This window comes from Bradyrhizobium sp. Ses1 (genome assembly GCF_059512365.1).
Window position 1 is genome coordinate 55,786 of the sequence record NZ_JCAMOQ010000021.1, and the last position, 55,803, is coordinate 111,588.

Here is a 55,803-nt window from a genome sequence, read left to right on the forward strand (position 1 = left end):
CGTCTATCGCTTCGAGCCGGCGGAACGGGCGGGCGCTCCGCCCCTCCTGCTGCTCCACGGCACCGGCGGCGACGAGAGCGACCTGCTGGAGCTCGGCAGGATGCTGTCGCCGGATTCGGCGCTGCTGTCGCCGCGCGGCCGCGTGCTGGAGAATGGGATGCCGCGCTTCTTCCGCCGTCTTGCGGAAGGGGTGTTCGACGAGGACGACGTTCGGCGGCGTGCTGCCGAACTGGCCGACTTCGTTGACGCGATGCGCCGGCGTCTCGGCATCGGCGCGCCAGTGGCGGTCGGCTATTCCAACGGTGCCAACATCGCCGCAGCCATGATGCTGCTTCGCCCTGGCACGCTTTCGGGCGCGATACTGTTGCGCGCGATGGTGCCGCTGTCCGATCCACCGCGCCCCGACCTGGCCGGCGCGCCGGTACTGGTCGCCGCGGGACAGATGGACCCGATCGTAACGGCCTCCAACTCGGCGAAGCTGGCTGAGATACTGGGCGATGCCGGCGCCGATGTCACGCATCGGACTCTGCCGGCCGGACACCAGCTCTCGCAGGCGGACCTCGTCCTGACGCGCGAGTGGCTGGAGCGGGTGAAGAAGCGGACGCTTCAGTCCACGTAGAGCGTTTTCGAGCGAAGTGGACACCGGTTCGCGTGAAGAAAACGCGTCAAAACAAAAACCTAGAATGCGGGCGCCGCCTCAAGCGGCGCCCGTATTTTTCTGCAGATAGTCGCCCGCAAAAGCGAGGTACCACTCCAGGCAACCCGGATTGGCCATCGCATCCTTGTTGATGACCTTCTCGATCGGATGGCCGAGCAGGAGCTTCTTGATCGGCAGCTCCTGCTTCTTGCCCGATAGCGTGCGCGGGATTTCGGGCACCTGGAAGATCTCATTGGGAAGGAAGCGGCGGGACAGGCCGGCTTCGATCGCCTTGTTGATCCTTGCCTTCATCGCCTCGTCGAGCGCGATGCCGTCGCGCAGCACCACGAACAGCGGCATGTAGCTTTCGCGCCCGAGATATTCGAGGTCGACGACCATCGAATCCAGGATCTCCGGCAGCGCCTCGATCGCCGAGTAAAGTTCGCTCGTCCCCATGCGCAGGCCGTGCCGGTTGATGGTGGCGTCGCTCCGGCCATAGATCACGCAGGAACCGTCGGCGGCGACCTTCAGCCAGTCGCCATGCCGCCACACCGGGCCGCGTCCGCTGCCGTCGAAATTATCCGGATAGGTCTCGAAATAGCTGGCGCGGTAGCGCGCATCACCAGGATCGTTCCAGAAACGCAGCGGCATCGACGGCAGCGGCTCGGTGCAGACGAGTTCGCCGACCTCGTCGATCACGGGCCGTCCCTGCTCGTTGAATGCCTCCACGGCGCAGCCCAGTATCCGGCATTGCATCGTGCCCGGCGTCTGCGGCAATTCCCTGTTGCCGCCGATGAAGGCGCCGGCGAAGTCGGTGCCGCCGGAAATGTTGGCCCACCACATGTCCGCCTGCGCGGCGTTGCCATTGACCTTTGAAAGCGCGGCGAAGCGCTCGTTGAACCAGGCTTGCGTGTCGGCGCTGAGCGGCGATCCGGTCGAGCCGAGCGCGCGCAGGTGTGAGAGGTCGCCGACGGCGGCGAGATCGATCTCGGCTTTGGTGCAATTGGCAAAGAACGCTGCGCCCGCGCCGAACACTGTCACCTGTGCGTCGGCGACGAAGCGCCACAGCGTGGTCCAGTCCGGCTTGTCCTTGGAGCCGCCGGGGCTGCCGTCGAAGATGCAGCAGGTGGTGCCGCCCAGGAGCGCGTTGACCTGGCAGTTCCACATGATCCAGCCGGTCGAGCTGTACCAATGGAAGCGTTCGCCAAACGAGTTCGGCTGATAGCTGCAGCCGATATCGTTGTGCAGCGTGTTCAGCGGCAGCACCACGATGATGATGCCGCCATGGCTGTGCACGATCGGCTTCGGCAAGCCGGTGGTACCGCTGGAATAGACGATCCAGAGCGGATGATCGAACGGCAGCCACACCGGCTCGAACGTATCGATCGCGGGACTGCGGCGGGCGAAGATCGCTGATAGCAGCGGATCGGCCGTCTCGGCGCTCTCCGCGTCGCTGTGCAGGATGAAATGCTTGACCGTCGGCAGCGAGCGCCGGAGCTCATCGACCACGGCGCGGCGGTCATGCCGCCGGCCTGCATAGGTGACGGCATCGCAGGCGATCAGCACTTTCGGTTCGATCTGCTTGAAGCGATCAATCACCGCCGGCGCCGCCATGTCGGGCGCGCACACGCTCCAGATCGCGCCCAAGCTCGCAGTGGCGAGGAAGGCGATGATGGTCTCGGGGATATTGGGCAGATAGGCCGCGACGCGGTCGCCGGGCTTGACGCCTTTTTCCCGCAGATGAACCGCAAGCGCGGCCGCCTGTCGCCGCAGTTCGGGCCAGCTCGTCGCTTTCAGCACGCCATCTTCGCCGCTGCTCACGATCGCCGCCAGGCCCGCGGCATCGGCGGCTTCGACGTGCCGGAACACCTGCTGGGCGTAGTTGACGGAGGCGCCGGGAAACCAGACCGCGCCCGGCATCTTCCGTTCCGCCAGCACCGCGCGGTGCGGCGTCGGCGAGCGCAGGTCGAAATAGTCCCAGATGCTCTGCCAGTAGGCGTCGAGGTCGCGCACCGACCACTGGCGCATCTCCTCAAAGCTGGAAAAGCTCAGGCCGCGCTGCTCCTGCAGCCAGCGGCGATAAAGGGCGATCTGCGGAACGTGAGGTGCGGCCATTGCTCTTCGACTTGCATCGCGGCGGGGAGCGCCGCTCGAACGAAGGCCTAGCATAACGGAACCCGCGCGGGAATGTCATCGCCCGGCGCCGGACAGATGCCGGCGATGGCGTTAGCCCCGCGCGAAAACCAACAGCCCGTTCGCCGGGATCGTCACTGCGGCGGACGCGGGCAAGCCGTGCAGCGGCGGGCCGTCGGCGTGCACGCTGCCATCGGCGGTGACGGTCACCTCACGGTCGTAGATGTCGCTGTTGAACATCTCGCGCCAGCGGCCCGCGACGGGAAAGCCGATCGCGTAGTTGTGGAGCGGGCTTTCGTTCAGGCTGCAGACCACCACGACATCGCCGCCGTCGCCCTCGACCCAGCGCTGGAACGCCAGCACGCGGTTGTCGTCGTGGACGTGGATGACGGCGCAGCCTTCGCCGCGCAGCCCCGGCGTCGTCAGGCGCAGGCCGATCAGCTCGCGCGCAAAGCGCACGAAGCCGGCCATCACCTCATCGCCGCGGTCGAATGCCGCCCAGCCGATTTCGGTATCCACGCTCGGCGTGTCGCTCCATGGCTTCGACGCCAGCATCTCCTGGCCCATGAACAGCATGGGAATGCCAGGCGCGGTCAGCAGGAGGCCAAGCGCGACGCGGCTGCGGCTGCGCGCATACCAGGAGCGCGGATTGCTGCCGTCGGCGAGCGCCGCGATCCGTTCGTCGCGTCCCATATAGACGATGTCGTGGTTCTCGATCGCATGCACCGCGCGCCAGCGGCTACCCAGGCTGATCGCGGCGATCGCGTCTGCGATCGCTGACATCGGCACGCGTGCGTTGGCGCCCTGTGAGGCGCTCGCGATCGCCGCCCGCACGCTGTTGCGGATGCCGTCGCTCCAGGTGGCGTCGAAGCCCGCGCCGCCCTCGCTGCGATCCTTCACGATCCACGCATTGACCGGCCAATATTCGGCGATCTGGATCGCCTCGGGTTTTTGCGCGCGCAATGTCGAGGTCAGGTCCTGGCAGGTGCCCCAGCCGCCGAAGCGATCGATCACGCTGACTTCGTCGAAGCGGAAGCCGTCGATCCGATACTCCTCATAAAGGAATGTGGCGTTGTCGATCAGGAACTGTTTGACGCCATCGTTCCAGAACGCGAACACCAGGCCGCCCGCCCAGCCCTTGTCGGTGAAATAGAGGCTGTTGTTGTTGTCGCCGGGCAGGTGGCGATCGAGGAACCACATGCTCTTGTCGTCGAACCCGCCGCCGGCATGGTTGTAGACGACGTCGAAGATCACGGCGATGCCATGGCCATGGCAGACGTCGATCAGCGCGCGAAGCTGGTCGTCGCTGTGCCTGAGGGGGTCGACGCCGGGATAGGGCGCGTGGCCGGCCGCCTGGAGGATCGCGTTGGTGCGATCCAATTAGCGGCCGAGCTTTGCCTCGTCGGCCTCGGCATATTGGTTCTCCGGGCTATAGAGATCGACGCCGTTATAGCCCATGCTGAACGTGGTCGGGAATTCCTGGATCGGTAGCAGCTCGATGGCGTTGACGCCGAGCGCAGCGAGGTGCGGCACGCGCTCGATCACGTCGAAGAACTTGCCATCCCCGTTGTCCGGATGCGGCGCGAACGTTCCGACGTGAAGCTGATAGACGATGAGGTCGTTGAATGCCGGCGGCACGAAGCGCTCGAGGCGCCAGGGAAATCGCCCGGCATCGCGCAGCACGGAATTGCAGGCCGGAAAGGACGGCTGGACGCTGAGCAGCCGCGCCCGCGGGTCGCGCTTGAAGCCGGACGAGCCGACGCCCTCGACGTAGAACAGGTAAGCGTCGCCGTCCTTCAGGCCGGGCACGAAGCTCGCCCAGTGCCCACCGCCGATCTCCGACATCAGCGAACCGGCATCCTGCCTCCAATCGTTGAAGTCGCCGGAGACATGGACCGCGCTGGCCCGCGGCGCCCAGACGCGGAATATCGCCCCGCCGGGCACGAGCGTGCCGCCCATCGGAGCGCCGGTGAGGTCCGGCTCAGGCATCTGTCTTCCCCCTGAACGCGTGGCGCCGGGAGAATGAGCCTGGCGGCAGCGGCCGGCAAGATTGTCGCCCACCATTATTACGCGGATGCGAAAGCGGGAGCCTCGGCGGGAGCGGGGCGGCTGCTCTTTGCGGAAAAGAACGGGGAAAGAGGCAACGCGCGGAACCAAGGACCGGTTCGGCGACTTATCCGCGCAGGCTCTCATCGAGGCTCAAGAAAATGAAGCTGCTGCAGCGTCTCTCCCGGCTGTTCTGGCGGCGCCGGGAGCTGCGCCAACCGCCCGTCCTTCCGCAATCCTCCATCGATGCCGACGAATTCGCCCGGCTGTTGTGCAGCCGGAGGGTCGAAGATTTGAAGACGCTGGCCAAGAAGCTGAGCCAGCAGCCGAGGGCGCACGCCTGAGGCCTCGATCGGTCGTGTCCCCGGACTCGCCGCGCCCCAGACGAGCGCGAGGGGTTGTCTGGCATCATTGCGACGAGTGCACGCGACGAAGCGATCCATATCGCGACAAGTGGCACCTTCGATTGCTTCCAACCTTTACCCGCTGAGCTGGGGCAAGTCGCCTGCGCCCACAAACGCGGTGAGAGCCGCGTATGTCGGGGGGCATCGCCTTGCGTCGAAGGCCAAAAAATTTTTTGTAGCCTCCCCTTGAAACTGGATCGGCCTTTTCCAAGATTTTTTTCGCCATCCGACGGATGGCGTCCGGACGCCTGATGGGTCTGGACCAGAACGGGCACCGGTTCTGTCCGGTGCCGCTCGTATCCAACTTGCTCATTGGAGGATTTGGCTATGCGCAGCTACGACTTTGCTCCCCTGTGGCGCTCGACCATCGGCTTCGACCGCCTGTTCGATCTCGTCGACGCAGCGGCACGCACGGGCGAGGACAATTACCCGCCCTACAACATTGAACGGCTTGGTGAAGATCGCTACCAGATATCGCTTGCGCTCGCGGGCTTCTCGCCCGACGAGATCTCGGTGACCGCCGAGAGCAACGTGGTCACGATCGAAGGCAGCAAGTCCGAGAAGGCCGAACATGAATACCTCTATCGCGGTATCTCGGCGCGGCCGTTCAAGCGGCACTTCAATCTCGCCGATTACGTGCAGGTGAAGAGCGCCGCGTTCGACAATGGACTCCTGAAGATCGAACTGGTCCGCGAGGTGCCCGAGGCCATGAAGCCGCGACGGATCGCCATCGATGGCGCGACGGCAGCCAACGTGCAGCAACTCGAAGCGAAAGCGGCGTAACGCGTTCGCGACACAGACGGATGCCCCGCCCGGTGGACCTGCCGGGCGGGACGGCTGACACGTGCCTGAACAAGTAATGGGAGCAACCAATGATCGATCGCACTGACAATATCGTCGACTTGAATGTCATCCTGCACCCGGCATCGGTTTACGACCATCCGCGCGATGTGTTGGCGGATGCCCGGCTGTCGGTGGCGGAAAAGCGCGCCGTGCTGGCGTCATGGGCGTCGGATGCGGCTGCGGTTTCGTCCAATCCGGCGTTGCGTGAACTTCCGGGTGCCAAGAGCGCTGTCAGCATCGACGAGGTACTTGAAGCGCTGTCGGCGCTCGACCCCGATCCATCGGGATCGCCGGGCGGCAAGCCGTACCGGCGGAAATCGACCTCGCGCGTCGCGCTGGCGGCGTAGAGCACGTCAGGGGCTGGGGGATCATGTTCCGGGTATTTGCGAGGAACGGTCCCGGCGGCGTCTCCGTCATCCTCGCGACGGCGGCGGCGGCGCTGCGAAAGATGGAGGAGTTTCGCGACGACGGGTTCCGCACGGTCTCGGTGCTCGATGCATCCGGGGCCACGATCAACGAAGCCGAACTGACCGCCATGGCGCAAGCTGAGAGCAAGGGTGCGTTGCCATGAAGCGTGAGGCGCCCTCGCTGGCGCCACGCCGAGACGGACAATCAACTATTGCTAATTATTGCGCCTTCTCGTGCGCGGCCATGCCGACGGCCTTGTAATCATAGGTCGGATAGAATTCGGTGCGATAGGCGCCCCAGGCCTTGTCCTCGAGCGCGCGATTGACCTCGCGGAGCCGCGATGCCGGCAGCCGCAGTGTCACCACCTGGCCGATACCCATCATCACATACCAGCTCACGACCTCGACGCCCGCGGGCGGAAAGGCCTTGTAGTAGCCCTGCTTCTCGAGCTGTGCGTTGAGTTCGCTGAGCGGGCGCGACTGATCGTGCTTCAGGAACACCGTGATCATCACCGCATTGTCGGCGGTCGGCGGCGCTGCATTCTCCGCGGGCGCGGTCTGCGCATTCGCGGCTGATGAGAGCGTCAAGGCGCAAGCCAAGGTCGCCATCGCAAGCCATGATCCGGTTGCTCGCGCCATCGCGGCCTCCCTTCATCGTTGTGAAGATCGAGATCGCGATCATCGCGATGCCGGTGAAGGCTGTAAATCGCAAACCCCGGTGCGAGGCGCCGCGCATCGATCACAAATCATGCAGCAATGCACTGTAGCGGGTTGACTTCTCGCGCACGCATCGCGCGCCGACCTCATGTTCGTGTCATCTCAGTGCAAGCGCCGCGTGGTCGTCGACAGGCCCGCATAAGCATCCTCTGGAAAGCTCTCGAACCAGCGCATCGATGGTGCGCTGCCATTCGCGTCATCGGTGATTCGCTGCGCGTTCGGGACCCGCCACATGGAACTCACAAATATGCTCGTGAAACTACGCCATTCCGCCACAATTCCAGTATTTTCCCGATGAGTAGAAATACTGAGATTTGCCACATTCCTGCGAGAATTGTTGCAAACTCTAGGCGCGTCTGCCTCTATTTCCTTGTGAGCTGGCAACACATGGCCGCGTTCTCAGTATTCCTACTGAGTGCCGAGTTAACGCGGGAACAGCCTTAGGGTCGCTAGATCGGTCGCATGACACAGCACGAGCATCGAGCCGACGGGTCACATCTGTCGAAGTGGATGGAAGACCGCGCCCCATTCGAGAGCAATCGTGAGATTGTGGAACTCGCCGCACAGCGTGCGCGCGCTACGGAAGAGGCGGGCGCTGCGATCGCGCGCCAGTTCAACGGTCCGATGACGGCGCTCCTGCTCTACATGAACGAGATCAAGCAGCACAGTCATCAGTTCGCGCATTCGCCGGCAGCCCGAATCTACCTGCAGCAGGTGGTCGAGAACGCCCTGCAGCAGACCGAGCGCGTCTGCGCGATGCTGAAGCAGATTTCGGAGATTCATCCGGGATCCGCTCCTGTTATCGATCAGAAGGCGGGATGGGACAGTCCGCCTGCGCGCATCAAGGACGAAAGCCCGCCGCCAAAGGTGACGGTTGTGTCCAAGGCCGGCCAGAAGCCGCTGACGAGGCGCGAGCGCGAGGTGCTCCGTCTCATCAGCGAGGGCTATTCGAACAAGCAAGGCGCGCTGCGCATGAAGATCAGCCCGCGGACATTCGAAAGCCATCGCGCCGAAGCGATGCGCAAGCTCGGCGCACGCAACACCGCCGATCTCGTCCGCAAGGCGCTGATGCAGTCGTCCTGAGCGCTGGAAGCGTTTTCAAGCGAAGCGGGCACAGGCCTGCGTCGCAATCAAGTTTAGGCAGATTGCGTAGACTTATCTGCGCAGAAAACACGTCAAGACAGGAATCTACGGCTTCGGTTCTGATTCAATCAGAACCGAATTCGCGCTGGGCGCGCGACGGCCGCCGGGCACGGCCTATGCCTGCGGCAGGTCGAAGCAGTAGAGCGCAACAAAGCACAATGCGCTTGCGCCGAGCTTGCGCTTGAGCAAACAACGATTCGATTCAAATTGATAAGGAAGCGCCGGCGTAATCCGGGGCCGCTGGTCGACATCGGCACAGATCTCCCGGCTTACGCATTCGCGTCACCGGGCTACGAGGTGATTCAGATGTAATCTTCCGCGAAGGTGCGGATGCGCGGGGCTGGCCGCAGGTTTACCGCAGCAGGCTTCGGCGTTTCCGGGATGATCGTGATGGTCCAGGCCGCCGGAACGCGCGACTTGTTTTCCACGATGGATCGAACGTGGCCCGTGACCGTCGCGCCGGCCGAATGCGCGGTTGCGGTCCTGCCGTTGAACTGTGCGATCCGAAAACGCCTGGCTTCCTTCTGGTCCGTCGTTTCGAACGTGAACATGTCAGCTCTCCCGTGTGCACTCCGATTATCGCCGGTTAAGCTTAGCCGTCCGTGAAAATTGAGAGCCGTAGAAGTACGGCCGGCTTTCCACGCGGGAAGCAAGCGCGCGGTCGCGCTTATGGCGTAACCGATTCGTACCCCTGAATCAGGCGGGTGTATTGGGCTTTCACCGTCGCGTAGCATTCGCAAGAGGTCTTCATCAGGCCGTCGAGATTGGTGATCTCGATATGGCCTCGGCTGTAGTGGATGAAATCCGCCTGCTGAAGCGTGTGCGCCACCAGCGAGACGCTGTTGCGGCGCGCGCCGATCATCTGCGCCATCGCTTCCTGCGTCAGCACGATCTTGTCGCTTCCGGACAGGTCGCGGGTGTGCAGGAGGCATCGTGCGAGCCGCGATTCCACGGGATGCGAAGCGTTGCAGCCGGCGGTCTGCTGGACCTGCGCATCGACCGCAAGCCCGTGCCGCGCCAGCGCGTAGCGCAACGTCGCGCTGCGGTCGGCGGCGAGGCGAAGCTGCTCGAGCTCGATGGTCGAAGCGATGCCGGGCACCACCACCACCGCGCAGTTCAGCGCGGTCGCGTCCCCCAGCGCGGCGAACGCGCCGAAGATGCTGTCGCGCCCGACCAAGGCGATCTGCACGTGCTCGCCGCGCGCGAGCTTCACGACCAGGGAAATCGCACCCCTCTGCGGCAGGTAGGCTCGCTTGAGCACTTCATCGACCTCGACCAGGACCATGTCCTGGATGAGATCGACTGTGCGCAGATGCGGGCGGATCAGTTCGAAATCGGATGCCGACAGCGCGGACAAGAATCCGTTCAGCGAACGAGGAACCGAATCCAAAGCAGTCTCCTGCCTCATTGCTAGAGCGTATCTCGGCCTGGCAGCTGACACACGCTGACCGAGTTGCAAGATGGCCTTGCCACGCATCGCGGGCAAGGAAAACCTGTTCATTTGACTGATGTCGTTTGATACTCGTCGGCGACTGTGGCCTCAGCGACGCAGGTTCCGCTAATCAGAGCGTTTTCGAGCGAAGCGGAGACCGGTTCGCGTGAAGAAAACGCGTCAGAACAAGAATCTGGAGCTTCGGTTCTGATTCCATCAGAACCGAAAGTGCTCCAGAGGCTTCTCATTCCGTTTTGAGCAGTCGACCGCATTGCGTCCTCACCACGGTGTAGCACTCACAGGCGGTTTTCTGCAGACCTTCGAGATCGATGATTTCGATATTCCCGCGGCTGTAGCGGATCAGCCCAGCCTCCTGGAATGCGTGTGCCACGATCGAAATGGCATTGCGCCGGACGCCGAGCAACTGCGACAGACATTCCTGCGTCAACGGGAGTGGCTCTCCGCCGCACAACTCTCGCGCGTGCAGCAGCCAGCGTGACAGCCGGGATTCGACCGTGTGAGATGCATGACATGTCGCGGCTTGCTGGGCCTGCACGGACAGCGCCTGCTGGTGCCTGACCAGAACTTGCCGCAGAGTGCTGCTCGCCTCCATCGCGGCGCGCAGGCGATCGGTTGCGAGAACCGAGGCGATGCCGGGTATGATGACGACGGCATCCGCCAGCGATGGTCCGTCATGGAGCACGGCAGTGCCGCCGACAATGCTGTCGCGTCCAATCTTGGCGACTTCGACGGTTTCACCTTCCGTGAAGCCGACGATCAGTGAAACCACACCGCTATGCGGCAGATAGACATCGCCGATCGGCGCACCGGCCTCGAACAGCACGGCGTCTTTCGTCAGCTCGACGATTGCGAGATGCGGCCGCAGCAACTCGATTTCCGCCGCTGGCAGAGTCTGCAACAGATGATTGGACGGACGCGATGATCCAGACATTCCTTCTCCTGCCGAAAGGCGGGAGCTCACCGTCTCGCGTCACCTACTCATGGCATGTCGGATAGCGCGAAGAATAGCTTTCCCTCACGATTGCACAAGAGCTACACGCGCGTGGCTATACACCTTACCGGGCAGATAGACGTTTTCGTTTGCGACCGAACCAAAAATCGCGCGCTGATTCGTGCGAGGTGGGACAAGCGATCAACGGCGAAACGGCTGTGCGAATGGCGGCGCTGTGTGTATGCGAAATACCACGCACGATCGAAAGGAACTTGTTCGCGCAACGTGGCTGTCTTCTCCGACGAGACGAGCACGAAACATTCCAAATCCATCACGCTCGCTTTGTCTGTCGACGACGAGAGTTGCTGCTGTGCGATCCGCGATCGCAATCCATCATGCGTGCTGCTGTTTCGATCTGCGCGTTCACACTTGCGATCATCTCAGTAGAACTACTGAGAAATGCGTCTGCGCGCGGAGTTTCTGGGTATTTGTACTGAGGAGCGATTTAACGAACGGGTAGCGCCGCCGGAACAGTGTGGCACGGTCGCCGGAGTGAAGTTTCCGGCGGCTGCGTCAATCGTGTGTTCATCCAGAAGGGTATCAAACTATGTCCGGCATTATTCTCTCGGCTTCGGTTCGCCAGAACCTGCTCTCGCTGCAGTCGACCGCTGATCTGCTCGCCACCACGCAGAGCCACCTTTCGACCGGCAAGAAGGTCAACTCGGCCCTCGACAATCCCACCAACTATTTCACCGCCGCCTCGCTCGACAACCGCGCAAGCGACATCAACAACCTGCTCGATGGCATCGGCAATGGCGTGCAGGTGCTGCAGGCAGCCAACACCGGCATCACCTCGTTGCAGAAGCTGGTCGACAGCGCCAAGTCGATCGCCAACCAGGCGCTGCAGGCGACCTCAGGCTATTCGTCCAAGTCGACCGCCACGTCGGCGGCCGTGACCGGCGCGACGGCCGCGAACCTGCTCGGCAACGCCGATACGGCCGCGACCGTGTCGGGCACCGCGGTCACCAACCTGGCCGGCACCGAAACCACCACCGCGGCCGGCTTTGCCAATGGCGACTCGTTCACCGTCAACGGCAAGACGATCACGTTCGCGACCGGCGGCGCTGGTGCCACCGCGGCCTCGACCACGGACGCTGCGGGCAACGTCACGATCAATCTGACATACACTGCCGGCGCCACCGACTCGACCGTGGCGGATGTTCTTACCGCGATCAATGGCATCACCGGTGGCACGTCGTCGGTCAGCGCCGGCAACGTCCTGACCATCAGCAACGCCGCCGCCGACAAGACCAACAGCATCACTCTTGGTGGGTCCAGCACGGTCCTCGCCAAGCTGGGTCTTACGGCCGGTGAGACCAAGCCGACCAATACCAAGGATAACCAGGTCCTCAGCATCGCTGCGATCGGCACCAAAGCGGCTCAGACCATCACCATCGGAACCGGCGCCGGTGCGGTGAACACCCTGGACGACCTCAACAAGAAGCTCGCCGACAGCAACCTGACGGCTTCGATCTCCAGCGATGGCAAGCTGAGCATCACGACTGCGAACGACGATGCGTCGGTTGATCTGACCGGCAAGATCACCGGCAGCGCCACGGGTGCTGGCGGTCTGCTCGGGACTCTCACCACGACTGCGCCGGTCAAGGACGTCAACGCGCAGAACACCCGTGCGGATCTGGTCCGCCAGTACAATACGGTGATCGACCAGATCAAGACGACGGCGCAGGATGCGTCCTTCAACGGCATCAACCTGCTGAACGGCGATCAGCTCAAGCTGGTGTTCAACGAAACCGGCAAGTCGACGCTGACGATCAACGGCGTGACCAACGATCCGGCCGGCCTCGGCCTGGCGTCGTTGACTGCCGGGACCGACTTCATCGACAACGACAGCACCCAGACGGTTCTCACTTCGCTGAACAATGCCTCGAGCACGCTGCGTTCGCAGGCGTCGGCCTTCGGTTCGAACCTGTCGATCGTGCAGATCCGTCAGGACTTCTCCAAGAACCTGATCAACGTGCTGCAGACCGGCTCGTCCAACCTGACGCTGGCCGACACCAACGAGGAAGCGGCCAACAGCCAGGCGCTGTCGACCCGCCAGTCGATCGCGGTGTCCGCGCTGGCGCTCGCCAACCAGAGCCAGCAGAGCGTGCTCCAGCTCCTCCGCTGAGCGCTGCGACAAAACCGAACACGGAAGCGGCGGAGGCAACTCCGCCGCTTTCGGACTGACGAATTGCGAGACCGGATGGCGTCGCACCTGCTGCCGGTTTGCGCGACGAAGATTTCGAAGATTGAGGGCGAGCAAGCCCCCGCGCCGTTGCCTAGAAAAGGAGACGATCATGCCGTTACGCGTCGAGCTGAAGCCGTTTGAACGGATCGTCATCGGCGAGACCGTGCTGATCAACTCCGGCACCCGCACGTCCTTCCTGATCGACGGCGAAGCGCCGATCCTGCGCGAACGTGACACCGTGACCGCGGAGACCGCCAACACCCCGGCGAGGCGGCTCTATCACTGCGTCCAGACCATGTATCTGAAGAACGAGGTGCAGCGTTATCGGACCGCCTATCTCGGCTTTGTCAAGGAGCTGCGGGAGGCCGATGCCAGCACGCGCGAGGCGCTCGATCTGGTTAACCGTCATGTCGCGGATGGCGCGCTTTACAAGGCGCTCAAGGAAATCCGCAAGCTGATGCAGCGCGAGCAGCAGCGCGCCGCGGCCTGAGCCTGCCGGCTCCGCCTCACACGCGAAAACTCCAGCGAATTCATTGTCTTCGTGTCTGGGCGCGCGACGGCCGTCGATGACGCGCCTCGGCGGTTCCCTGCCGCACGGTATCAACATGCCATCCGTATTCGCACGGACGGTAAAATTAAGTGGTTGTGAGCCGCCAAGGCCTATCGATTGATCAGCATCTACAAGAACAATCGAGAGGCGAATTCAGATGGACGATCCTCGTGTCGGCGAGCAGGTGCGGACCTGCCTTGTCGTCGATGATTCCAGCGTGGTGCGGAAAATCGCGCGCCGCTTCCTGGAAGAACTCAATTTCCAGATCATCGAGGCCGAGAACGGTGAGCGGGCACTGGACGCCTGTCGTCGTGCCATGCCCGCAGCGGTGCTGCTCGACTGGAACATGCCGGTGATGGACGGCCATGAATTCCTGCTCCATCTGCGCCGGCTGCCCGGCGGCGACCTGCCCAAGGTCGTGTTCTGCACGACCGAGAACAACATGGATCACATCTCGCGCGCGCTTGAGGCGGGCGCCGACGAATACATCATGAAGCCGTTCGACAAGGACATCATCGCCGCCAAGTTCCACGAAGTCGGCCTGTGTGCGGCCTCGATGCCCACCTGATCATTCGAAAATCCCTTGCGCCAAGAGGCTATCGTGAACGCTTCCGACTACGAGTATCTGCGCAAATTGCTCAAGGACCATTCCGGTCTCGATCTGTCCGCGGACAAGCAATATCTGATCGAAAGCCGCCTGCTGCCGCTGTCGCGCAAATGCGGCCTCTCCGGCATCGACGATCTCGTGCAGAAGATGAAGGGCGGATCGGCTCGCCACATCGCGCAGGTGGTCGAGGCCATGACCACCAACGAGACCTTCTTCTTCCGCGACAAGGCGCCGTTCGATCATTTCCGCGATACGATCATCCCGGAACTGTTGAAGGCCCGGGCGGCCCGCAGGACGATCCGGATCTGGTGCGCCGCCGGCTCGACCGGGCAGGAGCCCTATTCGCTCGCGATGTGCCTAAAGGAGATGAGCGCGCAGCTTGCGGGCTGGCGCACCGAGATCCTCGCGACCGATCTGTCGCAGGATGTGCTGGAGAAATCCAAGGCCGGAATCTACAGCCAGTTCGAGGTGCAGCGTGGCCTGCCGATCCAATTGCTGGTGAAGTATTTCAAGCAGAACGGCGAGCTCTGGCAGGTCAACGCCGACATCCGCGCGATGGTGCAGCACCGGCAGCTCAACCTGCTGCATGACTTCGCGCAGCTCGGCACTTTCGACGTCATCTTCTGCCGCAACGTCCTGATCTATTTTGACCAGGACACCAAGATCAACATCTTCAACCGCCTCACCAGGTCGATCGAAGGAGATGGCTTCCTGGTGCTCGGCGCGGCCGAAACCGTCGTCGGCCTGACCGACGTCTTCAAACCCTGTCCTGAAAAGCGCGGCCTCTATCGGCCGACCGGCACCCGTCCAGCGGTCGCCCCGATGGCGGCTGCCGCAATGCCCAGGATGGCCGCGATCGGAGGACGCTGACGATGAAGGAGACCAGCAGGGCAGCGGAGCGAGTGACATTCAGTCGCGGCTATGAGGTGTGCATCATGGCCATCGATGGAACCTGGCGGCGCAATTGCGTGCTCAACGCCATCTCCGAGAATGACGCGGCCCTGAACGTCGAAGGCTCCATCCAGGGCCTCAACCTTAAGGAATTTTTCCTGCTGCTGTCCTCGACCGGGCTTGCCTACCGCCGCTGCGAACTGGTCCGCGTCAACGGCACCGAGATCGACATCCAGTTCATCCGGGGCAAGCCTGTGAGAAAGCGCCTCGCCGCGGCGTCGGGAACTGAAAGCCCCAAGACGGCCGGCTAAAGCGCGATAACTTTTCCTCGAATCGTCATCCAGCTTTAGCTCTTTGTTCGAGCATGATCTTTTTCGGAAAACCAGTTTCCACTTTTCCGGATCATGCTCTAGTTTAGCTGGTGCTCAATTGCCTTGGCCTCGAGCAGGAACTCAAGGGCCGCGCCGAGGCCGGCGTCGCATGCCTTCAGCGCCGCTCCCGCTACAGCATAGCGGGGCGTGACATCATCAAGCACGAAAATGTCGGCGTCGGCGGCTTCCATGGAAGCAAGCGAGGTCTCGCAGACGATTGCGTTCTCGATCCGCGACAGGCTCGCCTGCACCTGCCCGATCAGGCACATCAGGTCCGAGACGATCGATTCATAGGCGTCGTTTCCATCGACGGCCTTGGCGGCGATATTGTTTCCTGCAGCTTTCTGCATGCGCATTCTCCACGGGAGCCTATCTTTAGGGACCGCGGTGCTACTTGTGCGTTAAGCCGTCGTCCCGTACAAATACGGGCCAATGCGATGCGATGTCGGTCGGAGCCATTGTTTCGGTTGCAGGTTTCACCAGTAGGGACGGAATGACCTATGGCTGAGAGTGCCCCCTCCCGCGGGGAGATTTTCGTAGTCGATGACGATCCCGCCGTCCGCGACACGCTTTCGATGGTGCTGTCCGCAGCCGGCTATCAGGTGATCTGTTTTGCCGACGGCGCCGCGCTGCTGTCGGTGGCGCGAACCAGGACGCCGGCCTGCATCCTGCTCGACGTCCACATCCCCGGCAAATCCGGCCTCGACATTCTCAAGGAACTGCACGGCGAGGAGTATCCGGCGCCGATCTTCATGATCTCGGGACAGGGCGACATCGCGATGGCCGTCAGCGCCATCAAGAACGGCGCGCTCGACTTCATCGAGAAGCCGTTCCGCGGCAGCGAGATCGTCGCTCGCCTCGACGAGGCGATCGGCGCCTATACGCGGCGCCAGGCCGACAGTTCCGCATCGCAGATAGCGACGCTGCATTTCCCGGGACGCGAGCCATTGACGCGGCGTGAGCGCGAGGTGCTGGAACAATTCACGGCGGGCGCTTCCAACAAGGAAGCGGGACGTCACCTCGGCATCAGCCCGCGCACGATCGAGGATCACCGCGCCAACATCATGAAGAAGCTCGGCGCCAGGAACGCCGCCGACCTCGTGCGCATCGTCATGACCGCGCAGCAGCAACAGCAGCGCTCGGCCTAGCCGTCGTCCCGGCTCAAGGCCCGGACGACATCGTCTTTTTTGCGCGGGCTAATTGCGACGTCTGATGCGATCGATTGCGTCGCTATCCAGCCAGCGCCTTGCGGATCATGATGGCCATGTCCGACTTGCGATAGGGCTTCGCCAGCAACAGCACGCCTTCGTCGAGCCGGCCGTGATGGATGATGGCATTCTCGGTGTAGCCCGAGGTGAACAGCACCTTCACGTCGGGCTTCAGCTTGTGGATCTCTTCCGCTAGCTGGCGGCCGTTCATGCCGGGCATGATCACGTCGGTGAACAAGAGGTCGAACGGTTTGCCGGCGCGGGTGATGGCGAGCGCGTCGGCAGCGTTTGCGGCATCCAGCGTGACATAGCCGAGCGAGTGCAATTGCGTCAGCACATAGTCGCGCACCAGCTTGTCGTCCTCGACGACGAGGATGGTTTCGTTGCCGCCCTGCAGTTTCGCCGTGAGCGTCGGCTCGATCGTGGCTGTGGCGCTGGTCGCAGGCGGCAAGTACATCTTGACCGTGGTGCCGTGGCCTTCCTCGCTGTAGATCTTGATGTGCCCCGCCGACTGCTTGATGAAGCCATAGACCATGCTGAGGCCGAGCCCGGTGCCCTTGCCGGGCCCCTTCGAGGTGAAGAACGGATTGAACACCTTGTCGATGATGTCGGAGGGAATTCCGGTGCCGGTGTCGCTCACCGCGATCATCGCATAGCGCCCCGGCCGCACGTCGCCCTGCAGTCTCGCGTAGGTTTCGTCGAGGAACACGGTTCCCGTCTCGAGCACGAGCTTGCCGCCGTCAGGCATCGCATCGCGGGCGTTGAGCGCGAGGTTGAGGATCGCGGTAACGAGCTGGTTGGGATCGACGATGGCAAGGCAGGTCTCGTCCTCGAAGATCGATTCGATTTCGACATGCTCGCCGAGCGTTCGCTGCAATAGCTTGGTGGTCTCGACGATCAGGAGATTGACGTCGATCTCGCGCGGGTCGAGCGGCTGCTTGCGGGCGAATGCAAGGAGATGCTGCGTGAGTTCGGCGCCGCGCGCGGCCGCCTCGTCGATCATCTTGGTGATCGCGGCAAGCTGCGGCTCGGTCTTCACCGCATCGGCCAGGATCTCGATCGTACCGGTGATGACGGTGAGGATATTGTTGAAATCATGCGCGATGCCGCCGGTGAGCTGGCCGACGGCCTCCATCTTCTCGGCCTGCCTCATGCGCTCTTCGGCGGCGATCTTGTCGGTGAGATCGCGGACGAAGCCGTTGAACACGAAACCGTCACGGGTCTTCAGCGCGGCGATGCTCAGTTCCGCGGTGAACTCGGTGCCGTCGCGCCGCCGTGCCTGCACCTCGCGGCGCGGTTGTTGCAACTGTACGCCGCCTGAGTGCAGGAAGGCCCCCAGCGCCGCCCTGAGCGGGCCGTCCGGCCGCCCGAGCAGCTCGAACACGTTCTTGCCGAGCGCCTCGTCGCGGGGCCATCCGAACAGGCTCTCGGCTTGCGGATTCCAGTAACGAATGATGCCCTTCTGATCGATCTGCACGAAGGCATCGAGCGCGCTGTTGATGATGCCGCGCGCCAGTTGCTCGCTCTCGAGCAAATTTTCCTGCGCCTTGCGGCTTTCGGTCATGTCGCGCGCGGTCTTGCAGATGCCGATGATGGCGCCGGATGCCGACTTGATCGGCGAGATCGAGAGCGAGACCTCGACCGGCGTGCCGTCCTTGCGCAGGCGCACGGTCTCGTTGTTCGCGATCGCCTCGCCACAGCCGATCCGGCGCAGCACGTCGTCGGTCTCCGCGGCGCGGTCGGGCGGCACGATCAGCGAGATGTGCCGGCCCACCGCCTCAGTCGCGGTGTAGCCGAACAGGCGCTCCGCGGCCGGATTCCAGCCGGTGACGATGCCGTCCAGCGACTCCGTGATGACGGCGTCGTTGGCGGATTCGACCGCGGCGCTGAACAGGCGCTCGCGCCCGGCGAGGCGGTCGCGCGCGGCTTCGGTCCGCAGATGTTCGACCACCTCACGCTCGAGCGCAACCGTCTTGGCATTCACCTCGCTGATCACGCGCACGAAGGCGCGCGCCAGCACGCCGGTCTCGCCCGGCGCGTCGACCGGAATGGCGTCGGTGCCCTTCTGTGCGACGCTCTCGACCGCCGCCGTCAATTGCCGGATCGGCCGCATCAGCGATCTCGCGATCAGGATCGCCAGTCCCGCCGCGGCCAGCACGGCGAGCAGGCCGACCACGATCGAGCTGTTGCGGATCGTCGCCGCCGGCGCCATGAACACCGCGTTCGGAACCGTCTCGATCACCGCGATCCATTGATTGTCGACCAGCAGCGCGGGCGCCAGCGCGACGCCGTTCGGCCGTCCGCCCGCGCCTTCGACCATGCGCGAGAAGCCCTGCGTGGTCCCCTGCGCCGACGCCAGATAGGGGAAGTCGCGCCGCCAGTCGGCTCCCGATCCTGTCTGCCCGCCGAATTCGCGCGTGCGGTCGGGATGGACGAGGTAGTTGCCTCTGCTGTCGACCACATAGGCCGTTTCGCCCTGCCGTACCGAGTTTCGCGCGCGGTCCAACTCGCTGCGCATGTCGATCTCGATCAGGATGATCCCGAACGGCTTGCCGTCGGCCGCCGGCACCGTCGTCGCCACCCGCAGGATCGGCGCCGGCTGCGCCGCGCCGGCGTCCTTGTCCAGTTCGACCGGCGAGACATAGATTCCGCCGACGCCAAGCGCGAGCGTGTCGCGGACATAGGGCGCGTCGCGGGCGCGCGGCAGCTCTGCTTCGGGCACGGCGCGAACGGCGCCATGCGGCCCCGAACGGTCGACGCGGACGATCTCGTGCCCGCCATCGGCAACGCCGATATAGCGCAGCTGCGCGTAAGCCGGCTTGATCGCAAGCTGCGCGGCGAGGCGGCCTTCCAGCCGCTCGCGCCACACTGCCTCGCCGACATGATCGACCGGATCCGTTCCATCATTGAGACGGGCCCGCATCATTCCGATCACCGCGGCAAAATCGCGAAAGATCACGATGTCGGCGCGCGCGCTGTCGGTATAGGTGGCGAGGTCGCCCGCGACGAAGCGCGAATGCGCCTCGATCCGGTCGAGCACCCGCGGCACGATCTCCTGTTCCAGGCTGCGATGGCTCAGCCACGCGACCGCGCCCACTGTGATCGCAACCAGCGCGATCATGGCGATGGCGAGTCTGGTTGTGAGCGTCATCTGTGCGGTCGCGGCCTTCCTCTGTCCGGACCAGGCGACGGGGTGTCATCCCGGCTCGGGCGACCGATGCTAGAGCATGATCCGGAAAAGTGGAAATCGGTTTTTCGCTCGCGACAAACGCAAAAGCGTTTGCGCGGAGATCATGCTCATACAAAGAGCCGAAGCGCGATGACGATTTGAAGAAAAGTCGGTTCGACACCTGCGCGCCGCGCATTAGAGCGTTTTCGAGCGAAGTGGGCACCGGTTCGCGTGAAGAAAACGCGTCAAAACAAAAACCTGGAGCTTCGGCTCTGATTCCATCAGAACCGAAAAAGCTCTAGTCGCTGAAATAGTGCGGATGCCGCGCGCGGATCTGCGCGAGCTCGCTCAGCGTCCCCGACAAATGGGTTCGCAGATGTTTTTGCGCTTCCTCCGGCTCGCCGCCGGCGATAGCCTTGGCGATCAGCTTGTGATGGCGGACGATATCCTGCGCCTTGCCGGGCGAGGGCAGATGCAGCCGGCGCAACCTGTCGATGTGGCCGCTGCGGCTGCGGATGAGGGTCCAGATTTCCTGCTTGTCGGCGGCCTCGTATAGCTGCGCGTGGAACTCGTTGTCGGCGGCCATGAATTTCTCGAACGCGCCGGCCTTTGCGAACTGCTGTTGCCGCGCGATGGTGGAGTTGAGATCGGCGACGAGCGCCTCGTCCGGTTGCAGCGCGAGCACGCGCACGATCTCCAGCTCGACCGCCTGGCGCAGGAAATGTGCCTGCTGCGCGCGGCGCAGGTCGATCCGGCTGACGACCGTCGCATATTGCGGGAACACCTCGACGAGACCTTCCTCCTCGAGCCGCTTCAGCGCGTCGCGGATAGGCGTCGAGGACACCCCGAACTGTTCTGCCAGCGCGGCGCGCGACAGCGGTGAGCCCGGCGGCAGTTCCAGCGCGATGATCATGCCGCGCAGGCGCTCAAACACTTGCGGCGCCGCCTGACGGTCGCGATCGAGCAGCCCGCTCGATCGCGGGACGACACGACGCTGGCCGATGACCGGTGGATCCATTTGAATTGCCGTTACGCCCGCGAGAGGCTTGCCAACGATGCACTAATACATTAGTGCATTTCCGCAGGGGTGGTCAATCCGCAACCCTGAGAGGAAGCGCGTAATGAACAGGATGATGTGGCGGACGCTTGCGAGCGCCGCCGTGGCGTTTGGTTTGCTGCAGGGACCGGCGGCACTGGCGCAGCAAAAGCCGGAAATCGCCTTGTCGCGGCAGCCGGGTATTTTCTATATTCCGAGCCACATTATCGAGAAGCAGAAGCTGATCGAGAAACATGCCGCGGCGCTTGGCGTGCCCGGCATCGCCACCAAATGGCTGACATTCTCCAGCGGCGGCGCGCAGACCGATGCGCTGCTTGCGGGCGGCGTCGACATCCTCAATACCGGCACCGGCAATCTCTTGCTGCTGTGGGATCGGACCCGCGGCGGCGTGAAAGGCATTGTCGCCACTTCCGCGCAGCCGATGACGCTGATCAGCCGCGATCCCAACATCAAGTCGCTGAAGGATTTTGGGCCGAACGATAAGATCGCGTTGCCGACCGTGAAGGTCTCGACGCAGGCCATCGTGCTGCAGATCGCGGCCGGCGAGTTGTTCGGCTCGGATCAATGGTCGAAGCTCGATTCCAACACCGTGCAGCTCGGCCACCCCGATGCCTATGCCGCAATGTCCAATCCGCAGCATGAGGTGCGCAGTCATTTCTCGATCCCTCCCTACACCTTCCTTGAGCTGAAGAATGTGCCGGGCGCGCATGTCGTGCTGAACTCGCCTGACGTGATGGGCGGCCCGCTTAGCCAGGCGCAATTCTTCACCACGACGAAATTCGCCGACGCCAATCCAAAAATCATCCAGGCCGTGCGGCTGGCGACCAAGGAAGCGCATGACCTGATCCGAAGCGATCCCAAGCTCGCGGTCGAAATCTACAAGGAGATCACTGGCGACAAGACGTCAGTTGAAGATCTGCTGGCCTGGCTGAAGGAGCCCGGCATGATGGAGTGGAATCTGGAGCCGCAGGGCACCATGAAATTCGCCAACCATCTCTTCAAGACGGGTACGCTGAAGACGCAGCCCAAGGCGTGGACCGACTATTACCTGCCGGTCGCGCATGACCTGAAGGGCAGTTGATCCCATGGCGCCGCTCCTTGACGTCTCCGATGTGACGCTGCGCTACAAGACGTCGAACGCGGTCATCACAGCGACCGAACGCGTCTCCTTCACGGTCGATCGCTCCGATCGCTTCGTGCTGCTCGGGCCGTCCGGCTGCGGCAAATCCACGCTGCTGAAGGCGGTCGGCGGCTACTTGCGGCCCAGCGAGGGCAAGATGCGGATTGACGGCCGCGAGATCGTCGAGCCGGGCGCCGATCGGATGATGATCTTCCAGGAGTTCGATCAACTCCTGCCGTGGAAAACCGTGCTGGAGAATGTGATGTTTCCGCTCCTGACCGCGCGGCGGCTACCTCGCAAGAAAGCCGAGGCGAAGGCTCGGGCCTATATCGAGAAGGTCGGGCTGACTCGCGTGGTCGATAGCTATCCGCATACGTTGTCTGGCGGCATGAAGCAACGCGTCGCGATCGCGCGCGGCATGGCGATGGAGCCGGACATTCTGCTGATGGACGAGCCGTTCGCGGCGCTGGACGCGCTGACGCGTCGGACTTGCCAGGACGAATTGCTGCAGCTCTGGTCTGATACCAAGTTCACCGTGCTGTTCGTCACCCATTCAATCGCGGAAGCTATCAAGATCGGCAACCGCATCCTGCTGCTGTCGCCGCATCCGGGGCGGGTCAAGGCCGAAGTCGTCGACGTCGACCGCGTCTCCAGCGAAGACGGCAGCGCTGCACGGCTGGAGAAGCAGATACACGATCTGCTGTTCGCTGAGCCGGCAACCGCACACTGAGGAGAGGCGCGATGGGAGAAGCAACGATCCTGCTGCGCGAGAGCAATGCAGTGGCCGCGCCGGCCGCAGGCGAGGTCGAGCGCAAGCTGAGTGTGTGGGAGCTGCTTTGGGACGACGGCTTTGTGCGCAAGGGGCTCATCATTGTCTTCCTGGCGGCAGCGTGGGAAGCTTACGGTCTGTGGCTCGACAATCCCCTGTTGTTCCCGACCTTCCATGACACCGTCGTCACCATGTTCGAGAAGGTGCGCGACGGCACCATCCCGATGCGGGCCTGGGCGTCGCTAAAAGTACTGTTCATGGGTTATTCCGCCGGCATTGCCCTGGCCTCGATCTTGACCATCCTCGCGATCTCGACCCGCATCGGCACGGATTTCCTCGAGACGATCACGGCGATGTTCAACCCGTTGCCGGCGATTGCGCTCCTGCCGCTTGCACTGATCTGGTTCGGGCTTGGCAATGGCAGTCTTGTGTTCGTGCTGATTCATTCCGTTCTCTGGCCGGTCGCGCTCAACACCCATGCCGGTTTCAAGGGCGTGTCCAACACGCTGCGCATGGTCGGCCGCAATTATGGCCTGCGCGGACTACCCTATGTGGCGCGCATCCTGATCCCCGCGGCTTTCAGTCCGATCCTGACCGGGCTGAAGATCGGTTGGGCCTTTGCCTGGCGCACGTTGATCGCCGCCGAACTGGTGTTCGGCGTGTCGTCGGGACAGGGCGGGCTCGGCTGGTACATCTTTGAGAACCGCAACCTGCTCGACATTCCCGCCGTGTTCGCCGGATTATTGACGGTGATCATCATCGGCCTGATCGTCGAAAACCTGATCTTCCGCACCATCGAGCGGAACACGGTCCAGAAGTGGGGCACCCAGACATGAGCGACAAAAGCAAGAAGAAGCGCCCCGACCAACTCCGCAGCGCGCGCTGGTTCGCGCCCGATGATCTCAGGGCCTTCGGCCACCGCTCGCGCGCCATGCAGATGGGCTACGCGCCGGAGGAGTGGAAGGACCGGCCGGTGATTGCGATCATCAACACCTGGTCGGACGCCCAGCCCTGTCACATGCATTTCAAGAGCCGCGTCGACGACGTCAAGCGCGGCGTGTTGATGGCCGGCGGCTTTCCGATGGAACTGCCGGCGCTGTCGCTGTCGGAATCGTTCCTGAAGCCGACCACCATGCTCTATCGCAACATGCTGGCGATGGACGCGGAAGAATTGCTGCGCGGCCATCCGGTCGACGGCGTCGTGCTGATGGGCGGCTGCGACAAGACCACGCCGGCGCTGTTGCTCGCCGCCACCTCTATGAACCTGCCCACGATCTATCTGCCGGCCGGTCCGATGCTGCGCGGCAACTGGAAGGGCCGCACGCTGGGCTCGGGATCGGACGCCTGGAAATATTGGGATGAGCGGCGTGCCGGCAAGATTTCCGATGATGACTGGGTCGACATGGAAGCCGGCATCGCCCGCAGCTACGGCACCTGCATGACCATGGGCACCGCCTCCACCATGACCGCGATCGCCGAATCCATCGGCATGACGCTGCCGGGTGCCTCCTCGATTCCGGCCGCGGATGCCGGTCATATCCGCATGGCCTCCGAATGCGGCCGCCGCGTCGTCGAGATGGTCTGGGAGGATCTGACCCCGCAACAGATCCAGACCCGGAAGGCGTTCGAGAACGCGATCACGGTGGCGATGGCGATGGGCTGCTCGACCAACGCGATCATCCATCTGATCGCGCAGGCCCGCCGCGCCGGCCAGGACATCTCCCTCGACGATTTCGAGAAGGCGAGCCGCGAGGTGCCTGTTATCGCCAATGTCCGCCCGAGCGGCGATCTCTATCTGATGGAGGATTTCTTCTACGCCGGCGGCTTGCCGGCGCTGATGAGCCGGATCAAGGATCATCTGCATCTCGACTGCCTGACTGTGACCGGCAAGACGCTGGGGGAGAATATCGCCCGCGCCGAAGTCCATAACGACGATGTCATCCGCAGCGTCGCCAACCCGATCTACAAGGAGGGTGCGCTCGCGGTGCTCAAGGGCAATCTCGCGCCCGACGGCTGCGTGATCAAGCCCAGCGCCTGCGATCGGCGCTTCCTGAAGCATTCCGGCCCGGCGCTGGTGTTCGACGACTACCCCTCCATGAAGAAGGCGGTTGACGATCCCGATCTGGATGTGACGGCCGATCATGTGCTGATCCTGCGCAATGCGGGGCCGCAGGGCGGTCCGGGCATGCCGGAATGGGGCATGCTGCCGATCCCCACAAAACTCGTGAAGCAGGGCGTGCGCGACATGGTGCGGATCTCGGACGCGCGGATGAGCGGCACCAGCTATGGGGCCTGCATCCTGCATGTCGCGCCTGAAGCTTATATTGGCGGTCCGCTCGCGCTTGTGCAGAACGGCGATCTTATCACCCTCGACGTCGCCGCCCGCAGCATCACCCTCGATGTGCCGCAGGAAGAGCTCGTACGTCGCCGCGCCGCCTGGAAGCAGCCGGAGCGCCGCTACGAGCGCGGCTATGGCTGGATGTTTACGCGCCACATCAAGCAGGCCAACGAAGGCTGCGATTTCGATTTTCTTGAAACCGGCTTCGGCAAGCCGGTCGATGAGCCGTCGATTTATTAGCTCTTGTTTCACCTCTCCCGCTTGCGGGCGAGGCGTAGGCCGCCTTCGGCGGCCGTTCTTAAAGGACGCCGCAGCGAAGCTTCGGCTACGGCATAGCGCCGGGTGAGGGCTCTCTCCGCTGGGGGACTCGTGGAGAGAACCCTCACCCCAGCCTTCTCCCGCAAGCGGGAGAGGGAGCCGCAGCATCTCTCCCGGAATGACGAAGGAGCAGTTCACATGTCCAAACTCAGCGACACCACCCGCAACAAGCTGAAAGCCATCTCTACCGCCACCGTCGCCACCGCGCTGTACAAGCGCGGCTTCCGCATCCAGTGCATCCAGGACGTCCACCCCTTGAGCCCGGACCAGCCGATCATGGTCGGCGAAGCCTTCACGCTGCGCTACATGCCGGCGCGCGAGGACCTCAACAAGCTCGAGGTCTTCCGCGACCGTTCACATCCGCAGCGCAAGGCGATCGAGGATTGCCCGCCCGGCGCGGTGCTGGTGATGGACAGCCGCAAGGATGCGCGTGCCGCCTCTGCCGGCGCCATCCTGGTGACGCGCTTGATGAAGCGTGGCGTTGCTGGCGTCGTGACCGACGGCGGGTTTCGCGATTCCGCAGAGATCGCCGGGCTAGGCTTTCCCGCCTATCACCACCGGCCGAGCGCGCCGACCAACCTGACGTTGCATCACGCGATCGAGATCAACGTTCCGATCGGATGCGGCGACGCGCCGGTGTTTCCCGGCGACGTGATCCTCGGCGATGCTGACGGCGTCATCGTCATCCCCGCGCATCTGGCCGACGAGATCGCCGAAGAAACCTTCGAGATGACCGCGTTCGAGGATTTCGTCGCTGAGGAAGTCCGTAATGGCCGCGGCATCTTCGGTCTCTATCCCGCCACCGATCCGCAGACCTTGACCGATTTCGCGGCGTGGCGGAAAAGGAATGGACGCTGATCCACTTTTTACGCTTATGGTCGGCGCCAGGACCAGTCACGACGGAGGAAAGCCATGCTGATGTTCAACAATCTGATCGACGGCGAATGGCTGTCGGACGGCGCGCGCTCGCCCAACGTCAATCCGTCCGATACCAACGACATTGTCGGCGAGGCCGTGCGCGGCACCCGCGCCCAGCTTGATGCCGCGGTCGCGGCCGCCAAGGCGGCATTCCCGGCATGGTCGCGGGCGACACCGCAGGTCCGCTACGACATCCTCAAGAAGGCGTCCGATGAGATTCTGGCGCGCAAGGATGACCTCGGCCGCCTGCTCTCGCGCGAGGAAGGCAAGACCCTGCCGGAGGGCATCGGCGAGGCCGCGCGTGCGGGCCAGATTTTCGCGTTCTTTGCAGGCGAGTGCCTGCGCATGGCCGGCGAGAAGCTGCCTTCCGTGCGGCCCGGCATCGACGTCGAGATCACCCGCGAGGCCCTCGGCGTGGTCGGCCTGATCACGCCCTGGAACTTCCCGATCGCGATTCCGGCCTGGAAGATCGCGCCCGCGCTCGCCTATGGCAACACGGTCGTGATCAAGCCGGCTGACCTGGTGCCGGGCTCGACCTGGGCGCTGGTCGACATCCTGCAGCGTGCCGGCCTGCCCAAGGGCGTGCTCAACCTCGTGATCGGCCGCGGCTCCGAGGTCGGCGCCGCGCTGCTCGAACATCCGGATGTCTCCGCGATCAGCTTCACCGGATCGGTGGCGACCGGCCAGAAGGTCGCTGCGGCCTGCGTAGCATCGCGGCCGATGAAGAAATTCCAGCTCGAGATGGGCGGCAAGAATCCGCTGGTCATTCTCGACGATGCCGACCTGAAGGTCGCGGTCGAATGTGCCGTCAACAGCGCGTTCTTCTCCACGGGCCAGCGCTGCACGGCGGCCTCGCGGCTGATCGTCACCAAGGGCATTCACGACAAATTCGTCGCCGCGCTCACCGAGCGTCTGGGCGGCCTCAAGGTCGACGACGCCTTGAAGGCCGGCACCGATATCGGCCCGGTCGTCGACCAGAACCAGCTCGATCAGGACCTGAAATATCTTTCGATCGGCAAGGACGAGGGAGCCAAGCTAGTGTTCGGCGGCGAACGGCTGAAGCGCGATGCGCCCGGCTTTTATCTGCAGCCGGCGCTGTTCACCGAAGTGACCAACAAGATGCGGATCGCGCGCGAGGAAATCTTCGGACCCGTCGCGGGCGTCATTCGCGTCAACGACTACGCCGAGGCGCTGGCGACCGCAAACGATACCGAGTTCGGCCTCTCCGCCGGCATCTGCACCACCAGCCTGAAATACGCCAGCGACTTCAAGCGCAACGCCGAGGCGGGCATGGTGATGGTCAACCTGCCGATCGCCGGCGTCGACTATCACGTCCCGTTCGGCGGCAGAAAAGGCTCGAGCTATGGTCCGCGCGAGCAGGGCAAATACGCCGCCGAGTTCTACACCACCGTGAAGACCGCTTACACGAATCCGTGAGGGCAGCGGACGTTAGAGCGTTTTCGAGCGAAGTGGGCACTGTTCGCGTGAAGAACGCGTCAAAACAAGAACCTAGAGCGTGATGAGATAAGGTCGAATTGAATCGGTCATGGCGCTGCCTCCTCACCTCTCCCCATCGGGGAGAGGTCGGCGCGCAGCGCCGGGTGAGGGGATCTGCTCCATCGAGGGACCGCAACCCCTCACCCGCGCCTCCGGCGCGACCTCTCCCTTCGGGAGAGGTGAACTTGCGGCTAAACCGATTCAACCAAATGCATCACGCTCTAAGCCGGCGTTGCCGTCGCCCGGCGGAACGTCGCTCTAGCCGCTACAACATCTCCGGCTTGAACAGCTTGCGATATTTCCGCGTATTCTCGCCGGAGATCATAAACTCGCCGTCGCCGCGATAATGAATCGTCTTCGGATATTTCGGCGAGGTCGCGACATGCGCCTTCACCACTTCCAGCACGAACAGGCTGTATTTCCGGATCAGGCTTGAATCGATCAGCCGGCATTCGAAATTGGCGTAGCACTCCGCGATCAACGGCGCGCGCACCTGCTCGCCGGGCCTGGGTGTGAGGCCAAACGCGGCGAACTTGTCGATGTCGCGCCCGGAGCTGTTGCCGATCTTGACCACCGTCGGCGCCAGCTCGACGGTTGGCACGTTGATCACGCACTGTTTGCTGCGCCGGATCAATTCGAAGGAATGGTTGGCGTCCCAGATGTAGCAGCCGATCAGCGAGGGCTGAAACTCCATGATCATGTGCCAGCCCATGGTCATGATGTTGGTCTCATTCCTGTGCGCGGAGGAGACCAGCACGATCGGCCCCGGCTCGAGCAAGCGGCGCACGTTGTCGACAGGAAAATCCGTCTTGGTGTAGCGCGGCATCGGGTCTCCTCTCAGTCGTCGTCCTCGTTTGCGCTTCAAACTCCGCCGTCGTCCCGGCCAAGCGAAGCGCGAGCCAGGACCCATAACCACAGGCAGTTATGGTGACGAAGACTCGGAGTTACACCGTGGGTCAACAACGATGTTTGGTGGTGATGGCTCCCGGGTCCAAGCCCGGGACGACCTGGGGAGAGAGCGGCCGCGTGCCCACCATCCACGCTCGGTGCAAGTGAAGGTGGGCACGCTGCGCTTTGCCCACCCTACGTTTGCTACGCCGCCGCGTCCGCCAATCCCACTGCCCACAGCGCGAAGGCATAGACGATCGCGATTTCATCGAGCCGGTTGAATCGTCCCGATGCGCCGCCGTGGCCAGCGCCCATGTTGGTGCGCAGAAGCACCGGCCCGCCGCCGGTCATGGTGGCGCGCAATCGCGCGATCCATTTCGCCGGCTCCCAATAGGTGACGCGCGGATCGGTCAATCCACCCATGGCGAGGATCGCGGGATAGTCCTTCGCCGCGACATTGTCGTAGGGCGAGTAGGACAGGATGGTGCGAAAATCCTTCTCGCTCTCGATCGGGTTGCCCCATTCCGGCCATTCCGGCGGCGTCAGCGGCAGCGTGTCGTCGAGCATGGTGTTGAGCACGTCGACGAAAGGCACCTCGGCGACGATGCCGCCGAACAATTCGCCGGCGCGGTTCGCGACCGCTCCCATCAGCATGCCGCCGGCCGAGCCGCCATGGCCGACGATGCGTTTACTGCTCGTGTATTTTGCATCGACCAGAGCGCGGGCGGAAGCCGCGAAATCATCAAAGCTGTTGGTCTTCTTCTCGCGCTTGCCGTCGAGATACCAGCCCCAGCCTTTGTCGGCGCCGCCGCGGATATGCGCGATCGCGTAGACGAAGCCGCGGTCGACCAGCGACAGGCGGTTGGTGCTGAAGGAGGCCGGCATTGCCATGCCGTAGGAGCCGTAGCCGTAGAGCAGCAGCGGCGCTGTGCCGTCGCGGACGAAATCCTTGCGGTGCAGGATCGAGACCGGGACCTCTGCGCCGTCATGCGATGTCGCCATGATGCGCGTGGTGACGTAATCGGCCGGGTCGTGGCCGGAGGGAATCTCCTGGCGCTTGCGCAGCACCCGTGTCCGCTTCGTCATGTCGTAGTCGTAGACTTCCGACGGTGTCGTCATCGACGAATAGGAGAAGCGCAGGTTTGTCGTCTCGAATTCGTAGGAGCCCATGGTGTCGAGCGAATAGGCCGCCTCGTCGAAGGCGATCGCATGCTCCTCGCCCGTGGCGAGATCGCGGATCACGATCGCGGGCAGCGCGTTGGCGCGCTCCAGCCGCACCATGTGGCCGGAGAAAAGTTCGAGATCGAGGATGTAGATGCCTTCGCGGTGCGGGATCAGATCGCGCCAGTTCTTGCGCTCCGGCGCGGCGAGCGGCGCCGTCATCACCTTGAAGTCGATCGCGTCATCGGCATTGGTGAGGATGAACAGCTCGTCGCCGCGGTCGGCGATCGAATATTGTACGCCTTCCTCGCGCTCGGCGATCAGCTGCGGCGCCGCTTCGGGATTTTGGAGGTCGATCAACCGCTGTTCCGAGGTCTCGTGGTCGCCGCCCGCGATCACGCAGAAGCGCCCGCTCGCGCTCTCATGCAGATGGGTGAACCAGCCGGAATCCTGCTCTTCATAGACCAGCACGTCGTCGGCCTGTTTGGTGCCGAGACGATGGCGCCAGACCTGCATCGGGCGATGGTTGTCGTCGAGCTTGACGTAGAAGAAGCTCTTCGCGTCCGCGCTCCACACCACACCGCCATCGGTCTCCTCGACGAGGTCGTCGAGATCGGCGCCGGTTGCCCAGTCGCGCACGCGGATCGAGAAATATTCCGAGCCCTTGGTGTCGGCGCTCCAGGCATGCAGCCTGTGGTCGGGCGAATGCCGGCTGCCGCCGAACCTGAAATATTCGGTGGCTTTCGCCAGCTCGTCGCCATCGAGCACGACATGCGCCTCGCCGCCGTCGCGCGGCATGCGGCCGAACATCTCGTGCTGTCCGCCCTCGCGGAATTTGCGGAAATAGGCGAACGGGCCGTCGGGCGAGGGGACGCTGGAATCGTCTTCCTTGATCCGCCCGCGCATCTCCGCAACCAGCTTCTTCTGCAACGGTGCGGTGTGGCCGAGCAGGCTCTCGGTATAGCTGTTCTCGGCTTCGAGATAGCTCCTGATGTCAGGATCAAGGATCGAAGGATCGCGCAGCACCTCCTGCCATTTCGGATCCTTCAGCCAGCCGTAATCGTCTGACACGGTGATGCCGTGCCGGGTGAAGGAGTGCGGCCGTCGCGGCGCGACGGGCGCGGGGTGGGCAGGTTTCTTGGTGGCGGATTGGTCCACTCGGTCCTCGTATGGTCTTTCGGTTCCGTGGTCTTGTTCGCTCGTCATGCGCGGGCTTGGCCCGCGCATCCATCAAAGAAAGGCGTTTTTCGCAAGATGATGGATTGCCGGGTCGAGCCGGCAATGACGACCACCGTCGGAACGAGATGTCATCGAGACATATATCGGTTCGAATGGGTGGATTGCCAGATGCGGTCAGGCGCGCACGCTTTCACCGAGCCATTCAATCGCGGCCTCGGTTCCACCCTTGCCGTGGGGAATGCCGAGCGCGTTGAGCGCGACCTCGACCACGCCGAGTGTGCCCAGGATCATCGGCGCGTTCACATGGCCCATATGGGCGATCCGGAAGGCCTGGCCCTGCAGATCGCCAATGCCGGTGCCGAGCACGACGCCGCATTTCTCTTTGCAATAGCGCTGCAGCGCCGCCGGGTCGTGGCCGTTCATGGTGACTGTGGTCACTGTGTTGGAGCGCTCGGCAGCCTCGGTGATGTTGAAGCCGAGCACCTGGCCCTCGGCCCATACCGCAACGGCACGCCGCACCGCTTCGGCAAGCAGGCGATGGCGCAGATGCGCATTCTGCAGTCCCTCGGCCGTCAGCATGTCGACCGCCTTGCGCAGCGCGAACAACAGATGCACCGGCGCGGTGCCGGCATATTTGCGATAATGCTCGGTGCCCTCGCGTTCGGTCCAGTCCCAATAGGGCGTGCGCAGATCGGCGCGCTTGTGCACCTCCTGCGCGCGCGCACTCGCCGCGACGAAGCCGAGACCCGGCGGCGTCATCAGGCCCTTTTGCGAGCCGGACATCGCGACGTCGATGCCCCAGGCGTCCATCTCGAACGGCATGCAGCCGAGCGAAGCCACGGTATCGACCATGAACAGCGCTGGATGGCCGCTCGCCTTGATCGCCTTGCCGATCGCCTCGATGTCGTTATAGGCGCCGGAGGCGGTATCGACCTGCACGGCGAGGATCGCCTTGATCGTGTGATCCCTGTCGCGCCGCAGCCGGTCTTCGACTTCCGCGGGCCGGATCGCGCGGCGCCAGTCGCCCCTCAACACTTCGACCTCGGCGCCCATTGCGGACGCGGCTTGGCCCCAGCCGATGGCGAAGCGCCCGCTCTCGAGCACCAGCACCTTGTCACCGCGCGACAGCACGTTCGAGAGCGTCGCCTCCCAGGCGCCATGGCCGTTGGCGATATAGATGTAGGATTTGCCTTTGGTGGCGAACAGCTTTGAGAGGTCGCGCAAGAGGCTCTCGGTCAGTTCGACCATCTCCGCCGAGTAGATATCGAGCGCCGGGCGATGCATCGCCTGCAGCACCTCGTCGGGCATCGTGGTGGGTCCGGGGATGGCCAGAAATTCCCGGCCCGCGCGAACGGTCATTGTTGGGTTCCTGCTTGATCTGCCTCGCACACGTGGATGCAGGGATTGGCTGCAAATTTCAACCCACAGAGGCGTTATTTTCCGATCGCGTCGGCGACGGCATGCCAGATCTGATCCTTGATCTCGACCGCGGGCGGGCTCGGGATCGTCGTCGCCGGGCCATCGCGCGGCTTGCATGCTTCCACCAGCCGCAGGATCCAGATTTCGCCGTCGGTGTAATAGAGGTCGCCGCCGCCATTGCGGCCCGCGATCGTCGGGCCGATGCCGGTGACCTGATATTTCGCGGTGACCATGCGGGCGTTTTCCAGGTCGGCCGTGAGCAGGGCCCGCTCGGCATCGAGGTCGGGACCGATGTGATGCGTGATCGCGCCGGTGTAGTGGCTGACGCCGACGCTGCGATCTTGCGTGGCGGCGCCGAGCCACACCGGGCGGCCCTCCTCGCCCTTGTCGAGCACCTGCCAGTAGCGGACATGGTTGCGGCGATCGGCGCTGTTTCCGATCGGCTTCTCGAAGGCGAGGTCTTCACGGCGCCCGAGATAGAAGAGATTGCTGACCGGCGCGTCGCGATAGGGGCGATCGAGCAGCACGCTGCCGACGATCTCGATCGATGATTTCAGCGTGATCGGATCGGCGGGATACCAGCCGGCGGCGTGCATGGCGCAGACCACGTCGTACTTGTCGCCGATCAATCCGATATTCAGGGGATCGCCGGGAATTCCCTGCGCGGTGCGCGTCACCATCGGCAGGTTGGCGAGGCCCTTCTGGTGCTCGTGATGGGTCCACAATGCCGGCAGCAGCAGATAGGCGGCGAGGCCGTAGACTGCGAGTATCAAGACCAGCAGCAATTGGATGCGCCGGACCCGTCGCCGCCGCGCCGAAGGTTGCGCCTTGTCGTCGAGCTCTGTCACCGTGCCGCGCTCTCGAACCGAGGTTGCGCAGGCAGTTTAGAGATTGTTCAGCGCCTTGTCTCGCGGCAGCCCGCGGCTTCCGCCTCCTCGACCGAGCAGAACCAGCGCGTGCCCTTGGCGATCTTCATCTGGATCTTGGCGTACCAGCGGCTTTGCGGCGTGTGATAGATGCATTCGCCCGAGGTGTTGACGTTGCCCTTGATCGTGCAGTCGGGCGAGGGCGCGACCGGGCCGGAGGCGGACGCGAGCAGGATGTTGCGCGCGTTCTCCGGCGGCTTCACGGCGCCGAGGATCGGCGTCTTCTTGTTGCGGATGCGCCAGTCCCAGGGTGCGATGAAGGCGCCCTGCCACATGCCGGCCTTGGCGTCACGCGCGGCCTTCTCGTCGGCCTCATACTCGTGCGACGCCCGCGTATAGGCGAGCGCCCAGCCGTTGGCGACCAGCCATCTCTGGATGTCCTGCCCCTCGACCTCGCAGCGCGCCAGGGTGCGGCCGCGGCGGTCGGTCGTGCCGCGGGTATGGCAGGTCCAGCTCTTGCCGCCGGCATGCTTGATCAGTTCGTCGCGCGCGGCGATCCCGCAGGTCCAACGCTCGCCCAGGGTGTTGAGGCAGAGCTGGTCGGTGGAGGGCGCGTCGATGCCGCCGAGACGGATGCGGGCGGAGCCGATCTGGATCTGGTCGCCCTCGCGGATTTTCGGCACGCCGGTGATGTCTGCGGCCTGCGCCAGCGCGGGCAACAGCAGGAGGGCGGCGGTGAGGAGCAGCGATCGCATCGGCAGGTTCACGGATTGGCGAGCAATTGTGCGGAGATTCGGGCAGGCAAACCAGTAGCGCGAACGCCGCAGCCTTTTCAACTTCGCGTCATTGCCCGCCGCGCCAGCGCCAGCGCCATCAGCACGAAGGCCGAGGTCACCTCGGGGCCGCCGACCAGGATCCGTGTCGGCGTCTTCATCTTGTTCCACTCATAGGCCTCGTATGGGGAACGCCGGCCGCCTTCGCCGAAGCTCGCGACGATGCAGTGCAGCGCCGGCGTGAAGGTCGCGACCTCGGCGCCGAGATGCGCCAGCGCCATCAGCGCCAGCGCGGCGTCGAACGCGTTCATCTCATAGGCGATCAATTCCTGCTGGACGTAGAGCAGCACCTGCGCGCGGATCATCGCGAACACGCCGCTTGGGTCGATCACGCGCTGCGCCGCCGAGGGAAGCGCGATGAACGCGGCGTAGCAGCGGCCGAAATAGGCGCAGTAAAGCTCCGGCAGATAATAGATATGCGAGCGCGGCTTCCTGAACGCGCCGCTTTCCACCAATCGCCGCTGGAAATCGATGATGCGCTGCACCGTCTCCAATCGCTGCGGCGTCTCCAGAATCCGCCAGCGCTTGAGGTTACGGAAGCTGACCTCGAGGATGTCGAGATTGAGCGTCGGATCGAGGTCGTTGCCGTAGGGACGATCACCGGCGAGATTGTCGATCCAGGTGACGACGCCGCCTTCGTAATCGATATTGTCGTTGAGCGGCACGGTGACGCGCGGCTCGTTCGCCCCGCTCCGCACCTGGTAGCCGCGATAGAAATCGAGCAGCGGCTGCTTGAGGATCGGATGATCGCTGCCGGCCTGCGTCGCCGCCGAGAACGAGCAGGCGGTGGTGTCGCAATCAGGCACATAGATGCCGAAGCCGAGGTCCTGCTTGATCTGGGCGAAGAAGCGCGAGAAGCGCGGATGCGGCAATGGCGCCAGCGCCGTGATCACGTTCACGGTCGAGCCGTCATGCGAGGGCACCTCCTCGGCGCTGATCCGCAAGCAGAAGTCGACCATGTCGGCGATCGCCCCGCGCGCGGCGCTGGTCTCCGCGCCGGACGCGAGCCCGGTCTCGACAAAGCTGAGCAGGGCCTCGGTGAAGAACGCATCGTAATAGGCCGAGCGATGGCGGATCTGCATCGGCTGCCACATCGGCTCGGCGATCCCGCGCCAGGGCGGGTTGATCAGCGCGCGCGCGGGCGAATGCGCGATGTAGATGCGCGCGAGGTTGAACAGCAAAGTCGAGTTCTTGTAGCCGCGCGAGTTCAGCCCGGTCAGCGCCATCAAGAGTTCGCGCCCGCCCATGTCGGCATCGCCGATCAGGTTGAACGCCGCATAGGTCGGGATGAAGCCGTTCTTCGCGTAAGCGCGCAACAGATGCGCGCCACAGGCCCGGATCACGCGCTCGATCTCGGCCGCCGCGGGCGCGCGCGCAGGCGCCGCCGCCGCGGGCAGCGGATGCCGCACGTCGATACCTTCCATCAGCGCAGCCACAGGCGCGCCGATCGCCGCCCAGTCCGGCGCCTCGGCATCGCGCGCCTCCTTCAAGGCCGCCTGCAGCGCGCCGAGCCGCGCGTTATCGCGCAAGGCTGGCAGGCCGGTGCGCCGGAGCAGGCCGCGCAGCGCCGGATTGCCGATCGCGGTCCGGTAGAATTTCCCCAAATGCGCATCCCCACCGCGATATTTCAGCAGCAGCGGATCGCAGACGTCGTAAAGCGATGGCCCGTCCTTACGGACCGTGAGCGATCGGCAGACCGCCCCGGCAATGTCATGAAAACCCATGCCACCCCTTTCTGGCACGCACGATCCGGAACAGCCGGGAACCGGCTCTTTTCCGAAAAATCCTGCGCGATCCAAGGAGGCCCCACCCAGAAGCCCCCCGCAAACCTTTGAATCGCACCACAAAATCGCGGAAAACACAATGTGACCGATGTCACATACGCTGCCGCGTTTTGGCACAAGTTTGACCCCGGCGCATTACGGATAAGGCCGAAAGGCCGAATCAGGTTGCCCCGGAAGGCTTCGCAGGTTAAGGGTTTCTGTGTTGCGGTGCCGCAAATTGCGCACAATCTGACGGCACTCGATCAGGCAACCCCTAAAACCACAGACGGCTTTGACGCGACTACACAGTCGCGCCTTGGTCAACGATTGGGATCCGAAACGCATGAAGCTCAGGCAGCTCTCCCTTTCCGACCGCACGCTCATCGTCGCCGCCGCTTGCGTTGCGATGGTGTCGCTGGCGATCGGCGCGCATGCTGCGCTGAACAAGCGGCCGCTGGACGCGCCGAAGGCGGTCGCGACCGAGCAGGGTGTCGTGCCCGCGCAGGCGTCCCGCGTCGCCCTGATCATCGGCAACGGCCATTATCCCGACGCCAACCACCCGCTGCAGCAGCCAATCAACGACGCCCGCGATCTGGGCGCGGCGCTGCGCGGCAGCGGCTTCGATGTCGACGTCGTCGAGGACGCGACCAAGGACGATATGAGCCGCGCCGTCGAGCGCCTGAAGGCCAAGGTCGGGCCTGATACCGTGGTGATGCTGTTCTTCGGCGGCTTCGGCGTGCAGGCCGGCCGCGAGAGCTTCATGCTGCCGGTCGACGCCGCGATCTGGAAGGAAGGCGATGTCCGCCGCGATGGCCTCAGCGTCGAGCACGTGCTGGCCGCGATGGACGAGAAGGGCGCCAAGGCCAAGCTCGTAGTGCTGGATGCCTCCCGCCGCAATCCCTATGAGCGCCGCTTCCGCTCCTACAGCCACGGGCTCGCCCCGATCAGCCCGCCCGAGAACACGCTGGTGATATCATCGGCGACGCCCGGCAAGGTCACCGAGGAATCCAAGGCCACCAACAGCGTGCTGGTCTCCGAGCTCCTGAATAACCTGAAAACCCAGGGCGGCATCGAGTCCGCCTTCAACAAGACCCGCGTCTCGATCTCCCGCGCCAGCGAAGGCGAGCAGGTCCCGTCGGTGTCGTCGTCGCTGCTGGAAGACATCCGCCTCGGCGGCTAACTTAGCCACACTCGCCCCTTGACCTCCCCTTGAAAAGGGGAGGTCGCTTTGCGCGATCACGCGCAAACCGGGTGGGGATCCTGTCTCCACGAACACCAGCTTCACGAATTGAAGAACGCCTCTCCCGTGGGGAGAGGCCGGATTGCATCGCCAGATGCAATCCGGGTGAGGGGTCCCGCTCTCTCAGGGGACCACGACCCTCACCACCCGCTTCTCACTTCCCCTCCGCGCTCGCCATCACCGGCCGCACCGGGTCGCCCTCGCGCAGCAGGGCCCCCGCGCGCGCCACCACGATGTCGCCTTCCTGCACGCCCTCGCGGATCTCGACCTGTCCGGCCTGCATCAGCCCGGTCTCCACCCGCCGCGTCTCGACGCGGTCGCGCTTGATCACCTGCACCACGGTGCCGGCGGAGCCATAGAGGATCGCGGTCAGCGGCACCGCGACGCCGCAGCTCTGCCCGGTCTTGATCTGCGCGCGGCCGGATGAATTCACCAATAGCCGCCGCGGCGCGTTGATGCCGACGACGACCTGGCCGAGCTGGCTGTTCGGCTCCACCGTCGGCGCCACCCGCCGCACCTTGCCGTCCATCTCGCCGGCGCCGATCACCTTGATCGATGCCGTCTGGTTCGGCTGCAGCTTGCCGAGATCCCGCGTCGGCACCATGCCGATCAGGTCGAACTCGTTGCGCGCGATGATCGAGAACAGCGCCTCGCCCTTGCCGCCGGCGATCGTGCCGACGATCGCGCTCGAGGCCGAGATCGTCCCCGCCACCGGCGCGGTGATGTTGAGCTGCCCGCCCTCCGGCAGGTTCAGCCGCGCCAACTGCTGCCCCGCTGTAACATTATCCCCCGGATCCGCCATCACCTCCGCCACCTTCAGCCCGAACCGTTCGGGCCGCACCTGCGTCTCCTCCCGCGGCATGATGATCCCGGAGACTTCGACGATATTGCCGAAGCAGGTTTTCGAGGCCTTCAGCACGGTGACGGTCGCCCCCTTTGGGCTCTCGGGCTCCTCGGCGGCGAGGGTGGGAGAGAGGGTGGCCGCGCTGAGAGTGGCGGCGAGGGTGAGGGACGCAAAAGGGCGGGCAAGAAGGCTGCGCATTAAATTCCGTTCCCGGGTTCGGCTCCATCGATACCAGATGGCCCTTGAACGCGCCAAGCATCGCGCGATATATACCATGAGTATCTATCAAAAATCGAGGAGGCGGATCATGACTGCAACCGCCAAATTGTTCATGCATGGCCGCAGCCAGGCCGTGCGCCTGCCCAAGGAGTTTCGTTTCGAGGGCAGCGAGGTGCGCGTCAGCAAGGTCGGCGACAAGGTGATCCTTGAGCCGATCAGGAAGCAGCCCATTGATCTCGACAAATTCTGGGCCGAGCTAGATGCGCTCGGGGCAAAGGACTTCCTGCCGGACGGCATCCCGGACGAGCCGCCGGCCGAGCCGGACCCGCGCATGTTCTTTGACGAATGATCTGCCTCGACACCAACATCGTCATCTGGATCGTCAACGGGCGCAGTCCGTCCCTTCGCCATCGCCTCGGTGAACAGATACGAGCGGGCATGTCGGTTGCGCTGCCGGTCATCGCCCTATTTGAAATGCGCTACGGCTTCGCCAAGAGCGGCCGGCGCGAGCACAACGAACGCCTGCTCGAACGTTTTCTTGGCCTGGGCATCGACGTCCTCCCGTTCGAAACCGACGACGCGATGCACGCCGGCGAAATCCGCGCCCACCTGGAAAGCGCGGGCACGCCGATCGGCCATTACGACTATCTGATCGCAGCCCAGGCACGCCGGCACGGCGCCGCACTGGTAACTCTCAACACGCGCGAGTTCGCGCGGGTGCCGGGGCTGATTGTGGTCGATTGGGCGGCGTGACGGTTGGGGGGGGCGGCCTCGGCGGACTGGCCTGCGGTAGCATTATCCCCCCGCATCACCTTCGTCACCTTCAGCCCGAACCGCTCGGGCTTCTCGTTCCGGGTTTCAGTTAGACCGATACCAGATCGCGCCGATGTAGGAGCCAGTCGGGATAGTCTTTCGGCGGGGCGCAGCGTCGCCTAAAAGTTGTGGCCAAGAGTCTTGCCGTCGTAGACACGAAAAGGAACGGGGCATCCATGTCTATTGAGGAGCGGCCCATTTGGGGCATACATATGGGGCGCGACTTCAACGCACGTCCGATCGACGAAAATTTCGTTGCAATCGGATGGGCGCAGGTTGGCGATCTCTCGAAGGTTGCGGGCGACCGCGAGGCGTTTAAGGCCGCAGTCGCGAAGACCTATTCGGACATCAAGCCTGGCGCCATTCCAGTGGTCGCGGGGACGCTTTTCAAATTCGCGCGCGAAATGCGTTCCGGCGATCGGATAATCTATCCATCTAAAGTCGATCGAAAGATCAATCTTGGATTTATCGACGGAGAGTATCTGTACAAGCATTCGGAACGCCTCACCCCGAACGTGCGAAGAGTCAAATGGGTGAAGAGGTTCGATCGCACGGATTTCTCGCAAAGCGCCCTCTACGAGATTGGCTCTGCGGTCACTCTCTTTCAAGTCAGAAACAACGCAGACGAATTTTTGGCAGCGTTTGAGGGAAGGCCCCTTGAGACCGCTGACGTTGACGCTGAGCTGCCTGATGGAGCCTCCAGTAATGCAGGGGAAACCACGGAAGATTTTATAATCAAGCGCCTGAAATCCAGCCTTACCTCATATCAGTTTGAAAAATTCGTAGCGCACCTGCTGGAACGCATGGGTTACCGCGCCCGCGTTACGCGAGCCTCCGGTGATGGCGGTATTGATGTGATCGCCCATAGAGACGAGCTGGGATTCGAAGGCATAGTGAAGGTTCAGTGCAAACAAACTCTGTCGACGATCGGAGAGCCGGACCTGTCCCAGCTTTATGGGCATGTCCAAGCCGGGGAGTTTGCCTTGTTCGTCACGCTCGGTGATTACTCAACGCAAGCTCTACATTACGCTAGGAACAAGCCGAACATCAGATTAATCGGAGGAGATGATTTGGTGAGGCTGATAACCGATCACTACGAGAAGTTCGAGCCGCGGTATCAAGCTCTTCTACCTCTTAAGAGGGTCTATCTACCTAGCCTTACGATAGGTGACGACATCTTCGACTGAAGATGGAGCTTCGAGTAATTCGGACGGACAGCTCATCGGAGCGCAGCGGCTTTTCTCTAAGAGGTTGGCAAGCAACTGCGCTTTCGGAGCTCTTACGATGGCTTCGCGACGCCATAACTCATCTGACGAAGACCAGAGGCATTCCGATTTCGGCGCTTTGGCGCGCCAAGTACGTGTTGGCGCAGAAGCTAGAGGCAAAAATTAAGAGATTGCGGCAGGAAGCTCGCAATAGCGCCTATCAGCTCTTTCTCTTTTCCCCCGAAGCTCGGACAAATGTTACATTCGAAGAGGGCTTCAAGTTTTCAAAGGATATGTATTTTGATGTCCGCAAACATCGCGGCGGGGCCTTTCGCTTCCGCAAACACTTTCTTGGTCCCGATAACGTCCCTGCCTTCAGCGGTACAGACGGTGACGGAGGCGAGGAATTTCAATGCGCTCAAATGCTCGACAGTTTGAACGAGGTTGAATTCTGGATTCGGAATGTCGCACAACATGTCAACTCTTTTAGATTGCCTCTTGCCAGCGGATTTTTCTACCCCGACTTTGTTGCGAAGCTGAAGGACGATCGCATTTTCGTGGTCGAATATAAGGGACAACACCTGGCCGGTTCTGGCAACGACGATACCAACGAAAAGCGGACGGTTGGATCGTTGTGGGAAAAGGCTAATGCCGGCAAAGGGCTATTCGCGGTGATAGAAAAGGAGGTCGTAGGGCGCGATATGCGCCAGCAACTGTTAGGCGCAATCAACGGAAGTACTTAGACCGGAATCTTCGATTCGCTAGTCCTCTACGCTCGCCAGAACTGGTAAGAGGAGAGCGCGATGACTTTGCTGTGGAGAGAGCAATGGTGGCCGGACTGTTCGCCCTCATCACCGCGGCGGCGTTTGCCGGGGCGGCGTTCTATATCAACGTCGCCGAGCAGCCGGCGCGGCTCTTGCTCGACGATGCGAGCCTGCTGCGGCAATGGAAGCCGAGCTATGCGCGCGGGTTTGCGATGCAGGCGAGTCTCGCCGTCATCTCGGCGCTATCAGGATTTCTCGCGAGCCGGCAGTTGCAGGATTGGCGGTGGTCGGTCGCGGCGGTGCTGATGCTGGCGAACTGGCCCTACACGCTCATGGTGATGCTGCCGACCAACAAGCGGATCGAAGCATGGCCGCCCGAACAGGCGAATAGCGAGTCGCGTGCGCTTGTCGTCTCCTGGGGCTGGATGCATGCGGTGCGCACGGCACTGGGTCTGGCTGCAACCACGATCTATCTGGCGCTGGCGGTCAGAGCATGATCCGGAAAAGTGGAAACCGGTTTTCCCTCGCGACAAACGCGTAGCGTTTGCGCGGAGATCATGCTCCAAATAAAACGCTACTTTCCGGCGGCGGCCTCGCGCGCCAGTCGCTCGGCTTTCAGCCGCTCACGGTTTTTATGAAAGGCCTCTTGCGCGAGCTGATGCTCTCGCATGGCCTGCTCCGCATCGTGCCGTCGCTGGGCCTCCCTGGCCTTGCGCTGCTCCGGCGTTGGCTTCTCACGGGGTGTGTATGAATCAGACATGCAGCTTCAACGCGCGAGGCGACTAAAGGTTCCCTTCGCGTTGCGCGGCGAGACGAATTATCCCAATTAAATCAATATGATTTGGCCCGTCCAGGCTATCAGCGGAAAATAAACCGCTTCGGTTTCACCCCAAATCAACCCTATAAATCCGCCGTCCCGCCCGGCAAGAGGGGCGGATCGCGATCGTCACGAACGCGCGGCGGGATGCGGTGGACGCGAGAGTTGGCGAACGACGAACGCCTGGCTCTTCGCGGACGGCGAAGTCGTGTGGTCCTGGCGCCCCGACGCTGGCGCTAAGTCCTTGCGGGATGGAAACATCCTTAAGGGATGACGGTGGCAAGAAAGCCCGGTCACCGGGGAGAGCGCGAAGGAAACCGTTAAAACCATTGCGCAGGGAAGGCCGGCGTTGCTCCGGTTGACCTGTGGTCCTACCCCCGTGCTTTTTGTTGCACGGGGCCCACGGGTGCAATCGGCACCCGGCCTTCCCTGCGCCCTCTCTTTCTCGAGACGGGTGAAACAGACGCAAAGCTCGGGCAGTTCGTGCCGCGAGGATGCGGACGCGTGTTTCCTCTGCTGTTTGAAAATAGAATCGGAATCAGGCGCCGTCTTGTCGTCATTGCGAGCCACCGGGTCGGCGCGAAGCGCCGCCCGATGACAGGCTCCGCGAAGCAATCCATGTCGCCGCTTGCGGAGGTATGGATTGCTTCGTCGCTATCGCTCCTCGCAATGACGATGGTGCGAGCGTCCCCACCTCCCCATAAAAAAGGGCAAGTCGGGTGTGAAGACTCGGGGCGCCTCAGCGGTTGAAGAGTTGGCGCAGCACTTCGTTCATCGCCTGGCTGTCCTGCGTGTCGCCGCTGTCGCTTGGCGGCGAAGGTGGGGCGGACTGCGGCTGCGGTTCGGGCTGCTGCGGCTGCGCCGGCGGGATGCTGCGGCTCGGGCGCGGCGGCTGGGTCCCGCTGTTCAGGCCCTGCTGGATCAAATTGCCGATGGTCTCGCCGAGCTGGCCGCCGAGCAGCCCGCCACCTTGGCCGGATTGGCCGTTCGCGCTGCCGCCTTGGGTGCCGGCTCCGCTGCTGCCGCCGAGGAGTCCGCCGAGCGCGCCGTTCGGCCCGAACAGGCCCTTGCCCATCTCGCGCAGCTTGGCATAGGCGGCCTCGGGATTGTCGAGCATGCCCTGCATCTCCGGATAGATGCGCGGGCCATTCCACGGCCCCTCGACCATCACGGGGATGCCGAGGCCGACCGGATCGGAGGTGCGGCCCTGGCCCTCGGTGGTCAGCACCAGCTTCGGCTCGACGCGGAAGCCGATCATCTTGGTGCCGAGATCGATGGTGCCGACGCCCGTCATCTTCACCAGCGGTCCGACCAGGTTGAGGTCGGTGGTCACCGCCTGGCCCTTGTCGATCTTGAACGAGGCCGAGAGCTGGCTCAGATCGGTCGCGAGCTGATCGCCCTCCTGCCAGCCGGAGAGCGGGCTCGTCGTCAGCGAGCGGATCATCTGCGCGACGTTGAGGCCGCGGATCGCGCCGTCCCGGAACACGGCGAAGGCCGTGCCGCTCATATTTCCCATGATCGCGCGCTGGCTGTTGCCGGAGGAGCGCACCGCGATCTTCGCCTGCATCCTGCCGTCGATCTTGTCGAAATCGGCAAGGCTGCGCAGCAGCGGCAGCGCCCGCACATTGTTGAGGTCGGCGCCGAGCGCGTAGGTCGGATTGCTGGCGGAAACGTCGATGGCGAGGTCGCCATTGGCGTTGCCCTCATAGGCGCCGAGATTGGCGAGCCGCGCCTTCAATACGCCGCTCATCAGCGTCGCCTCGATCGCCGCCGGCGCGAAACGGCCGTCGCCGATGTTGAGCTCGGCCGCCGAAATCTTCGCCTGCGCGTCGACATAGTTCAGCCCGATGAGGTCGAACGTGGCACTGCTCCAGGGTTGCGACCCTGTCCCCGGCTGGCCGCGCTCCATCGCCAGCGAGAGCTTCTGGAAGTCGAGATCGAGCTTCACCAGCGGCTTGTTGCTGGCGATATCGACCGAGGCCCAGCCGTTGAACGCGCCGTCGCCGAGCGTGCCGCTGACGCCGTTGAACATCACCACCGCGCCGCTCAGCCGCACCTCGGTTCGCGCCGACAGCGGCGCCTGCAACAGGCCGGGCGCCTCAAAGGCGATTTCGGTCGGGATGTTCTGCCGCTCGATCGGCGCCGCCGGCGCGGCCGCCTTGATCTCGAATTTCAGCGGCTGGCCGCCGCCGCGCCCATTGCCGCTGATGACGATCTTGCGGTCGCTGCCGACGGCCATATCCGCGTTGACAGCCTCGATGCGGCCTTCGACGCGGTCGCGCACATTGGAGAACACGATCGTGCCGCCGGTGACGCTGACATGCTCGATGCCGAACTTGGCCTCGCCGGTGCCGGCGGCGCCGTCCCTTGCGGGCGGATTTGGCTCGCGCACGCGCTGCAGCGGCATGGTCAGGACCGGCCGCACGATCAGGAGGTCGGTGACGTGCGGCTGGCCCGACCACAGGCTCGCCAATGTGACGTCAGCCCGGATGCTGCTCGCGGTCAGGCGGTTGTTGATCTCGCGGTCTTTCGGATCCTGCAGCGCGATATCGCTCAGCGTAATATTGAGCGAGGGCCACAGGCTGATCTTCGCGCCGCCATTGATGGCGAGCCGGTAGCCGGTCTGGCGCTCGACCCGATCCTGGATCGCCGACGTCAGGAAACCGGAGGGGATGCCGATCACGGCAAGCAGCGCGATGACGACGATCACGGTTCCGATCGCGGCGCCTGCGATTTTCAGTGCTCTCATCTCGACATTCCAGACCGCGCCAACGTCACGCGCAAGTTTATCCCGGAAACAGGTTTCCGCTCAAAGCGGCCGAAAATAATCCGCCGCAGCTGCGAACTTATGTGACTTATGCCACACTTCCAGGGGGGTGGATTTTGTTAATCCGGGCCGCAACGCAAGCCGCACGGGAGATTGTTGTGGAAGGCAGTACAATGAGCAAACAGGCCGAATTTGCGGTCATTTTGAAGATGAACCCGATGTTCGCCGATTTGGGCGCGGACGAATTGCAGCGGCTTGCGGGCCTTTGTCACACCCGGCACCTCCAGGCGGGCGAGGTGCTGTTCCAGAAGGGCGATGCCGGTGACGCCCTGTTCGCGGTGCGACGCGGCCAGATCCGCATCGAGACCGGCGCCTCCGACGGCAGCCGGCTGACGCTCAACTTCATGAGGCCCGGTGAGCTGTTCGGCGAGGTTGCCGTCCTCGACGGCCAGGACCGCACCCTGGACGCGACCGCCGGCGAAGCAACCGAATTGTTCGTGCTGAGTCGCCAGGATTTTCACCGTTTCCTCGAGCGCGAGCCGAAGGTTGCCGTGAAGCTGATCGAGCTGCTCTGCCACCGCATCCGCTGGATGAGCGAACGGATGCAGGAGTCGGCGCTGCAGCCCTTGCCGGTCCGCCTCGCCAAGCGGCTGTGTGCGCTGGCCTCCAATTCCGGTTCCGAAGTCCACATTTCGCAGGAACAGCTCGGCACCTGCGTCGGCGCCGCGCGCGAAAGCGTCAATCGACAACTCCAGCTCTGGCGCAAGGACGGTATCCTGGACGTGCAGCGCGGGCGGATCCTGCTGCACGACATGCCCAAGCTGACCGCAGTGGCGAGGAACGAATAGGATGACCGCGCCGCCTATTCCGCCGCGGGCGACACCATCGTGGGCGGCTGCTTGGCCGGTGGCTCGCCGTGGTGGTCGGAGGGCGGTTCCTCGTCGGCGTGCGAGACGATCAGCCGCTTGCCGAAGCGCCATATCACGTTGCCGACGTCGTCCATCACCATGAACATCGCCGGCACGAACACCAACGACAGCACCGTCGAGAACAACAGGCCGCCGATCACGGCGAGCGCCATCGGCGAGCGGAACTCGCCGCCGGCGCCGACCGCCAGCGCGCTCGGCATCATGCCGGCAACCATCGCAACGGTCGTCATCACGATCGGGCGCGCACGCTTCATGCCGGCGTCGATCATCGCTTCCTCGCGGCGTTTGCCGGCGCGGATCGCCTCGATGGCGAATTCCACCAGCATGATCGCGTTCTTGGTCACGATGCCCATCAGCATCAGGATGCCGATCCACACCGGCGTGGTGAGCTGCTTGCCGGTGAGCAGCAGCGCGGCGATCGCGCCGCCGATCGAAAGCGGCAGCGAGAACAGGATGGTGATCGGCTGCAGGAAGGTGCCGAACAGCAACACAAGCACCGCATAGACCATCATCAGGCCGGCGGTGATCGCGGTGGCGAAGCCATCCGAAAGCTCGTTGAGGCTTTCGGCGTCACCCGACGGGCTCACCTTGACGCCCTTCGGCAGGCTTTTCATCACCGGCAGCTCATAGATCTGCTTGGTGGCATCGCCGAGCGCCGCATTGCCGACGAGGTCGGCCGCGACGGTGGCCTGCCGCTCGCGGTCGTAGCGGTTGATGCTGGTTGGCCCCTGATCGAGCTGGATGTCGGCGACAACAGACAATGGAACGCCGCCGCGTTCGCCGCGCTGGCCGAGCGGCACCCGCAATTGCTGCAGCATCTGCAGGTCGCTGCGCGCGCTATCCTCGAGCTGGACGCGGATCGGCACCTGGCGGTCGCCGGCATCGAATTTCGCCAGCGCCGGGCCGACATCGCCGATGGTTGCCACGCGGATCGTCTGCGACAGGCTTTCGGTGGAGACGCCGAGCCGCGCCGCCAGTTCGGAGCGCGGGCGGATGCGCAGTTCGGGACGATCGAGCGCGGTTTCCGAGATCACATTGGCAATGATCGGAATCCGCTTCATCTGCGTCGCCAGCTCGCTTGCGACGTTGTTGACGATATTGCTGTCGACGCCGGTCACGACCAGCGAGATCGCGCGCAGGCCGTTCTCGTCGAGGAACCAGTAGCGGATGTCGGGGACGTTCTCGAGCTCATTGCCGATCGAGAGCTCGAGCTCGCGCTGGGTGATTTTGCGCTCGTTCTTTGGCGTGTAGTTGATGATGAGCGCGGCACGCCGCACTTCCTGCGTGCCCGGCGGAACCCGGCCGCCGTCGACGAATATGCTTCTCACCTCCGGCCGCTTGCGCAGGCGCGCGACGATCTCTTCCGTCACCTTCTCGGTCTGCGCAAGCTGCGAGCCGGGCGGCAGCTCCATCGCCAGCAGCGAGCGCGCGGTGTCCTGCGCCGGCAGGAATCCCTGCGGCAGCAGCTTGATGCTCCAGATCGATGCCGCGAAGACGGCAAAGCCGATCACCACTGTGATGTAATGATGCTTCACCGACCAAGTGACCAGGCTGTGATAGGTCCGCAGTATGCGGCCCGGCGGCGGCTCCTCGTGCGCCTGATGTTTGAGGAAATAGGCAGCCAGCATCGGCGTGACAAAGCGCGCTGCAAGCAGCGAGAAGAACACCTGAACCGACACCGTGATGCCGAACTGCTTGAAGAACTGGCCGGCGATACCAGACATGAAGCTTGCCGGCGCGAAGATCGCGATGATGGTGAGCGAGATCGCGATCACCGCAAGCCCGATCTCGTCCGCGGCTTCCAGCGCAGCGCGATAGGGCGATTTGCCCATGCGCATGTGGCGCACGATGTTCTCGATCTCGACGATGGCGTCGTCGACCAGGATGCCGGTCGAGAGCGTGATGGCCAGGAAGCTGACGAGGTTGAGCGAGAAGCCCAGAATGTCCATCGCCCAGAACGCCGGGAAGATCGATAGCGGCAGCGAGACCGCGGCGATGATGGTGGCGCGAAGGTCGCGCAGGAACAACAGCACGATGATGACGGCGAGGATCGCGCCCTCGAACAGGGTCGAGATCGCCGCCTCATAGTTGCCCTTGGTGAATTCGACCGAAGTGTCGATCAGCTTGAGATCGACATCGGGGTAGGCGGCCTTCAACGCATCGATCCGCTTCTGCACCGCGGCGGCGACCACCACATCGCTCGCGCCCTTGGAGCGTTTGATGCCGAGCGCGACCACCGGCTCGCCGTTGAAGCGGGCGAAGGTGCGGCGATCGGCGATGGTGTCGGTCACCGTGCCGAGATCGTCGAGCCGCACCTCGCCGCCGCCGAACAGCGGGATCATGGTGCCGGCAAGCTCGTTCAGCGTCTTGGCGCCGGCGAGCGTGCGGATCGCCTGATCGTTCTTGCCGATCTCGGCGCGGCCGCCGGCGAGGTCGACATTGGTGCCGCGCAGGATCTGGCTGACATTGACGGCGGTCAGTCCCGCCGCCTGCAGCCGGTCGGGATCGAGCGAGACCAGGATCTCGCGCTCGACGCCGCCGATGCGCTCGACCTGGGCGACGCCGCGCACGCCCTGCAGCGCGCGCTTGACCACGTCGTCGACGAAATAGGAAAGCTGCTCCGGCGTCTTGCCCGGTGAAATCGCTGCATAGGTGACGATCGGCAGGCCGATGACGTCGACGCGCTGGATCAGCGGTTCGGTGACGTTTTGCGGCAGGTTGGCGCGGACGCGGGTGACGGCGTCCTTGACGTCGTTCAGCGCGCGATCGGTGTTGGTCTCCAGCGCGAACTGGATCGTGGTCACCGACAGGCCGTCGGTGATCGAAGAGGAGATGTGGCGCACGCCCTCGACGCCCGAGACGCCGTCTTCGATCGTCTTGGTGACCTGCGCTTCCAGTTCCGACGGTGCTGCGCCGAACTGCGACACCGCAACCGAGATCACGGGGATATCGGCGCTCGGCAGCCGCGTGACCGCAAGCTTGGTGAAGGAGACCCAGCCCAGCACCAAAAGGATGATCGAGAAGACGATCGACGGCAGCGGGTTCCGAATCGACCAAGCCGAGATGTTCAAAGCCATTAGCGTGTCCGCGTGCGCTCGAGTTCGTCGGCGAACATGATCTTGATCTGGTCGCCGTCATGCAGCGAGGTGCCAGCGTCGGCGACGACGATTTCGCCGACGTCGAGGCCCTCAAGGATTTCCGTTGAGGTGTCCGAGGTCAGCCCGACCCGCACTTTCCGTGTCTCGATCGTGTTGCCCTTGACGACCTGCAACGTAAGGCGGTCGATCGCGGTGCGCGGAACGGCGACGCCGCAAGAGCGCTTGGCGTCGATATTGGCGCGGGCGAACATGCCGACCTTCAGCGAAGGATTGTTGGTAAGGGATATCCTGACACGGCCGAGCTGGGTGTTGCGGTCGATCTGCGGCGAGATCTGCCGTACCTTGCCGACCATGTCGGGCGCATCGTCGCGGCTGATCCGCACCGTCGCGCCCGGATTGAGCTTCAAGAGGTGAATGCTCGGCACCTCGGCTTCCAGCTCGATTTCGTTGTTGATCGCGATGCGGAACATCGGTCCGGCCTGCGGCGAGGCGGGGGCGCCCACGGCGGTCCGCACCTCGGTGACCAGGCCCGCGGCCGGCGCGCGCAAGGAAAGCGATGCTGCGCGTCCGCCGCCCTGGGCTGCCTGCTGTTGTTGTTGCTGCGGCGGCGGGGTCAGCCGCGCCAGTTCCTGGTTCTCGGTCACGGTGTCGCCCTCGCGGACCAGGACATCGCTGACCTTGGAGCCCTCGTGATCGACGCCAACCTGCGCTTCGCGCCGCGGCACGATATGGCCGGTGACGCGCACCATGTCGGAGAAGCAAGCATTGGTGGCTTTGGTGACGACGACGAGGGCCTGGCCCGGCGTGTCCTTCTCTTCCGGACGCGGCCGGTGCTCGAACCAGTAGTAGCCGGCGCCGAGTGCGACGACGAAGACTGTTCCGAGCACAGGCTTTAGGTATTCGGAGAATTTCATCGCCGGATCGATCCAGACCTGAAGTTTAGCTGAAGCGGAACGCTTCGAATTGTTTTCAGTCTTATTGCTAAAACAAATGCGTCTCGCAGGGGGTGCGAGACGCATATTACCCTTAAAATAGCACGTGGCGCTACGCCGTTTACCCGGACGGGATTACTTGGACGCGGTTGCCTTGTTTTCCATGTTCACGACCTGCACACGGCGGTTCGCTTCCGCCAGCGGCTGGCTCGGATCCTTCAGCTTGCTCTTGCCGTAGCCGACGGTGACGAGATCGGAACCGTTGACGCCATATTTGTCGACGAGATAGCGCTTGATCGCCTCGGCGCGGCGCTCGGAGAGGTCCTGGTTGAAGGCCTCGCTGCCGGCGGCGTCGGTGTGGCCGGCTACGACGAAGGTCGAGCCCTTCAGGTCGGCATTGGTCAGAGCGCGGCCCAAGGCCTGCACGGAGGGCAGCGACTTGGCGTTGATCTGCGCCGAATTGTAATCGAAGTTGATCTCCAGATCGATCTTGGGCTTGTCCTTGACGATGGTCGCGATCTCCTCGCGCTCGGCCGACGACAGCGAGCGGGTGGAGCGGCCGCGGATCGTCTGCACGAACTTGTCCTCCGCGGCGTTTGCGGCTGGCTCGACCTTCGGCCCGATCGACAGGCCGCGGGTCAACGGCTTCTTCTCCGGCGTCAGCGCCCTCAGGATCTGCTCTTCGGTGACGTTGTCGCCGGCCCGGGCGGCCACCATGCCAAGGGCAAGCGTGGCGCCGATCGTCGCAACCGAAAGCATCGCAGCAAGATTCTTCTTCGCGGTGATCTCGAACATTGTCAGCCCCCGTTGCGCCGTGCGCGCGATTTCAAATCGATTAGCCAAATCACTGCCGGTGCTCGATCCCGGCCCATCTTAAATTCTTAGTCTCGCACATCCCGTCCGAGGTTCGAGGCCGGACGGAACCAGCTATCCAAATTATCGTCACTGCACGCCATAATCGGAGAATTCCTTGACGATATTCGGGTCCATCGCCTTGGCGTTGGTGATGTCCAGATCCCCTTCCGCGACCGAGCCGTTGCGCTTTTTGGCAAGCCCGCGTCCGTAGAGAGATGACGTTAACCTGGGATTGAGCTTCAGCGCCGCATCGAAATCGGCAATGGCGTTCTTGGTCTGCCCGCTCTTCAGATTCAAAAGGCCGCGGCTGTCGAGCGCGTCGACGAAATTCGGCCGCAGCCGCAGCGCCTCGTTGCAATCCTTCAGCGCAGCCTGCAGGTCGCCGATGACGGTGCGGGCCCAGCAGCGGTTGTTGTAGGCTTCGACATCCTTGGGGTTTAATCGAAGCGAGTTGTCGAAGTCCTTGATCGCGAGCTCGTAGGCGCCCTTGCTGGCATAGACCTGACCGCGGCGGTAAAGAGCTGCTGCATCATCCGGATTGTCATTGAGCCGTGCCGTCAGGGTCTTGATGGTCGGATCATCGGCAAGCGTGTCGGCCTGCTTCGGGGCGGGTGGCGTCGACGGTGTGGCGACGTCCGCCGGCCGCGGCATCGGCGGCGGTGGTAATGGCAACTGCTCGGACGGAGGCGGCGCCGTGGTGGTCTGCACCGGAGGCGCGGGCGGCGGCGACGGCGGGGCAGGTGGGGCGACCGCCGACTGAGCCGGCGGTGGCGGCGGAGGTTCGGGCGGCGGCGGGCTCAGCGGCCGCGCCGCTGAACCTGGAACGAAAGAGAAATCTTCCGCGAGCGAAGACGAGATCCACGGCACCTGCTCGCTGCGCGAGGCGCGGGTGACACCGACACGGGTGCGATTCAGCGTCTCCTCGGCCATCAGGTCGGGGGTGCGGATCTCCTTGAGCAATTCCCGCACGAACAGGCTGTGGTCGCTGCCATTGTCCGAGATCACGGACGACAGCGCCGCCGAATACATCACCAGCGTTCCGTTCGGCGCGATCACCGGCGCAAGGCCGGCTGAAAAGCTGCGGAATCGGCGCTCGAACGGGTTGCGCCTGGAAGCATCGATCAGCGCGATCTTGACGCCGGCGCCGCGGCTGTTGATCTCGCCGAGCACCGTCTCGAGGCTGAAACCGTCGCGGCGGACGTCGGCCTCGCTCCAGATCTGGGCATCGATCGGGATCATATAGCTCTGGCGGCTGGACTGGATACCATAGCCCGAGAAGAACAAGAGGACGACCGAGCCCGGCTTGATCTTGCCGTAGAGTCGCTCGAAGGCGTGCCGCATTTGTTCGCCGGTTAGATTTTCCCCGATGTCGACGCTGAAGCCGTCGCGCTTGAGCTCGTCGGCGACGTCGCGCGCGTCATTGATCGGCTCCTTCAGCGGCGCATCCGCGTCCGGATATTTGGCGTTGCCGATCACCAGGGCAAAGCGGTCGCCCGCAGCGAAAGAGGGTGCGGTCGAGGCGACGGCAAAAATCAATGTGAGGAGTAAAGCAAAGCAGATGTGCATAATCGCCGCAGTCTAGCCAAAAAGACGCCGATCCCGGTCTGCGCCGCGGCGACCTTACTTCACGCAACCGGCATTATCAAACCGCGCCCATGGGCCGTCAACCACTTGCGCCGTCGTCGTTAATTGCGACAATTAAGCGCGAAGAAGCGGCTTCCGGCAGGGAATGAAGCACGGTTGTTCCGGTGGCAGCGCTGGTTCCGTCGATAACGCCGCGGACCGCAATGCGACACCCCCTCACCCTGACGCCCTCTCACATTGGCTCGCACCGTCCTGTCATGCAGCCGCAGCAGGCCTGCAGGATTTGACCTTTGCGGATGACAATGGCTTGCTTGTCGCGCAAGCGGCCACTCAACCAAGAAAAGCGACGCCAATGGGAAACGCCTACGAGATCTATGCTCTGCGCTATGCGACGATGTCGCCGCGCACCCCGAACATGAACTTTCTTGCGCCCGATCCGCATGAGACCGCGGCGCAGGCCCTCGATTACTTCGTCTGGCTCGTTCGGGGAGCGGGCCGCGACATTCTGGTCGACACCGGCTTCAATGCCGAGGAGGCCGAGCTGCGCGCCCGCAAGCTGACTCTCAATCCGGTCGATGCGCTGGATCGCTTTGGCGTTTCGGCGGCATCGATTCGGGACGTGATCGTCACCCACCTGCATTACGACCACGCCGGCAATCTCGATCGCTTCCCGAACGCTCGCTTCCATTTGCAGGAACGCGAGATGAGCTACGCGACCGGACGATGCATGTGCAATGGCATGCTGCGGCACCCGTTCTCGATCGAGCATGTGACGCTGATGGTTCGCCACGTGTATGGCGAGCGCGTCACGTTCCACTCTGGAGATGGCGAGGTCGCGCCTGGAATCACCGTGCACCGTGTCGGCGGCCATTCAGATGGGCTGCAGGTGGTGCGGGTCGAAACCGCGCGCGGCCCCGTGGTGCTGGCATCCGATGCCGCGCATTACTACGCCAATCTGCACAAGCGCAGTCCGTTTCCGATCGTCTACAATATCGGCGACATGGCGATGGGCTGGGAAACCGTCGAGCGGCTCGCCGGACATCCCGATCGTTTCATCCCCGGGCATGATCCAATCGTCGCCGAGATCTATCCGCGCGCGAGCGACAAGGTCGATGCGTATGCGCTGCATCTGGCGCCCTCGCGCTCGTTTGCGAAGTAGGTGTTGCTGGCGCCTTGCGCGTCGTTACGAAGCACATCAGCCGCCCCTCATCCTGAGAAGCCTGCGCAGCAGGCGTCTCGAAGGATGAGGCCACCGGCCGGGCCTCATGGTTCGAGACGCCGCTTTGCGGCTCCTCACCATGAGGGTCTCACAACGGTACGTCCTAGAGCATGATGAGATCAGGTCGAATTGGCGCCACGTCGGAGGTGCCTTACCTCTCCCCGACGGGGAGAGGTCGGATCGCATCGTGAGATGCGATCCGGGTGAGGGGGATGAGCTCCATCGAGGAACCGTAACCGCTCACCCGGCGCTGCGCGCCGACCTCTCCCTATGGGAGAGGTGGACAATCGCGGTCACGCCGATTCAACCAAATGACATCATGCTCTAATACGTTTCCTTCGCGTCCGCCTCTTCGCTGGTCTGCACCAGCTCAAGGCCGTGCTCGATCTTGCCGAGCAGTTTTCCGAGTTGCCGCCGCTCCTGCGCCGACAGGCATGAGAAAATCTCCTGCTCCCTTCGGAGCAGGCGCGGGATCAGTTCCTCGTACAGCGCCTTGCCTTTGCGGGTGAGCTGCAGGCGGAATTCGCGGCGGTCGTCGGCATTCTCGACGCGCTCGATGATCTGCCGTTCCATCAGCGTGGTGACGGCGCGGCTGATGGTCGACTTATGTGTCCGCGTGCAATCGGCGATGTATTGCGCGCTGCAGGCTTCGCGGCGGAAGCCGAGCGTCGCCAGCACGCGCCATGAGGGGATGTCGAGCCCGTAGCGCGCCTGATACTCGGCGGAAAGCGCCGAGCTCACCTCCGCCGCCAATCGGTTCAGGCGGAACGGCATGAAATGGAAGAGGTCGAGCCTTTTCTTGGCCGCCGCGTCCTCCTGCGGCGCGACCGAGTCGGGTTCGGATCGCGTCGCCGCAATGTCGTCGCTCGAAACCGATTTCGTCAAAATGCCTCCGAGGAGGAGTTGACGGCAGTGCCGTCAGGGGGTTTAAGATCGTTGCACGTGAAACTAATTTAACAGGGCCACGAGGAAGCGGCAAGGGTTTGAGCGGATGACGCAGGGCAAAACCCAGTTCGGCTATCAGAGGCATGCCGACCAGGATCGGGTAGCGGCTAACGCGGCTGAATATCCGGTCGTGGTGGTCGGCGCCGGCCCTGTGGGATTGTCGCTCGCGATCGATCTCGCCCAGCGCGGGCAACCTGTGGTGCTGCTCGACGACGCCGACCGGATCGGCGAAGGCTCGCGCGCGATCTGCTTCGCGAAGCGCTCGCTGGAATATTGGGACCGGCTTGGCGTCGGCGACCGCATGGTCGAGAAGGGCGTGGTGTGGAGCGTCGGTAAGATTTTCCATGGCGCCTCCCAGCTCTATCAGTTCAACCTGTTGCCGGAGGACGGTCACAAGCGGCCGGCCTTCATCAACCTGCAGCAATTCTATGCCGAGGCCTATCTGGTCGATCGCGTGCGCGAGTTATCGGCGATCGACCTGCGCTGGCGCAACAAGGTGGTTGCGCTGGAAAGCCGCAACGATGGCGTGGCGCTGACGATCGAGACGCCGGAGGGCGCCTACAGGATTCGGGCTTCCTTCGTGATCGCCTGCGACGGTGCACGCTCGTCGCTGCGCAAAATGGTCGGCGCGGAATTTTCCGGCCAGGTGTTCGAGGACCAGTTCCTGATCGCCGACGTCAAGATGACGGCGGCGTTCCCGACCGAGCGCTGGTTCTGGTTCGACCCGCCGTTCCATGCCGGGCGCTCGGCGCTGTTGCACAAGCAGCCGGACGATGTCTGGCGGATCGATCTGCAGCTCCATCCAGATGCCGACCCAGTGCACGAAAGGAAGCCGGAAAATGTGCGGCCGCGGATTGCGCGCATGCTCGGCCACGACAAGTTCGAGTTCGAGTGGATTTCCCTCTACAAATTCCAGTGCCGGCGGATGGACAAGTTCATCCATGGCCGCGTGATCTTCGCCGGCGACGCCGCGCACCAGGTCTCGCCCTTTGGTGCGCGCGGCGCCAATTCCGGGCTCGAGGACGCTGAGAATCTGTCGTGGAAACTCGACTGCGTGCTGCGCGGGATTTCGCCGGAGCAGCTGCTCGAGAGCTATCACATCGAGCGCAGCGCCGCGGCGGATGAGAACATCCGCGAATCCACCCGCTCCACCGATTTCATGGCGCCTGCCTCGCGGCAGGAGGCAAGGCTGCGCCAGGCGGTGCTGGCACTGGCGAACGAGACCGAGTTCGGCAAGCGCATGGTCAATGGTGGACGGCTGTCGGTGCCGTCGGTTTACGACACGCCGCTGTCGACGCCGGATGGTGACGCATGGTGCGGCGGGCCACGGCCGGGCGCGTCCATGCCGGATGCGCCGATTGCTGGACGCAGCGGCAATCCGCAGTTCCTGACCGAAGCGTTTATCGGCGCGGGAACGGGGTTCACGCTGCTGGAGTTTGGTAATGGCGCCGCGGTGGATGTGCCGGATGGCGTAAATACGATCCGGATCGGTGGCGACGATGGTTTCGCCGATACCACCGGTCTCGTCGGCAAGCGGTACGATGCCGAACCCGGCACCGCCTATCTGCTGCGGCCCGATGGCTATATCGCCGCACGCTTCCGTCGCCCGACGCAGCCGCTGTTAGAGGCGGCGCTGGCGCGCGCGACAGGATTCAATTGAGGTTGCCATGGCGCTGTCGACCAGCTCG

General features: G+C 63.6%; 52 protein-coding genes (2 of these 52 cut by a window edge). 28 read left to right on the forward strand and 24 right to left on the reverse strand.

Features of this window, described 5'->3' with window-relative positions:
- A protein-coding gene (locus AC5ZG5_RS23385; RefSeq protein WP_456644094.1) for an alpha/beta hydrolase crosses the window boundary here: on the forward strand, positions 1 to 619 show its 3' portion. Its footprint begins 20 nt before the window's first position; 619 of the gene's 639 nt are visible here — the last part of the coding sequence; its start codon lies beyond the left edge, outside the window; it ends in the stop codon at positions 617 to 619.
- A 78-nt stretch (positions 620 to 697) separates the two neighbouring features.
- Here AC5ZG5_RS23385 and AC5ZG5_RS23390 read toward each other — a convergent pair whose 3' ends face one another.
- The 3 genes from AC5ZG5_RS23390 to AC5ZG5_RS23400 all read right to left on the reverse strand — a co-directional run bounded on the left by AC5ZG5_RS23390 (position 698) and on the right by AC5ZG5_RS23400 (position 4,759).
- Entirely contained in the window at positions 698 to 2,752 is a 2,055-nt protein-coding gene (locus AC5ZG5_RS23390; protein ID WP_456644093.1) for an acetoacetate--CoA ligase, read from the reverse strand.
- A 111-nt stretch (positions 2,753 to 2,863) separates the two neighbouring features.
- On the reverse strand, positions 2,864 to 4,150 hold the full coding sequence (locus AC5ZG5_RS23395; protein WP_456644092.1) for an alpha amylase C-terminal domain-containing protein: 1,287 nt from the start codon (positions 4,148 to 4,150) through the stop codon (positions 2,864 to 2,866).
- Positions 4,151 to 4,759, reverse strand: a complete 609-nt coding sequence (locus tag AC5ZG5_RS23400) for a hypothetical protein (protein ID WP_456644091.1) — start codon at positions 4,757 to 4,759, stop codon at positions 4,151 to 4,153. It abuts the gene before it with no gap.
- 218 nt (positions 4,760 to 4,977) lie between these two features.
- Here AC5ZG5_RS23400 and AC5ZG5_RS23405 point away from each other — a divergent pair, with 218 nt between their 5' ends.
- From AC5ZG5_RS23405 to AC5ZG5_RS23420, 4 genes are all read left to right on the forward strand, one after another.
- A complete protein-coding gene (locus AC5ZG5_RS23405) occupies positions 4,978 to 5,160 on the forward strand; it encodes a hypothetical protein (protein ID WP_208829485.1) in 183 nt (60 codons plus the stop codon).
- Positions 5,161 to 5,547: 387 nt separating this feature from the next.
- Positions 5,548 to 6,003: an Hsp20 family protein gene (locus AC5ZG5_RS23410; protein ID WP_456644090.1), complete on the forward strand. Its 456-nt coding sequence runs from the start codon at positions 5,548 to 5,550 to the stop codon at positions 6,001 to 6,003.
- Between the two features lie 89 nt (positions 6,004 to 6,092).
- Positions 6,093 to 6,410, forward strand: coding sequence for a hypothetical protein (locus AC5ZG5_RS23415; RefSeq protein ID WP_028162396.1), 318 nt, complete (start codon positions 6,093 to 6,095; stop codon positions 6,408 to 6,410).
- A 23-nt stretch (positions 6,411 to 6,433) separates the two neighbouring features.
- Positions 6,434 to 6,634: a hypothetical protein gene (locus AC5ZG5_RS23420; protein ID WP_130229997.1), complete on the forward strand. Its 201-nt coding sequence runs from the start codon at positions 6,434 to 6,436 to the stop codon at positions 6,632 to 6,634.
- Between the two features lie 55 nt (positions 6,635 to 6,689).
- Here AC5ZG5_RS23420 and AC5ZG5_RS23425 read toward each other — a convergent pair whose 3' ends face one another.
- A complete protein-coding gene (locus AC5ZG5_RS23425) occupies positions 6,690 to 7,109 on the reverse strand; it encodes a hypothetical protein (protein ID WP_456644089.1) in 420 nt (139 codons plus the stop codon).
- A gap of 540 nt (positions 7,110 to 7,649) precedes the next feature.
- On the opposite strand from AC5ZG5_RS23425, the gene AC5ZG5_RS23430 reads away from it, so the two are divergent.
- Positions 7,650 to 8,270, forward strand: coding sequence for a helix-turn-helix transcriptional regulator (locus tag AC5ZG5_RS23430; protein WP_028162393.1), 621 nt, complete (start codon positions 7,650 to 7,652; stop codon positions 8,268 to 8,270).
- A 362-nt stretch (positions 8,271 to 8,632) separates the two neighbouring features.
- Here AC5ZG5_RS23430 and AC5ZG5_RS23435 read toward each other — a convergent pair whose 3' ends face one another.
- The 3 genes from AC5ZG5_RS23435 to AC5ZG5_RS23445 form a co-directional block, all read right to left on the reverse strand.
- Positions 8,633 to 8,881: a hypothetical protein gene (locus AC5ZG5_RS23435; protein ID WP_208829482.1), complete on the reverse strand. Its 249-nt coding sequence runs from the start codon at positions 8,879 to 8,881 to the stop codon at positions 8,633 to 8,635.
- A 116-nt stretch (positions 8,882 to 8,997) separates the two neighbouring features.
- Positions 8,998 to 9,738, reverse strand: coding sequence for a Crp/Fnr family transcriptional regulator (locus AC5ZG5_RS23440; RefSeq protein WP_155255055.1), 741 nt, complete (start codon positions 9,736 to 9,738; stop codon positions 8,998 to 9,000).
- Positions 9,739 to 10,006: 268 nt separating this feature from the next.
- Complete coding sequence (locus tag AC5ZG5_RS23445; RefSeq protein WP_456644088.1) at positions 10,007 to 10,714, reverse strand: Crp/Fnr family transcriptional regulator; 708 nt, start codon at positions 10,712 to 10,714, stop codon at positions 10,007 to 10,009.
- Positions 10,715 to 11,321: 607 nt separating this feature from the next.
- Between AC5ZG5_RS23445 and AC5ZG5_RS23450 the strand changes: the two genes are divergently transcribed.
- The 5 genes from AC5ZG5_RS23450 to AC5ZG5_RS23470 all read left to right on the forward strand — a co-directional run bounded on the left by AC5ZG5_RS23450 (position 11,322) and on the right by AC5ZG5_RS23470 (position 15,321).
- Entirely contained in the window at positions 11,322 to 12,902 is a 1,581-nt protein-coding gene (locus tag AC5ZG5_RS23450; protein ID WP_456644087.1) for a flagellin N-terminal helical domain-containing protein, read from the forward strand.
- A 169-nt stretch (positions 12,903 to 13,071) separates the two neighbouring features.
- Positions 13,072 to 13,452 carry a flagellar biosynthesis repressor FlbT gene (gene flbT, locus AC5ZG5_RS23455; protein WP_028162388.1) on the forward strand — a complete coding sequence of 127 codons (381 nt, stop codon included), beginning with the start codon at positions 13,072 to 13,074 and terminating at the stop codon, positions 13,450 to 13,452.
- Positions 13,453 to 13,696: 244 nt separating this feature from the next.
- A complete protein-coding gene (locus AC5ZG5_RS23460; RefSeq protein ID WP_456644132.1) occupies positions 13,697 to 14,080 on the forward strand; it encodes a response regulator in 384 nt (127 codons plus the stop codon).
- Between the two features lie 33 nt (positions 14,081 to 14,113).
- Positions 14,114 to 14,989: a CheR family methyltransferase gene (locus AC5ZG5_RS23465; protein WP_456644086.1), complete on the forward strand. Its 876-nt coding sequence runs from the start codon at positions 14,114 to 14,116 to the stop codon at positions 14,987 to 14,989.
- A gap of 2 nt (positions 14,990 to 14,991) precedes the next feature.
- On the forward strand, positions 14,992 to 15,321 hold the full coding sequence (locus AC5ZG5_RS23470) for a hypothetical protein (RefSeq protein ID WP_028162385.1): 330 nt from the start codon (positions 14,992 to 14,994) through the stop codon (positions 15,319 to 15,321).
- Between the two features lie 98 nt (positions 15,322 to 15,419).
- On the opposite strand, the gene AC5ZG5_RS23475 is transcribed toward AC5ZG5_RS23470, so the two are convergent.
- Positions 15,420 to 15,731: a hypothetical protein gene (locus AC5ZG5_RS23475; RefSeq protein WP_456644085.1), complete on the reverse strand. Its 312-nt coding sequence runs from the start codon at positions 15,729 to 15,731 to the stop codon at positions 15,420 to 15,422.
- A 150-nt stretch (positions 15,732 to 15,881) separates the two neighbouring features.
- Between AC5ZG5_RS23475 and AC5ZG5_RS23480 the strand changes: the two genes are divergently transcribed.
- Positions 15,882 to 16,529: a response regulator transcription factor gene (locus tag AC5ZG5_RS23480; protein WP_028162383.1), complete on the forward strand. Its 648-nt coding sequence runs from the start codon at positions 15,882 to 15,884 to the stop codon at positions 16,527 to 16,529.
- Between the two features lie 82 nt (positions 16,530 to 16,611).
- Here the strand turns inward: AC5ZG5_RS23480 and AC5ZG5_RS23485 are convergent, their stop codons facing one another.
- Positions 16,612 to 19,740 (reverse strand): PAS domain S-box protein, encoded by a 3,129-nt coding sequence (locus AC5ZG5_RS23485; protein WP_456644084.1) that lies wholly within the window; start codon positions 19,738 to 19,740, stop codon positions 16,612 to 16,614.
- Between the two features lie 316 nt (positions 19,741 to 20,056).
- Complete coding sequence (locus AC5ZG5_RS23490) at positions 20,057 to 20,776, reverse strand: GntR family transcriptional regulator (protein WP_456644083.1); 720 nt, start codon at positions 20,774 to 20,776, stop codon at positions 20,057 to 20,059.
- Positions 20,777 to 20,888: 112 nt separating this feature from the next.
- Here AC5ZG5_RS23490 and AC5ZG5_RS23495 point away from each other — a divergent pair, with 112 nt between their 5' ends.
- The 6 genes from AC5ZG5_RS23495 (at position 20,889) to AC5ZG5_RS23520 (ending at position 27,715) form a co-directional block, all read left to right on the forward strand.
- A complete protein-coding gene (locus AC5ZG5_RS23495; protein WP_456644131.1) occupies positions 20,889 to 21,896 on the forward strand; it encodes an ABC transporter substrate-binding protein in 1,008 nt (335 codons plus the stop codon).
- Positions 21,897 to 21,900: 4 nt separating this feature from the next.
- Complete coding sequence (locus tag AC5ZG5_RS23500; RefSeq protein WP_130228639.1) at positions 21,901 to 22,665, forward strand: ABC transporter ATP-binding protein; 765 nt, start codon at positions 21,901 to 21,903, stop codon at positions 22,663 to 22,665.
- Positions 22,666 to 22,676: 11 nt separating this feature from the next.
- A complete protein-coding gene (locus tag AC5ZG5_RS23505) occupies positions 22,677 to 23,540 on the forward strand; it encodes an ABC transporter permease (RefSeq protein ID WP_456644082.1) in 864 nt (287 codons plus the stop codon).
- Positions 23,537 to 25,282, forward strand: a complete 1,746-nt coding sequence (araD, locus tag AC5ZG5_RS23510; RefSeq protein WP_456644081.1) for an L-arabinonate dehydratase — start codon at positions 23,537 to 23,539, stop codon at positions 25,280 to 25,282. Before AC5ZG5_RS23505 ends, araD begins: the two co-directional genes overlap by 4 nt.
- Positions 25,283 to 25,498: 216 nt before the next feature.
- On the forward strand, positions 25,499 to 26,218 hold the full coding sequence (locus tag AC5ZG5_RS23515; RefSeq protein WP_456644080.1) for a ribonuclease activity regulator RraA: 720 nt from the start codon (positions 25,499 to 25,501) through the stop codon (positions 26,216 to 26,218).
- Between the two features lie 54 nt (positions 26,219 to 26,272).
- A complete protein-coding gene (locus AC5ZG5_RS23520) occupies positions 26,273 to 27,715 on the forward strand; it encodes an aldehyde dehydrogenase family protein (protein WP_456644079.1) in 1,443 nt (480 codons plus the stop codon).
- A 325-nt stretch (positions 27,716 to 28,040) separates the two neighbouring features.
- Here AC5ZG5_RS23520 and AC5ZG5_RS23525 read toward each other — a convergent pair whose 3' ends face one another.
- The 6 genes from AC5ZG5_RS23525 to AC5ZG5_RS23550 form a co-directional block, all read right to left on the reverse strand.
- On the reverse strand, positions 28,041 to 28,601 hold the full coding sequence (locus tag AC5ZG5_RS23525) for a flavin reductase family protein (RefSeq protein ID WP_456644078.1): 561 nt from the start codon (positions 28,599 to 28,601) through the stop codon (positions 28,041 to 28,043).
- A 266-nt stretch (positions 28,602 to 28,867) separates the two neighbouring features.
- Complete coding sequence (locus tag AC5ZG5_RS23530) at positions 28,868 to 30,982, reverse strand: S9 family peptidase (protein WP_456644077.1); 2,115 nt, start codon at positions 30,980 to 30,982, stop codon at positions 28,868 to 28,870.
- 195 nt (positions 30,983 to 31,177) lie between these two features.
- On the reverse strand, positions 31,178 to 32,362 hold the full coding sequence (locus AC5ZG5_RS23535) for a pyridoxal-phosphate-dependent aminotransferase family protein (protein WP_456644076.1): 1,185 nt from the start codon (positions 32,360 to 32,362) through the stop codon (positions 31,178 to 31,180).
- A gap of 74 nt (positions 32,363 to 32,436) precedes the next feature.
- A complete protein-coding gene (locus AC5ZG5_RS23540) occupies positions 32,437 to 33,270 on the reverse strand; it encodes an LssY C-terminal domain-containing protein (protein ID WP_456644075.1) in 834 nt (277 codons plus the stop codon).
- Between the two features lie 47 nt (positions 33,271 to 33,317).
- Positions 33,318 to 34,043: a thermonuclease family protein gene (locus AC5ZG5_RS23545; protein ID WP_456644074.1), complete on the reverse strand. Its 726-nt coding sequence runs from the start codon at positions 34,041 to 34,043 to the stop codon at positions 33,318 to 33,320.
- A gap of 77 nt (positions 34,044 to 34,120) precedes the next feature.
- Positions 34,121 to 35,845: a hypothetical protein gene (locus tag AC5ZG5_RS23550; protein ID WP_456644073.1), complete on the reverse strand. Its 1,725-nt coding sequence runs from the start codon at positions 35,843 to 35,845 to the stop codon at positions 34,121 to 34,123.
- A 382-nt stretch (positions 35,846 to 36,227) separates the two neighbouring features.
- Between AC5ZG5_RS23550 and AC5ZG5_RS23555 the strand changes: the two genes are divergently transcribed.
- Complete coding sequence (locus AC5ZG5_RS23555) at positions 36,228 to 37,064, forward strand: caspase family protein (RefSeq protein WP_456644072.1); 837 nt, start codon at positions 36,228 to 36,230, stop codon at positions 37,062 to 37,064.
- 214 nt (positions 37,065 to 37,278) lie between these two features.
- Here the strand turns inward: AC5ZG5_RS23555 and AC5ZG5_RS23560 are convergent, their stop codons facing one another.
- Positions 37,279 to 38,166 (reverse strand): efflux RND transporter periplasmic adaptor subunit, encoded by an 888-nt coding sequence (locus AC5ZG5_RS23560; RefSeq protein WP_456644071.1) that lies wholly within the window; start codon positions 38,164 to 38,166, stop codon positions 37,279 to 37,281.
- A 109-nt stretch (positions 38,167 to 38,275) separates the two neighbouring features.
- On the opposite strand from AC5ZG5_RS23560, the gene AC5ZG5_RS23565 reads away from it, so the two are divergent.
- The 5 genes from AC5ZG5_RS23565 to AC5ZG5_RS23585 all read left to right on the forward strand — a co-directional run bounded on the left by AC5ZG5_RS23565 (position 38,276) and on the right by AC5ZG5_RS23585 (position 41,466).
- Complete coding sequence (locus tag AC5ZG5_RS23565; RefSeq protein ID WP_456644070.1) at positions 38,276 to 38,536, forward strand: antitoxin; 261 nt, start codon at positions 38,276 to 38,278, stop codon at positions 38,534 to 38,536.
- Entirely contained in the window at positions 38,533 to 38,940 is a 408-nt protein-coding gene (locus AC5ZG5_RS23570) for a type II toxin-antitoxin system VapC family toxin (protein WP_456644069.1), read from the forward strand. Before AC5ZG5_RS23565 ends, AC5ZG5_RS23570 begins: the two co-directional genes overlap by 4 nt.
- Before the next feature lie 236 nt (positions 38,941 to 39,176).
- Positions 39,177 to 40,187, forward strand: coding sequence for a restriction endonuclease (locus AC5ZG5_RS23575; protein ID WP_456644068.1), 1,011 nt, complete (start codon positions 39,177 to 39,179; stop codon positions 40,185 to 40,187).
- A 2-nt stretch (positions 40,188 to 40,189) separates the two neighbouring features.
- Positions 40,190 to 40,948 (forward strand): hypothetical protein, encoded by a 759-nt coding sequence (locus AC5ZG5_RS23580; RefSeq protein WP_456644067.1) that lies wholly within the window; start codon positions 40,190 to 40,192, stop codon positions 40,946 to 40,948.
- Between the two features lie 86 nt (positions 40,949 to 41,034).
- Positions 41,035 to 41,466: an anthrone oxygenase family protein gene (locus AC5ZG5_RS23585; protein WP_456644130.1), complete on the forward strand. Its 432-nt coding sequence runs from the start codon at positions 41,035 to 41,037 to the stop codon at positions 41,464 to 41,466.
- A gap of 77 nt (positions 41,467 to 41,543) precedes the next feature.
- On the opposite strand, the gene AC5ZG5_RS23590 is transcribed toward AC5ZG5_RS23585, so the two are convergent.
- Both AC5ZG5_RS23590 and AC5ZG5_RS23595 read right to left on the reverse strand, forming a co-directional pair.
- Positions 41,544 to 41,729 (reverse strand): hypothetical protein, encoded by a 186-nt coding sequence (locus AC5ZG5_RS23590; protein ID WP_080663593.1) that lies wholly within the window; start codon positions 41,727 to 41,729, stop codon positions 41,544 to 41,546.
- A gap of 796 nt (positions 41,730 to 42,525) precedes the next feature.
- The gene (locus AC5ZG5_RS23595) at positions 42,526 to 44,535 is read right to left on the reverse strand and encodes an AsmA family protein (protein ID WP_456644066.1); all 2,010 of its coding nucleotides are present in this window, start codon (positions 44,533 to 44,535) and stop codon (positions 42,526 to 42,528) included.
- A gap of 191 nt (positions 44,536 to 44,726) precedes the next feature.
- Here AC5ZG5_RS23595 and AC5ZG5_RS23600 point away from each other — a divergent pair, with 191 nt between their 5' ends.
- Positions 44,727 to 45,401 carry a Crp/Fnr family transcriptional regulator gene (locus AC5ZG5_RS23600; RefSeq protein ID WP_456644065.1) on the forward strand — a complete coding sequence of 225 codons (675 nt, stop codon included), beginning with the start codon at positions 44,727 to 44,729 and terminating at the stop codon, positions 45,399 to 45,401.
- A gap of 14 nt (positions 45,402 to 45,415) precedes the next feature.
- Here the strand turns inward: AC5ZG5_RS23600 and AC5ZG5_RS23605 are convergent, their stop codons facing one another.
- The 4 genes from AC5ZG5_RS23605 to AC5ZG5_RS23620 form a co-directional block, all read right to left on the reverse strand.
- Positions 45,416 to 48,559, reverse strand: coding sequence for an efflux RND transporter permease subunit (locus AC5ZG5_RS23605; protein ID WP_130230264.1), 3,144 nt, complete (start codon positions 48,557 to 48,559; stop codon positions 45,416 to 45,418).
- Positions 48,559 to 49,494, reverse strand: a complete 936-nt coding sequence (locus tag AC5ZG5_RS23610) for an efflux RND transporter periplasmic adaptor subunit (protein ID WP_130230266.1) — start codon at positions 49,492 to 49,494, stop codon at positions 48,559 to 48,561. Before AC5ZG5_RS23610 ends, AC5ZG5_RS23605 begins: the two co-directional genes overlap by 1 nt.
- Positions 49,495 to 49,647: 153 nt before the next feature.
- Positions 49,648 to 50,307, reverse strand: a complete 660-nt coding sequence (locus tag AC5ZG5_RS23615) for an OmpA family protein (RefSeq protein WP_456644064.1) — start codon at positions 50,305 to 50,307, stop codon at positions 49,648 to 49,650.
- A 147-nt stretch (positions 50,308 to 50,454) separates the two neighbouring features.
- Positions 50,455 to 51,933 carry a caspase family protein gene (locus tag AC5ZG5_RS23620; protein WP_456644063.1) on the reverse strand — a complete coding sequence of 493 codons (1,479 nt, stop codon included), beginning with the start codon at positions 51,931 to 51,933 and terminating at the stop codon, positions 50,455 to 50,457.
- A 370-nt stretch (positions 51,934 to 52,303) separates the two neighbouring features.
- Between AC5ZG5_RS23620 and AC5ZG5_RS23625 the strand changes: the two genes are divergently transcribed.
- Positions 52,304 to 53,110 carry an N-acyl homoserine lactonase family protein gene (locus AC5ZG5_RS23625; protein ID WP_456644062.1) on the forward strand — a complete coding sequence of 269 codons (807 nt, stop codon included), beginning with the start codon at positions 52,304 to 52,306 and terminating at the stop codon, positions 53,108 to 53,110.
- 384 nt (positions 53,111 to 53,494) lie between these two features.
- On the opposite strand, the gene AC5ZG5_RS23630 is transcribed toward AC5ZG5_RS23625, so the two are convergent.
- Entirely contained in the window at positions 53,495 to 53,944 is a 450-nt protein-coding gene (locus AC5ZG5_RS23630; RefSeq protein ID WP_245287210.1) for a MarR family winged helix-turn-helix transcriptional regulator, read from the reverse strand.
- Between the two features lie 217 nt (positions 53,945 to 54,161).
- Between AC5ZG5_RS23630 and AC5ZG5_RS23635 the strand changes: the two genes are divergently transcribed.
- Positions 54,162 to 55,775 (forward strand): FAD-dependent oxidoreductase, encoded by a 1,614-nt coding sequence (locus AC5ZG5_RS23635; protein ID WP_456644061.1) that lies wholly within the window; start codon positions 54,162 to 54,164, stop codon positions 55,773 to 55,775.
- Between the two features lie 7 nt (positions 55,776 to 55,782).
- A protein-coding gene (locus AC5ZG5_RS23640; protein ID WP_456644060.1) for a DUF2783 domain-containing protein crosses the window boundary here: on the forward strand, positions 55,783 to 55,803 show its 5' portion. 213 nt of this gene lie beyond the right edge of the window; only the first 21 of its 234 coding nucleotides appear in the window; it begins with the start codon at positions 55,783 to 55,785; its stop codon lies beyond the right edge, outside the window.

What these genes read in the sequence shown, in the direction of transcription:
- flbT (WP_028162388.1), top strand. Translation starts at nt 13,072, where the DNA reads ATGCCGTTACGCGTCGAGCTGAAGCCGTTTGAACGGATCGTCATCGGC.
- AC5ZG5_RS23490 (WP_456644083.1), bottom strand. Translation starts at nt 20,776, where the DNA reads ATGGATCCACCGGTCATCGGCCAGCGTCGTGTCGTCCCGCGATCGAGC.
- AC5ZG5_RS23560 (WP_456644071.1), bottom strand. Translation starts at nt 38,166, where the DNA reads ATGCGCAGCCTTCTTGCCCGCCCTTTTGCGTCCCTCACCCTCGCCGCC.
- AC5ZG5_RS23420 (WP_130229997.1), top strand. Translation starts at nt 6,434, where the DNA reads ATGTTCCGGGTATTTGCGAGGAACGGTCCCGGCGGCGTCTCCGTCATC.
- AC5ZG5_RS23625 (WP_456644062.1), top strand. Translation starts at nt 52,304, where the DNA reads ATGGGAAACGCCTACGAGATCTATGCTCTGCGCTATGCGACGATGTCG.
- AC5ZG5_RS23515 (WP_456644080.1), top strand. Translation starts at nt 25,499, where the DNA reads ATGTCCAAACTCAGCGACACCACCCGCAACAAGCTGAAAGCCATCTCT.
- AC5ZG5_RS23635 (WP_456644061.1), top strand. Translation starts at nt 54,162, where the DNA reads ATGACGCAGGGCAAAACCCAGTTCGGCTATCAGAGGCATGCCGACCAG.
- AC5ZG5_RS23615 (WP_456644064.1), bottom strand. Translation starts at nt 50,307, where the DNA reads ATGTTCGAGATCACCGCGAAGAAGAATCTTGCTGCGATGCTTTCGGTT.
- AC5ZG5_RS23610 (WP_130230266.1), bottom strand. Translation starts at nt 49,494, where the DNA reads ATGAAATTCTCCGAATACCTAAAGCCTGTGCTCGGAACAGTCTTCGTC.
- AC5ZG5_RS23415 (WP_028162396.1), top strand. Translation starts at nt 6,093, where the DNA reads ATGATCGATCGCACTGACAATATCGTCGACTTGAATGTCATCCTGCAC.
- AC5ZG5_RS23445 (WP_456644088.1), bottom strand. Translation starts at nt 10,714, where the DNA reads ATGTCTGGATCATCGCGTCCGTCCAATCATCTGTTGCAGACTCTGCCA.
- AC5ZG5_RS23605 (WP_130230264.1), bottom strand. Translation starts at nt 48,559, where the DNA reads ATGGCTTTGAACATCTCGGCTTGGTCGATTCGGAACCCGCTGCCGTCG.
- AC5ZG5_RS23390 (WP_456644093.1), bottom strand. Translation starts at nt 2,752, where the DNA reads ATGGCCGCACCTCACGTTCCGCAGATCGCCCTTTATCGCCGCTGGCTG.
- AC5ZG5_RS23595 (WP_456644066.1), bottom strand. Translation starts at nt 44,535, where the DNA reads ATGAGAGCACTGAAAATCGCAGGCGCCGCGATCGGAACCGTGATCGTC.
- AC5ZG5_RS23545 (WP_456644074.1), bottom strand. Translation starts at nt 34,043, where the DNA reads ATGCGATCGCTGCTCCTCACCGCCGCCCTCCTGCTGTTGCCCGCGCTG.
- AC5ZG5_RS23400 (WP_456644091.1), bottom strand. Translation starts at nt 4,759, where the DNA reads ATGCCTGAGCCGGACCTCACCGGCGCTCCGATGGGCGGCACGCTCGTG.
- AC5ZG5_RS23470 (WP_028162385.1), top strand. Translation starts at nt 14,992, where the DNA reads ATGAAGGAGACCAGCAGGGCAGCGGAGCGAGTGACATTCAGTCGCGGC.
- AC5ZG5_RS23425 (WP_456644089.1), bottom strand. Translation starts at nt 7,109, where the DNA reads ATGGCGCGAGCAACCGGATCATGGCTTGCGATGGCGACCTTGGCTTGC.
- AC5ZG5_RS23575 (WP_456644068.1), top strand. Translation starts at nt 39,177, where the DNA reads ATGTCTATTGAGGAGCGGCCCATTTGGGGCATACATATGGGGCGCGAC.
- AC5ZG5_RS23495 (WP_456644131.1), top strand. Translation starts at nt 20,889, where the DNA reads ATGATGTGGCGGACGCTTGCGAGCGCCGCCGTGGCGTTTGGTTTGCTG.
- AC5ZG5_RS23600 (WP_456644065.1), top strand. Translation starts at nt 44,727, where the DNA reads ATGAGCAAACAGGCCGAATTTGCGGTCATTTTGAAGATGAACCCGATG.
- AC5ZG5_RS23580 (WP_456644067.1), top strand. Translation starts at nt 40,190, where the DNA reads ATGGAGCTTCGAGTAATTCGGACGGACAGCTCATCGGAGCGCAGCGGC.
- AC5ZG5_RS23435 (WP_208829482.1), bottom strand. Translation starts at nt 8,881, where the DNA reads ATGTTCACGTTCGAAACGACGGACCAGAAGGAAGCCAGGCGTTTTCGG.
- AC5ZG5_RS23520 (WP_456644079.1), top strand. Translation starts at nt 26,273, where the DNA reads ATGCTGATGTTCAACAATCTGATCGACGGCGAATGGCTGTCGGACGGC.
- AC5ZG5_RS23620 (WP_456644063.1), bottom strand. Translation starts at nt 51,933, where the DNA reads ATGCACATCTGCTTTGCTTTACTCCTCACATTGATTTTTGCCGTCGCC.
- AC5ZG5_RS23550 (WP_456644073.1), bottom strand. Translation starts at nt 35,845, where the DNA reads ATGGGTTTTCATGACATTGCCGGGGCGGTCTGCCGATCGCTCACGGTC.
- AC5ZG5_RS23440 (WP_155255055.1), bottom strand. Translation starts at nt 9,738, where the DNA reads ATGAGGCAGGAGACTGCTTTGGATTCGGTTCCTCGTTCGCTGAACGGA.
- AC5ZG5_RS23555 (WP_456644072.1), top strand. Translation starts at nt 36,228, where the DNA reads ATGAAGCTCAGGCAGCTCTCCCTTTCCGACCGCACGCTCATCGTCGCC.
- araD (WP_456644081.1), top strand. Translation starts at nt 23,537, where the DNA reads ATGAGCGACAAAAGCAAGAAGAAGCGCCCCGACCAACTCCGCAGCGCG.
- AC5ZG5_RS23475 (WP_456644085.1), bottom strand. Translation starts at nt 15,731, where the DNA reads ATGCAGAAAGCTGCAGGAAACAATATCGCCGCCAAGGCCGTCGATGGA.
- AC5ZG5_RS23485 (WP_456644084.1), bottom strand. Translation starts at nt 19,740, where the DNA reads ATGACGCTCACAACCAGACTCGCCATCGCCATGATCGCGCTGGTTGCG.
- AC5ZG5_RS23480 (WP_028162383.1), top strand. Translation starts at nt 15,882, where the DNA reads ATGGCTGAGAGTGCCCCCTCCCGCGGGGAGATTTTCGTAGTCGATGAC.
- AC5ZG5_RS23500 (WP_130228639.1), top strand. Translation starts at nt 21,901, where the DNA reads ATGGCGCCGCTCCTTGACGTCTCCGATGTGACGCTGCGCTACAAGACG.
- AC5ZG5_RS23410 (WP_456644090.1), top strand. Translation starts at nt 5,548, where the DNA reads ATGCGCAGCTACGACTTTGCTCCCCTGTGGCGCTCGACCATCGGCTTC.
- AC5ZG5_RS23450 (WP_456644087.1), top strand. Translation starts at nt 11,322, where the DNA reads ATGTCCGGCATTATTCTCTCGGCTTCGGTTCGCCAGAACCTGCTCTCG.
- AC5ZG5_RS23565 (WP_456644070.1), top strand. Translation starts at nt 38,276, where the DNA reads ATGACTGCAACCGCCAAATTGTTCATGCATGGCCGCAGCCAGGCCGTG.
- AC5ZG5_RS23505 (WP_456644082.1), top strand. Translation starts at nt 22,677, where the DNA reads ATGGGAGAAGCAACGATCCTGCTGCGCGAGAGCAATGCAGTGGCCGCG.
- AC5ZG5_RS23405 (WP_208829485.1), top strand. Translation starts at nt 4,978, where the DNA reads ATGAAGCTGCTGCAGCGTCTCTCCCGGCTGTTCTGGCGGCGCCGGGAG.
- AC5ZG5_RS23430 (WP_028162393.1), top strand. Translation starts at nt 7,650, where the DNA reads ATGACACAGCACGAGCATCGAGCCGACGGGTCACATCTGTCGAAGTGG.
- AC5ZG5_RS23590 (WP_080663593.1), bottom strand. Translation starts at nt 41,729, where the DNA reads ATGTCTGATTCATACACACCCCGTGAGAAGCCAACGCCGGAGCAGCGC.
- AC5ZG5_RS23630 (WP_245287210.1), bottom strand. Translation starts at nt 53,944, where the DNA reads ATGCCGTTCCGCCTGAACCGATTGGCGGCGGAGGTGAGCTCGGCGCTT.
- AC5ZG5_RS23525 (WP_456644078.1), bottom strand. Translation starts at nt 28,601, where the DNA reads ATGCCGCGCTACACCAAGACGGATTTTCCTGTCGACAACGTGCGCCGC.
- AC5ZG5_RS23570 (WP_456644069.1), top strand. Translation starts at nt 38,533, where the DNA reads ATGATCTGCCTCGACACCAACATCGTCATCTGGATCGTCAACGGGCGC.
- AC5ZG5_RS23535 (WP_456644076.1), bottom strand. Translation starts at nt 32,362, where the DNA reads ATGACCGTTCGCGCGGGCCGGGAATTTCTGGCCATCCCCGGACCCACC.